Genomic DNA, 43135 nt, shown 5'->3' with positions numbered 1-43135 from the left:
TAATTATCGGGAACGTTGGAAAACGTCACTCTATCCATGGGCTGCGGTGCATTAAGATTTCGGAAAGTATGGGATTTGGTATAGCACCTTACCCATGGCTACAAATATTTCGCTCCGATGGGGCTTTTGGTCTGTGGGGAAGGAATAGGAGGAGGATTCTCATTCATAGGAGATTCGGGACCGATCCCGATAATTATCGGACCTTAGAAAACGTCATTTTATCTCTGAGCGGCGGCGCATGGAAATTAGTATGAGAATTGTATAAGCACCTTGCACGGGGTAAATAATATTTCAGTCCGCCGCGGCGGACTGTTGGTCTACCCCCTGCCCCCTGAAGGGGGATTTTTGTTTTGAGGAGGATGCTCCCAACCATTTCGGTAATGAGGATTCTCATTCTTAGGGGATTCGGGACCGATCCCGATAATTATCGGGAACCTTAGAAAACGTCATTTTATCCCTGAGCGGCGGCGCATGGAAATTTGTTTGAGTAAAGTATTTTGAGAAGCACCTTGAACGTGGCTACCGATATTTCGCTCCTCCGCGGCGGACTGTTGGTTGAAGGTGGGGCATTTGCACAAATGGAATTATCTAGGTTGAAATAGCGAATATTTCCCTAATAATCTCTGTAGATATTTTTTTTGAAATATTTTCAGAATATAATGGGGTCATATTTAAAGGAAACTTCCTCTTACTATTAGAAACCCGAATAACCACTACACCTTTATGGTCAACAAATCCCAAAAAACCAAAATTTCTTTTGTTGTTCCTTTGACTCATTCTGAATCAACCAAAATCTTTGAAAAAAAATCTGATTTGGAGGTTTGGAATTCTTTTAACAAAGGCGAGGAAGCAGCATTCAATTATATCTACAGGTGCTATACACCCATCCTGTTCAATTTTGGCATGCAGATTACGAGCAATGTTGATTTGGTCAAGGATGGTATCCAAAATCTTTTTATTGACCTGCGGAGGAAAAGAGGGACACTTTCAGAAGTGGTAAGCATCAAATCTTATCTTCTCAAATCATTGCAGCGGGATCTGTTTCGGACTATGAAGAAAGAAAACAGTCAATCCATCCAAAGCATAGAATTACCGGAAAATGCATTTTTGATTGAGGTTTCCCATGAGACTAAAGTAATCCAGATGGAATCCGAAAATGAAATAAATACCCAGTTGAAACAGGCCTTAAACCAACTGACTCCAAAACAGCGGCAAGCGCTCATTTTATTGTATGAGGAGGGTATGAGTTACAAGGAAATCGCAGAAGTCTTGGAATTCAATCAAGTCAAGACTGCAAGAAAGTTGGTCTACAGGGCAATTGAAAGCTTAAAGCAACTCTTGAAAAATTAAAAACCTATTATACCTATTGCATATTTTAAGCATTAATTCTATACAATGAAATTCAAAGATTACGACATAGAGCATTTTCTCACAGACGAATTTTTTATCCAATGGGTAAAAAATCCTGATGAGAATAACCAACATTTTTGGGAAAAATGGATCTCGGAGCATCCTGAAAAACGACAGGTTGTACAAAAGGCAGCGTCTGTCATCCGGTCCATTCAGGCTGAGCAAAACAGCGGGATTTCTGATTCGATGTATGTGGATATGTTTGAGAACATCATCCAGGCAGATGAATGGAACAGAGATCAAACGTATAAGACAAATATATCCAATCCATGGTTTTCAATTTTTTCCATCAGGAAAATAGCAGCCACTGTTGTCATCGGATTTTGTATGTGGATTTCTTATGAAGGCATGATCAAGGGAATAAAGATAGAATCAGAGACCTTAGAAACAATGGTAGTTTCTAAAGCCAACCCTGCAGGCAAAAAGTCCATTTTATTGTTGGCTGATGGGACAAAAATCCATCTGAATGCTGCAAGTAAAATCTCCTACCCGGAGGTATTTGCTGACAACCTCAGATCGGTCAAACTCGAAGGGGAGGCATATTTCGAAGTAGCTAAAGATGGCAGGCCATTCATAGTATCGGTCGGGGACAATGCGATCAATGTGCTTGGAACCTCTTTTAATGTAAAGGAAAATGGAGATGGCCTAGCTGTCGCCTTGGTTGAAGGAAAAGTGAGGGTCAATGACAAACGGGGAAACCAAGTTTTGCTGGATCCCAACGAAATGCTCGTGATAAGAAAGGATGGTAAATTCTATAAATCGGGATTTGACCAAATGGAGATTGCCGGTTGGAAGGAGATGTATCTGGTTTTTAACAAGAGTAGCTTTGAAGAGACCACATCCAAGATAGAAGAATGGTACGGGGTAGAAATCGAAGTGAAAGGAAAAATCAGCAAAGACTGGGTGTATTCGGGACAATACAAAGGTGAAACCCTGGAAAATGTATTGAGAGGAATTAGCCATACCTCGGGATTGAAATATGAATTAACAGGCAAAAAAGTCAAGATAACCAAACCATAAAAACAATGACAGACAAGAAGTTAGATTCAGGATAAAAAGCAAAAGGCAGAAGTAGTTCTGGGGGGAACTGTTTTTCTGCCTTTCCAAGCCTCTCTTCACTTGGTAGCACGGAGAGGCAAGAGTTCAAGTTTTGACCACTTAAACCATTCAATATTATGAAAAAAAATATACAGAGACAACTTATTATGCTCTCCAAAAGACTTCTATATGGATTTATCATTCAGTTGTTTTTCTGCAGTGTATTGATTGCAAATGACAGCAATGCCCAAAGGAAAACCATTGAAAATGTAAAAGTTAAAATCGCGCTGAAAGACAAACCTGTCCGTGCAGCTTTTGATTTAATTGAAACCAATACTGACTTCCGTTTCACATACAATGACAATATGATTGATTTCAATCAGTCTGTGACTATCGTTGATGGTAGTCAATCTGTGTATAAGGTATTGGAAGAAATCTCCAGACAAACCCAGATGAGCTTTGTGCAAGTAAATGATAACATCCATGTGAATGCCAAAAAAAGACGGAAAGATGAGGGAAGCATTCAAATAGTAGAAGGTTATGAGGTCACCGTGAGCGGTAATGTAAAAGATGTCAAAAATGATCCATTGCCTGGGGTTTCCATCATTATCGAAGGTACCTCGATTGGAACTGTCACTGATTTAGATGGGAATTTCGCACTTGAAGTGCCTGAAGGAGGGGTTTTGGTATTTTCCTTTATTGGATTTGAGCGGCAAAGAATAAGAATTGATAACCAGACCAACTTAGATATAGTGTTAAAAGAAGATGCAAGGGCTTTGCAAGAAGTTGTTGTGATTGGATATGGTACCGTAAAAAGGTCTGATTTTACAGGATCCATTGCCCAAGTAAAAGAGGAGGACATCAAAGCCACTCCAATAGTAGCCATAGATAGAGCCTTACAAGGTAGGGCAGCGGGAGTTTCAGTAACACAAAATTCAGCGAGACCGGGTGGCGGAACTACTATAAGAATTAGAGGAACTGGTTCTGTGACTGCCGGTAACGAACCGCTCTATGTCATTGATGGGTATCCGATAGGAGATTTGAATACCATAAACCCTATGGATGTAGAGTCCATCGAAATTTTAAAAGACGCCTCTGCAACTGCAATTTATGGTTCAAGGGGCTCAAATGGGGTAATAATTGTTACCACCAAGCGAGGCAAAGACGGTCAATCTTCCGTAGATTTTGAATCTTATTACGGTGTTCAAAACGTCAGGAGAAAAATTCCGCTATTAAACTCAACAGAATATGCGGAATTTATCAACGAAGCCAGGGTTAATGGTGGAGGCGTACCTTATTTTGATGGATCCTCTGCAGAAAGACCTTTACCGGGAAATGTTCCATACGATACTGACTGGCAGAATGAGGTGTTTCAGGCAGCACCTATTCAAAACTATCAACTTTCCATTTCCGGAGGGAATGAAAGAACGAAATATGCTATTTCTGGAAATTTATTTGATCAACAGGGACTTATTATTAATTCCTTTTTCAAAAGGTATTCTGTAAGGACAAATCTTGATCATAATGTTTCCTCAAAGATTAAAGTAGGACTTTCCCTCCAAGGTGCATTTACAAATGAAAGGATAGCCAGAACAGAAACCGGAGGACAACAAGCAGCCGGAGTAACTGTTGCAGCATTAAATTTTGCCCCTGTTTTTCCAAAGTTTGATGAAAACGGCAATTTCTATAGAAATTTAGGTACGTTAAATGGTCAGCAGGTGGATAATCCGCTTGCTATTGCCAATGATATTTATAACAGGGCTTATGCAACAAGGATTTTTGCTAATTCCTATGCTGATTTTTTAATCACTGATAATTTGACTTTCCGAACTACATGGGGGGCAAATATTTTAAACAATAAAAACAACTTTTATGCAACAAGGCAAACAAATTTAGGATTTTCCTCAAATGGAGATGCTTCAGTTTCTGCCGGTCTTAATGTAAACTGGCTTAATGAAAACACCTTTAATTATTCTAAATCATTTGCTCAAAAACATAATTTCTCTGCACTAGTAGGATTTACACAACAAGGTTTCAATTATGAATTTTTTACTGCCAATGCATCCAATTTCAGCAATGATTTTGCTTTGTACAATAACCTAGGTTCTGGTGCCACTTTAAGAGCGCCAAGTTCGGGCGTCGTTGAGTGGGGATTGATATCATTTCTTGGAAGGGTCAATTATGGCTATGACGACAGGTATCTATTGACTTTTACAGCTAGAACAGATGGTTCATCGAGGTTTGGTCCTAACAGAAAATATGGATTTTTTCCTTCAGGAGCTTTTGCATGGAGAATAATCAATGAAGGCTTCATGAAGTCTCAGCAGATTTTGTCTGACTTCAAACTAAGATCAAGTTATGGGTTATCCGGAAATCAGGAAATCGGTGATTATCAGTTTTTGTCCTCCATAGCGCCAGTTCAGACAGTATTAGGAGGGAATTTAAGGGTAGGAGGAGCGCAAAACAGAGTTGGTAATTTTGATTTAGGTTGGGAAAGAAATGCCCAGTTGAATGTTGGTTTGGATTTCGGTTTTATCAATAATAGAATTCAAATAACTACAGACTATTACAGAAAGGTAACTTCGGACCTATTGATAACGGTAAATATTCCCCAATCGAGTGGATTTAGTACCTCTTTACAAAATATAGGAAAAGTTGAAAATCAAGGTTTTGAATTTGGTATCAACGCACTCGTTATGGATAAAAAGGATTTTCAGTGGTATTCTGATTTTAATATCAGCTTCAACGAAAATAAAATCCTTAATCTCGATGAAAGCCGCAGGGAATTTATAGGGGGAGTTTTCAGCAATGTGGTAGGCTACAATATCACTAGGGTAGGAGAACCATTAGGTGCGTTTTATGGTAGGGTGGTAGAAGGTATTTTCCAGACTCAGGAAGAGGTCAATAATTCCGCCCAGCCTAATGCACGGCCTGGGGATTTTAGGTTCAAAGATTTGAATGATGATGGTGTAATCAATGACCGGGACAGGGAAATTATTGGAAATCCAAATCCCAAATTATTTGGTGGATTAAACAATACTTTGATTTATAAGCAGTTTGAATTGAATGTGTTTATCCAAGGTAGTTATGGAAATGACATTTTGAATTTTCAGAAATTTGAAACACATAATTTAAATGGGCAAAACAATCAATCAAGAGATGTTTTGAACAGATGGACTCCAACCAACACCAATACGGATATCCCAAGGGCAAATTCTCAGGGAGGGCAGCGAATTCTATCCACTTTTCATATTGAGGATGGCTCCTATCTTAGGTTTAAAAATATTTCGTTGGGGTACAATTTACCTTCAAGTTTAATAAACAAACTTTCTATCAAATCAGCGAAGGTTTATGTTGCAGGACAAAATTTGATCACATTGACAAATTACTCTGGATACGATCCTGAAGTCAATTTTTTTGGATCCGGATCCACGAATCAAGGATTGGATTTTGGGGCGTATCCCATGTCAAAAACAATATTGATTGGTCTTAATGTTAAATTTTAACTTGTAATGTTATGAAAACTCGAAATATATTCAATCTATTTATTGTATGCTTAGTGGTGAGTTCATGCCAGTTGGATTTGGATTTGGCTCCACTAGATCAAAGAACTACTGAAACATTTTATAGAACGGAAGGGGATGCAATTGATGCCCTAAATGCAGTTTATAGTGTATTACAACCCATGTATGGGAATCAGTATTCAGCAGAAACTATCCTGACTCCGACCACAGTAGCAGCAGATGACGGTATTCCATTTCTGCAAGGAAACGCAGATAGGATTGCATTATGGAATTATAGATTTGTGCCTGTTAATAGCTGGACATCAGGAATTTGGGCGATCTCCTTTCAGGCGATACAAAGGGCTAATGTTGTAATTGAAAGGGTCCCTCTTATTCAAATGAATATTGAATTAAGAAACAGGCTGGTGGCCGAAGCGAAATTTTTGAGGGCGTTTCATTATTTCAATCTGGTGAGATTTTATGGGGGAGTACCTGTTGTCTTAAAAGAAACCAATACATTATCCGGATTACAAGCTCCTAGAAATAGCAAAGATGAAGTTTATGCGCAAATCTTAAAGGACCTTTCTGAGGCTGAGACAGTGTTACCACGATCATATCCGGCATCTGAGGCGGGAAGAGCGACTATTGGAGCTGCAAAAGGCTTAATGGCAAAGGTATATTTGACCCGGGCAGGAAACAATCAAGGTTCGCAAGACTGGTCCCTAGCAGCTACAAAAGCCAAGGAAGTAATTGATTTGGGTATTTACAGCTTGTATCCTGAATATGCTGATGTATTTCAAGTCAGTAGCCGAGGAGGGCGTGAGAATATTTTTGAAATCACATACGCAAGGGATGTTTTTGGTCAATCTCATTCGACGTACTGGGCACCCCGTGGAGCTCCTATTGTCCCATTTAATGGATTCGGAACGATTCGTGTTTCAAAAAGCCTTTGGGACGAGTTTTTGCCCACTGATAAAAGAAGAAATGTTTCTTTTCTGACTTCTTATGTTAATCCCTCAAATGGTCAGACAGTAGAATTGTCCATCGATAATCCCGATTTTTCAAGAGCTATTTCTTTTTGGAAACTGGCGGATCTTTCAAGTACAGTATTCTCAGGTGGCGCAAAAAGTTTTCCTTATATGAGATATGCCGAGATCTTACTGATCTATGCCGAAGCACTCAATGAATCCGGTGGAGGTCCAAATATTGAAGCATTTAACGCGATTAATGAAGTCAGGACTAGAGCAGGTTTAAATCCACTTACTGGACTTTCCCAAACAGATTTTCGAAATGCCATCCTTAAAGAAAGGAGAATTGAGTTGAGTTTTGAAGGACACCGATGGTTTGATTTGGTCCGAAAAGAGCAATTGATTGCGGCTGTTACAAATGAGTCTAGTTTTGGCCGAAATCCTACAATCGATAACAGACATTTGCTCTTCCCCATTCCCCAAAGAGAAATGGATATTAATCAGGCATTAGAACAAAATTCTGGCTACTAATAAATCCCTGAATCATGATGAAAAAATTAAAGTCATTGATGTTAAAAACATCCAATACAATATTCTTATATATTTTCTTTTGGAATATCACATTTGGGCAGTCTATTGTCCAAAAAGATATCATCATATATGGAGCAACTGCCAGCGGGGTTACAGCCGCTGTCGCAGCTGCCCGCGAAGGTGCATCAGTTTTGTTGATAGAACCTGGAAGAAATGTGGGGGGTATGGTCACAGGAGGACTTTCACATACTGACTATGGTGACAGGACAGTAATTGGAGGGTTGACCACAGAATTCTACCGAAGGATTGCTGAACATTATAATACACATGTCTTCAATTGGAGAGGTCCGGAACCCCACGTTGGCGAAAAAATCCTTAAAGACTGGCTGGATGAATATGGGGTTGAAGTGATGTATGAAAAAAGGGTAATAGCTGTTGAAAAGGAAAATAATAGAATTTCAAAAATCACCCTTTCTGGTAATCATCAGGTGAGTGGTTCTGTATTTATTGATGCCAGTTACGAAGGAGATTTAATGGCCAAGGCGGGTATTTCTTATGTAGTTGGCAGGGAAGGGATCAAAGATTACAATGAATCTTGGGCAGGAAGACAGCCCATCACTTTTACCAGCCACCAAATTGACGCGAGAATAAATCCCTTTTGGGATGATAAGGAGAAGAAGATCTTACCGCTAATTCATCAAAAGCCCATGGTAGGAATTGGAGAGGGGGATGAGGGTGTGCAGTCGTATTGTTTTCGGTTAATCGCCACGGATCGACCGGAAAACATGGTCCCATGGCCCAAACCTGACAATTACGATCCCAAAAACTATGAACTGGTAAGGAGGTATTACAAGGAAAAACCTTCAGCAGGACCCTTGATCGGTTTTTGGCCGACATTGCCCAATGGCAAATCTGATATAAACTCTTCAGTTGGAATATCCACCAATCTTCTCGATGGCTCAAGCTGGTTATATCCGGATGCTGATTATGAAAAAAGAGACAGCATTTGGCAATGGCATAAAGACTATACCCTCGGATTGGCATGGTTTCTCTCCCACGATCCAAGTGTCCCTACTCATGTCAGGGATGCCATGAAAAAGTTTGGTCTATGTAAGGATGAGTATGTAAATAACAACCATTTCCCACATCAACTATATGTCAGGGTGGGAAGAAGGATGAAGGGGGAATATTTTTTGACCCAACATGATTTGATGCAGGATACGGTCAAATATGACGCCATTGGAATGGGATCATATAATATCGATGTTCGCGAAATGCAACGCAGTTATATGGAGATAAGCCGGTTTCCTGACATGAAAGCAGAAACGTACAATGAGGGGTATTTGTCCATTCCGGTGGCGCAATATGAGATACCTTACCGTGCTTTAGTTCCAAAATTTGAAGAATGTGAAAATCTCATTGTTCCGGTCTGCATTTCTGGCAGTGCCATCGCTATTGCCTCGATAAGAATGGAACCCCAATATATGATTATGGGGGAATCTGCCGGAGTGGCTGCAGCAATGGCATTTAAATCAAAGCGGCCGGTCCAACAGATTGATGTTTATGCTTTGCGGGAAAAATTAAAAGGGTATAAACAAATCCTTTCATTGAAGGACAATCCATATGGAAATTGGAATTCCGAAGATGAAATTGTGATAGACAACAACATGAAGGGGTATACTTTTTTTACAGGAGATTGGCAGGAGCAGGAAACGGTTCATGCGGGTCGTTTTGAAATGAATTTCCGATACAATCCAAAAGGAAAGAGTGGAGAATTTATTTATCAGCCTTACTTTTTCAAATCAGGTCAGTATAAGGTATTTACATGGTACCCTTCTTCCAAAGAGTATGAAGCCAATGTCCGTCTTACAGTTCACCATTCCAAAGGTGATGAAAACCTAACAGTTAATCAAAAAACGAATGGAGGTAAATGGGTTAAAATTGGGACTTATTCTTTCGAAAAAGGATTTCAACAAGCCTTAACCATTCATGGCGAAGAGAGTAAATACGTGATAGCTGATGCCGTTAAGTTTGAATTTGTGAAAGATTAGCTTTCTTATTATCTATATTCAGTTTGCTTGATTGGTTGGCTAGTCCAATTATACTGGCGCTAGTTTGTAACTACGCCTTTGTATCGCATTGAATTTGTAATTCACAATATGCCTACCAATATTCTTTTTGCGCGATTGTTTGGCTAGTCCAATTACAAATTGAAAAGGATAAAAGGGTGGAATTACAAATTCCACCCAGTCGTAGCATCCAACGTATGAATACACCCCTGGTGCATCTTTTATATCCTCCCAGAAGGAGATGGATTAAATCATTAACTCTTTTGATTTGAATAATGAAACTGTCAAGAAAGTGACTTTGCATGCCATAACAGCCCAATAATCCCAAACCCTTTTGAAATTTCCCACCGCATCGCTGATACCACTGCGTGCATGGCTATCAGATTTCTGTTGATTAATTCTTTCTCACCAAATTTCAAGTCTTCAATGACTTTTTTGGCACTTTTATAGCCTTGCTTCTCGTAGGCATTTAAAACCAATACCGCATTTTCGGCGTCAGTCTTTTGCCTTTTTTTCGGTTCATAACCTAATTGCTTGATCATAGCTTCAGCTACTCCCCAGGTGGACCAGGGGTTTTGACCTGTGATTAGGTTTCCATCAGCGATGACATTTTCAAGATACATGGCTCCTTCAGAAAACAAAGCACCATTTTCTATCAGCTTATCCTGTAATAGGAATGGGAACAGGTCCCGAGCATCTTTGATTAAGAAAAGTTCTTCCCTGTTTGTAAATGAACTTACCTTGCGGCCTTTTAGAAAAAAAGTGCCATCATTCAATTTTACATTTACCAAGGCAGCAGGGCCATGGCAAATTGCACCAATTACTTTTCCTTTCTCGTGGGATATTTGGATGGCCTGTTGAATAGCTTTCGATTCAGGGAAATCAAACATTGCACCTTTGCCGCCCACAAAGTAGATAGCATCGTATTCCTCTATATTAACGCTATCCATCACGATGGTACTTTTTGCTTTTCGTTGAGCAAGCGGGTCATTTAGAAAGGCATAATCGAAGGCGCCCATATCTTCATCATCGAGTACCATGGGAGGCTCACCTCCTTGTGGACTTGCAATGTCCACTTCAAATCCATTGGCTTCAAACACATAATAGGCTAGGGAAAGCTCTGTAAGTTCGTATCCCGTTTTCTTACCTGTGCTTTCAAAAGATCCCGCACTGGTAACTACGGCTAAAATTTTTCCTCTTTTTAGCACCGGATTTTCTGTCAGATAGGACAGTGAGTTTGGTAATACATTTGGGAGATTTTCAGCTGATGGATCTGGTGGGGCTACCAAGCTCATAATCCACCATCCGAAAGCCACCAACAAAACTATTATTCCTGCCACCCCAATCAGTGACCATTTTACAAATTTATTAGTTCTTGACATGAGTATATTTTTTTCAACAAAGAAAATACGGTCATGACATCTAAACTCCCTAAATGATCATTTCGAAAGAGTAACTGATCATTCTACCGCATGTTGCGAAATGCCAAAGGGGTTAAACTTGTATGTTTTTTGAAGGCGGAATTAAAACTGGAGATGCTATTAAATCCGGATTCCATTGCAATGGCTGATATTGTATAATGCTCAAATTTTGAATCGCGAAGTTGTTTTGAAGCTTCTTCGATGCGGTATTGATTGATATAGGTGTTGAAGTTTTTACCGCTTTTTTGGTTGATTACCATTGATACTATCTGTGGACTCTGTTTTAATTGCTCGCTGAGGGATTTGAGAGTCAGATCCGGATTTTTAAATTTCTTGTCTACTATCATCAAATGCTGAATTCTCGAATAGATTTCATCACCCAGATTCTCCGTAATTTGAGTGGACTTATATTTTTCGTGATCTACTTTGTCAATAAACCGATTTTTGATCACTACATAGCTGAGGGAGTATGCGACAATGGAATAAAGAATAGGGCCAATAATGTAGGGTATGTCTTCATCAAATAGATTTAGAAAATAAACAAACCAAATTGACAATAGACCGATGAAGATTAGCCTAAGCAGTTGAAAATTGGAAGATTGAATGGTAGAAGCTTTTTGAGCTTCTCTGTAACTGTAGATGACATACATGATGTAATGGCCATAGTATATACCATAAGCAAATAGAAAAATCCAGATTGGGTAGGACCTGAGGTGACTTTCTTCAATCCATAAACCAAAAAATAGTCCTAAAAGAGCAGGAAGGAAATGTAGAATATGAGTCTTTCTGATGGTAAATGAGCGCGAGAGTAAGGATTTTGAAAATAGGTAAAATAAAGGGCCGATAAGTAACATGGAACCTAGTCCAATGAAAATGATCTTCACATTAAGGTCAGGAGTAAACTCAAGTAGAACGGATTTGCCAACCCTGAATGACAGAATAATAAGGAGAAAACCGAGAAGCCGATTGGACAAGCTATTTCCTCTATTGTGTAAAAATAGAAAAGCTGCGAGAAAAAGGCCATGAATTACACCCAAACCGCTGATTATAACCAGCGCGATATTACTTGCTGTAAGGTCTTCCATGGAAACTCCTTTGAATTTGTTTGTAAGTTATCAGAAAGGATTTTATTCCGATTTATACTAGTAAAACTACCAATTTACTTTAAAAGAGAAGTTGGAAATTTAAAATGTTTGTTGGGAAAAAATGAGGATGCGTTGTGTTCCTCCTAAAGTATTATCCCTTGTTTGGAGTCGACAAACCGACATGAAATATAATTTTTGAAATAATTTCTATTATGTATCATTTGTGGTAAGGCAAAAAGTGACACAAGAAGGATAGGAGAAGTATTTATCAAATGATTGAAAAAGAAAAAACTATAAAATTCTCCCCCCATTTCGGTAATGAGGATTTTCATTCTAAGAAGATTCGTGACCGAAATTCCAACTCATACCCTTTCAAATCCCCGAGCGGCGGTGCATGGAAATTTATTTGAATATGAGAAGTGAAGTAGCCCCTTGCACGGGGTTATTAATATTCAGCCCACTTCGGGGTTGTTGGTCTACCCCCTGCCCCCTGAAGGGGGATTTTTGTTTTGAGGAGGAGTTTCTAACCATTTCGGTAATGAGGATTTTCATTCTTAGGGGATTCGTGACCGATCCCGAGAATAATCAGGACTGAAAAAACCGCACTTTTAAACCCCGGGCTGCGATGCATGGAGATTAGAGAAAGTAAAGAATTTGGTTTACTACCTTTCCCATGGCTACCCATATTTCGCTCAGCCGCGGCAGACTGTTGGTCGAAAGAGTCAACTTTAGGAGATTTCCCCGTCAGGGAATAGAATGGCGTATCCGCTAAGCGTAGTTTGTAACTACGCTTTCCTATTATATGAATTTGCAATTCATTTTACCAAGAATTACCTTAGGTTTGGGTGTTTGGTTGAATAGTCCAATTGCATCCGACAATTGTCGTGGATGGAAGGATAAAAGGGTGTAATTACATGCCGATAGTTATCGGCATACACCTAGTCGCAGCATCCAACGTTAGACTACACCTAGGTTAGGGAGTTGCAAAAGAAAATCCTGCTCAATCGTTCGTCTTGGTCTTTTTTGTTCTCACTTCGCTTAAGCAAGCTTGGCTCGTAAAAATCAAAAAAGCCCAGCGCGATGCGCTAGGCTTTTACTTTGCAGAGAGTGGGGGATTGACTTCGTCGATCCCGATTGGGGGGAATTGCAAAGAAAAACCTGCTCACTCCGTTCGCCTCGAACTTTTTTGTTCTCACTTCGCGCAAGCAAGCTTGGCTTGTTAAAAAACAAAAAAGCCCAGCGCGATGCGCCAGGCTTTTCATTTGCAGAGAGTGGGGGATTCGAACCCCCGGTACAGAATTACCCGTACGACAGTTTAGCAAACTGCTGGTTTAAGCCACTCACCCAACTCTCTATTTGTTTTAATTTAAGTTTAGCAAACTGCTGTCCCGATAGCAATCGGGATAAGCCACTCACCCAACTCTCTGTTTGTTATTTTCTCAAATCTTGGCTTGGTATTTTGACTTAAGGAATGCAAATATAAAAGATAATTCATTAGATATACAAAACTGAAATACCTTTAAATGGGCACCCATAGTAAATTAGGAAGTTGTGCTGATTAATCCGTTGACTTTCAACCGGAAAAAATATATAATGATTATTCGCATTGATGCCTGTTGGTAAATGCTAAGGTTTAATTAGTGTGGGTAATCGTCAAAAGACCACCTGATGACGGCCTGCTGTCCGCTAAATTTGAACCTAAATCAACAAATAGGAAATAAACCTGAGCACAGTAGTTTCGATCTATTCCATTTAGTGAAATTTTAGAAATCGTGATTTTTATGGATTTATTTTTGGAACGAAACCGGTGCTTGGAAGTAAAATTTTTTCACTTCCATCGAAAATAATTTCTAGGTGTTTTTGTGCGGTTTCTATCATTTAAATTGAAGTTTATTGCTGTAATATTACTTTTTTGGATTTCCTTATAAAGTGTTGATTTTCAGATTTGTAATCTAATTGTTAAATGTGTTTTGGAGAATGTTTATATTGCGGGTCTTTACTGAAGTTTAATTATCTCGCAAATTCATCACCGGATACCTCCGCAGTTTCTAATCCCAATGGTTCAAATCAAAGAAATCAAGGAATTGTTGCCCACTTTCCTCAAAGAAACTACTAGTCTCCTGGTTAGTGTTTTGGATTTGGATGGTGGCGTAATTCATTCCAATTCCAAATTCAGGGAATTCTTTAAGTTGGGGGTTACATTCCAACCTGAATTTTTTGAATTGTTCAATGATTTACAAAGAGAAGAAGTTGAGCCGCTCGTTTTAGAATTGATCGGAAAGCCAAATGATATCATTTATTTTTCCCAAAGTCATTTTAACAGCCTGATCTCTTGGGAGTTTTCAGTTTTAAAAAACAGTGAGGGTGATTTTTTGGGAATTCTTGGGGTGGGCAGCATCAAAAATGAATCTGAGTACCTTTCAAATGAAATAGGCTATAAAGTCAGTGTGGAATCTGATATTTATTTTCAGATGAACAGTGATTGGGAAATCCAGTTTGCCAATAAAATGGCTGAATCATTTTTCGGAACCTCCGGCATTGGACTTATCAACAAGAAAATCTGGCAGGTATTTCCTGACCCTAAGATTTATGAATATGCAATTCAGTTCAAAAAGGCAAAAGAAACGGATTCCATTACGGTCATAGACGATTTTATTTCCGAATCAGGAAAATGGTTTCAGATAATCATTCATCCGAGGCTTGGTTGGATGGATATTTACTTCAAGGATGTGTCTGAAGTTCAGCTTTTGGGTAATGAACTTGGGCGTTTGGAATTGACATTGGATACTATCCTGAATAACTCTGAGCAAAGTTATTATCTCATGAGTCAAGATTTGAGAATCATGAGGTTCAATGACCTCGCCTCAGGCCAAGTAAGACAATACCTCGGCAAAGTCTTAAAGGAAGGGCAAAAATTCCTTCATTTTTTACTGCCGGGTTTGGAAGAAAAGGTTTTAACTCACTTAGAAGATATTATTGCAGGCAGGAACCTGTCATTTGAAGAAACAATTTTTTTGAATGAAACTTTAGAAGCAAGGTTGTTCAAACATGAGTTTTATCCTGTTACCAATCAAAATAAAAAAGTTATCGGCTTTATCTATACCAATAAGGATATCCACGATAGCAAGGCGATGCTTGGTAATCTTGCGGAGCAAAACAATATATTAAAAGAGATTCTTTATTCGCAATCCATCGTCCTTCGTTCTCCACTATCGTCCATTCTTGGCTTGCTTGAATTGATTGATAAAAAGCAATTGGATAAGGAAAACCAAAAATACCTTTCCTACCTCAAAGTTCTAGCCGAAGACCTAGATCAGATCATCAGAAAAAACACCAAAACCATCAACGAAACAGATTCTATCTGATAGCCTGCGTCCATTAAAAACAATTCCTTTAACAAGATGTTATTTCATTGATTGGATCAAATGACATAGGTAATGAAGGAAGTACTCAAAGAAATCAGAAGTGATAAAGACTGGCAGGTCGAAAATGGAAATTCCAACGGAAAAGTTGATAGTTTTCTAATTAAGGATGGGGTTTTCATTCGTAACAAAGGAAATTTAGTGAAAGTGAAATGGGTAGATATTCTTTGGCTAAAAGGGGATGGTAATTATACTACATTAGTTACCCGGACACAGGTCTTTTCTCTCCGAAATATCCTTAAGGAATTTGAATCCGTGCTTCCAATAGAAGAATTTTTCAGGATTCATAAAAGCTACATTGTCCGTCTGGATGAGATCAGAAGTATCAACCCCAGGGAAGTAATGATTGCTAATGATTCTGTCCCTGTAGGAAGGACTTATTTCCAAGATTTGATCAATGGCATCAAAAAACTTGGCTCGGGCGGTACCGATTGAAAATCAAGGAAAACTTAATTTCTCCAAAGCAAACTGCTGTCACCATAGCTCAAAAAACGGTAGTTATTATCCAAAGCTTCTTCATATATTTTTTTCCAATTCCCATTTGTAAATGCTGCTACCAAAAGAATTAAGGTAGAAGAAGGCTGGTGGAAATTAGTAATCAAACCATCACAAACTCTAAATTCATAACCTGGCATGATCAATATTTCTGTTGATCCGGTGATTTCTTTCAGGTTGTTTTCCTGCATGTATGCTATTATTACTCCAAAACCTTCAGTTCTGTCCGGCAGGTTTTCCAAATGGGTATAAGGGTAGAGTTTCGGGATACTAAATACGGATTTACCATTCAATTTCAACATAAGTCCAAACCAATATAGACTTTCTAAAGACCGCATCGAAGTAGTTCCTACAGCGATGATTTTTCCATTTTGGGCAGCAAGATTTTGGATAGTTTCCAAGTCAAAGACCATTTGCTCACTGTGCATAGGATGGGCTGCTACCTGTTCTTCTTTGATGGGCTGAAACGTACCCGCGCTCACATGTAGGGTCAAAAATTCTTTTTTCACCCCTTTTTCTTCCAGATTTTGCAGGACCTCTTCTGTAAAGTGAAGTCCGGCAGTAGGTGCGGCTACCGCACCTTCTTTTCTGGAATAGACAGTCTGATACCTGGATTTGTCTTCTTTTGTTGCTTTTCTATTGAGGTATGGAGGAATGGGAACTTCTCCGGCAGCTTCCACGATGGCCACAAAAGGGATGAAACTGCCAGACCATGTAAACTCGACATGTTTTAGCTCCCTGTCTACCAATCTTGCATTGATGATTTCAGTTTTTCCGTGGATGGATATTTCACCTTGGAGGATTTCATTTTCTCTCCATTTTTTCAATTTTCCGATAAAGGTTTCCCAAATTACCGAGGAGGAATTAAGCATCACCTCGTTGATTACGGTACTTGGATGAAGGGGTTTCAACAGAAAAATCTCGATTTTGGCTCCGGATTCCCGTTGAAATATCAGCCTGGCTGGGATGACTCTTGTATTGTTGAACACCATCATGCTACCTTCAGGAATGAAATCTGGGACATCAAAAAAACGATGGTGGGAAATAATACCGGATTGATATCGTATTAACTTGGAATCAGCCCGGTTTTCAAGTGGGAATTTTGCGATCTTTTCTTCCGGAAGGGTATATTCGTAATCAGATAATTTAATATCCTCAATTGCTGTAAGCTTTGTCATTGGGTGATTTTCAGAACCAAAGCCCAAATATATACCTAATGGAAGGAGTTTTAAAAGATATTCAATTTTCATATCGGTCTCATTTGCTGAAATTCAAGTTTGATGCAGGGACCTCCCGTGGCGTTTTGAAGGATAAAACAACCTATCTCATCAAGGCTGTTTCTTCCCAAGAGCCACATTCGGTTGGTTGGGGAGAAGCAGCACCCTTACAAAAATTAAGTATAGATGATATTCCGGAATTTGAAGAAGTATTGTCAAAAATCTGCAAGCAACTTTCGGGTTCATCTATTTTGGGAAGTGAACAGGGAATACTGGACTGGGTTCAAGCCCAAATTCCCCAACATTATCCAAGCATCCGCTTTGCTTTTGAAACAGCCTTGCTTGACCTTCTGCATGGGGGTAATAAAATGATTTTTGATACTCCTTTTTACAATGCAGGCAGACCACTTCCTATCAATGGACTAATATGGATGGGGGAGAAGGGTTTTATGTTGGATCAGATTGACAAGAAATTGGCTGAAGGGTATTCTTGCATCAAGATGAAAATTGGGGCCATTGATTTTGGACAGGAATGTGAGTTGCTTGCCTATATCAGAAAACAATACAGCGCAGAACAGGTCATCCTGAGGGTAGATGCGAACGGAGCATTTTCTTCTGATGAGGCTTTGGACAAACTGAAAGTTCTGAATGAATTTGAGCTTCACAGCATAGAACAGCCTATCAGGCAATGTCAGATTCCTGAAATGGCAAATCTTTGCAGCTTGAGCCCAATGCCGATTGCTTTGGATGAGGAATTGATAGGTATTTATGACATCGATGAGAAAAAGAAATTGCTTGAACAAATCCAGCCTCAATACATTATCCTCAAACCCACGTTGGTCGGCGGAATAGCATCCAGCAGGGAATGGATAGCTTTGGCAGAATCCCTAGGAATAGGTTGGTGGATGACTTCAGCTTTGGAGAGTAATGTAGGGTTGAATTCGATCGCTCAGTTTACCTCAACTTATGATGTTACCCTTCCTCAAGGATTAGGGACAGGTCAGCTTTATCATAATAATTTTGATTCTCCTTTGATGATAGAGAGAGGAGAGATTAAATATGGTGCGGATAAGTGGAATTTTTAAAGACAAAAAAAAACCCCGATTGCTCGGGGTTGATTTCACTAGATGTCAATGTGTTGTATATAGATTAAACTACCTTTACATTCACTGCATTTAGGCCTTTTCTACCTTCTTTAAGGTCGAAAGTAACTTCGTCATCTTCTCTGATTTCGTCTATCAAACCAGTGATGTGAACGAAATACTCTTTAGAAGACTCATTGTCAACGATAAAACCGAATCCTTTGGACTCATTAAAAAACTTAACTTTTCCTGTGTTCATGATAAATTGTATTGAATTAATATTTTGTCAAATTTAATGATACTTTTTATAAATTAAACGAATGAGTTAAAATATTTTAAAAGTTTTTTAAAATTTCATAGAGTTTATTTAAAATTTTAGGCGTGAAAATTCCCGTTTCGGCCAAAATTTCAATCTTTAATCTAATCCAAAAAGATAGACAGGTTTATGGAATTTTGTTTCGGCCTCGGTTTTTTTAAGCTTTCCTGTTTTTAGGCTTCTTTCAAAGACAATTATATTCCCTGAGTTTTGGTTAGCTGCCAAAAGAAATTTTCCATCACTCGTGATCACAAAGTTTCTTGGATTTTCTCCACCTGTTTTGATTCTTTCCACAAAAGTAAGTTCGCCCGTTTTCCCAATTTCAAAAACGGTGATCTCATTGGCATCTCCTCTATTGGAGGCATATACAAATTTGTCGTCCGGGGAGATCCTTACCTCCGCTGCGCCGACATTCCCAATAAAATCCTTACCCGTTAAAGGCAAAATCTGGAGTTTTGACATTTTACCGGACTCATAAGCATAGACTCCGATTTCGGCGGTCATTTCGTGGATCAGGTAGACAGGGCTTCCATTTGGATGGATGGCGAGATGCCTGGGACCCGCCCCGGCTGTCACTTCCATGTATCCCGGATCAGCGTTATTGAAAGGCACTGCAAAAGTCGGGTTGAAATCATAGAGGTGTATTTTGTCAGTTCCAAGATCACCAACCAATAAGTGTTTACCGTTTGGGTGGAAGACAGTACTATGTACATGGGGTTTTTCCTGCCTTGCCGGATCAACACTTTGACCTTCGTGCTGATAGGTCTGCACATGGGTCAACATTCCGTCTTTTACTTTGTAGGCTGAAAAATTACCACCTGAATAATTGCCCACAACAAGTATTTCCTCTTTTGCATCCAAACTTAAATAGCAGGGATGGTCACCAAAGGTGTCTTTGGTATCCAATAATTCTAAAGTATTTTTTTGCCTGTCAAACCTAAAGGATTTCACTTTTCCTCCATTTTCCCCGCCATTTTCTTCGGTAGCAAATACCAAGGTCTGCGCCCTATTGCTGATTACAAATGAAGGATTTGAAACTCCTGCTGCCAATATTTTGGTATGCATGGTGTTGTTTTCAGGATTGAAAGTGAGCAATCCGATACCTTGCTCCTGCGAGTCAGTGTATGCACCTAACAGGAAGGAATAGAAAGGTTCTATTTTTTCTTCCTGAGGAGATTCGTCACAAGAAAAATTCATAAATATGGAGATTAGAAGAAGGAGGTAACAGGTTATTTTTCTCATTTTGGGCTGGTGTTTTCTAACTTTTCCGGTTTGACGGAAGAATCATGTTTTTCACTGTATAATACATGGGTGACTTGATCATATTGACCTGCCAAGTCATCTGATTTTATTCCTTTCCATATTGGTGTTTTGGTGAAATACGCAGCCCTTGCGAGCATATGCCCGCCGATAGAAATGGTCAGAAATACGAAAAATATAATGGCAATAACCCTTGTGGTCACCGAGTAATCATTGAAGAAAATGGCTGCTGAGGCTAAAATTAGACCTATTCCCAAAGTTGAAGCTTTGCCAGTAACTGAGATCCTCATGTAGACATCAGGCTTCCTTAGCAAGCCGATGGAAGAGGAGAGGACAAAGATGGCTCCGATGGTCGAAAATATCATGATCATTATATCTTTCATTTTCTTTCTCTTTGTTCTAAATAAAATGCGTAAGCCGCCGTACTGAGAAATGCAATTAAAGCAAATAACATAGCGATGTCAAGAAATGTACTCTGACTTGTCTGGATGCTGTACACTGCGATAATGCAGATAGAAATCAAAATCAGCATGTCTAAAGCAATGACCCTGTCTGAAAGACTAGGGCCCTTCAGAAATCTGATAAAGATCAAAATAACTGAGAATCCAAGGATTGGAATTATAATATAATTAAAATAGTCGTGTAGGCTCATCGCATTAATTCCAGTAGTGGTTTTTCAAACTTTTGTTTGATTTCTTTTATGAATTCCTCTTTGTCAGACATATTCATGACGTGAATGTAAATCACTTTTTTGTCATCAGAGACATCCATTATCAGCGTACCTGGTGTAATGGAGACAATGTTTGCCAGAAAACTGATTTCTAAATCCGATTTTGCATCAAGTGGGAATTTGACGATAGCAGGCTCAAGTTTGGATTTTGGAAGAAATGATTCCCTCATTGATTGAAAATTTGCTTTGATGATTTCCCAAAGGAGAAAGAGTAAAAACCCAATGAGCTTTGGAATCACAGTAAAATATTTCCTTTCTTCTTTTTTGAAAGTAATAATCCACAGAATCACAAAACTGATTAAAAATCCAAAAACGAAATTTTCCTCGGTTAAGGTTCCTGTGGCCATTACCCAGATGATGGCCAATATCAAATTAGTCAAAAACAGGGATTTTGTCATGGCGTTATGGTTTTCAGACCCAATACCGCTTCAATATATGCGGAAGGATCCATCAATTCAGATGTGATTCTTTGAGAAAGTAAAGCGATGTTTTCAGCGCCAAAACCTATATACAGTGAAATTGCGGATAGCAATACAATGGGAAACACCATGAGGAATTGATCTATTCTTGACATCTGACTGAAATACAGCCCATTTGCCTTTTTAGGCAACTCCACCCCATTTTTCCAAAAAACCTCACCCCATATCCTTGCAATCACCCATAAGGTAAGAAAACTTCCCAAAATTATAAACCCAATCAACACATAGTCATTGGTTTGCAAACCTGCCTGAATCAAAAATATCTTGGCCCAAAATCCTGAAAGGGGAGGAATTCCAACTAATGAAAACAATGGGATTGCCATTAATAAGGACAATAATGGGAAGTTTTTGTACATCCCACCAAGCTCCCGGATGTCTTGGGTGCCGTTGATTTTGAGTATCAATCCTGACACCAAAAAGAGGTTCGTTTTCACTATGATGTCATGAATCAGGTAAAATACTGTACCCATGATCGCGAGTTCAGTATACATGCCCAATCCAGCGATCAAAAAACCGATGTGACAGATAATCAGGTATCCAAAGATCTTTCCCAGATTCTGCTGTAGCAATGCACCTAATCCACCCGAAAGAATGGTGAGTGCGGCAAGAATCACCAAGATATCCCCCATAAACTCATCGCCTCCAAACATCAAAGTAAATGTTCGCAGCATGGCATATATTCCCAGTTTGGTCAGTAAACCTGCAAATATTGCAGAAACAGCCGCCGGGGGGGTATGATAGGAGGCAGGTAACCAAAAATACATAGGGAAAATGGCTGACTTAATTCCAAAGGCGACCAAAAAAATACCGGAGGTTACATTTACCAAGCCTCGATTTGCCAGGTTATCCAATTTGATAGCGACATCTGCCATATTGAGGGAACCGGTCAATCCATAGATAAAACCGATCCCGACCAAAAATAAAGTTGATGCAAGAAGATTTAGGGAAACATATTTTAAAGCTCCTTCTAATTGTGCTTTTTTCCCACCCAAAGTCAACAAGACAAAAGAGGCGATGATGACCACTTCGAACCATACATAGAGATTGAAAATATCTCCTGTAAGGAATGCTCCCTGCAAGCCCATGATGAGAAAATGGAAAATTGGGAAATATCCAAATTCAAGCCTTTCTTTCCTCATGCTTCCTGCTGAGAAGATAGAAACAGCAAGTCCTGAAATTGACGACAACAAAACCATGGCTACAGCAAAAGTGTCCGCAACAAAGCTGATCCCAAACGGGGCTTTCCAGTCCCCTGACTGGGTTGTCATGATTCCGTTTTCCCAAACCAGAAAAAATAGCCAAATACTTATTCCCAAGCCGATGATGGAAAAAATAATGCTGAGGACCTTTTGGATGGTGGTTTTCCTCCAAAAAAACAACAAAATTATTCCCGCAACAAACTGGAAAATGATGGGCAATATGATCATCGAATTACTCATATCTCTTCATCCGTTGAGTTAAGCTCATCCAGGTCATCTGTTTGGAGCACTTTGTAAACCCTCTTTATCAAGATTATCGCAAAGGACTGAAGCCCAAATCCGATAACAATCGCAGTCAATACCAAAGCTTGCGGAACAGGATCGGCATATATATCGGTAAACACCTTCATGCCATCTTCCATGACAGGAGGTTTTCCTTTCACCAATCTTCCCAAAAGAAAAATCAGCAGGTTGGCGCCATTGCCTAAAAAAATCAGGCCAATGATCATTTTAAACATACTCCTTCGCAGCAACATATAAAGTCCGCCTGCATGAAGTAAACCTATGATGATAATGAGTAAAATCTCCATGTCAAACGGTATCAGTAATTGAAAACATGATGGTGAGGGTCGCTCCAATTACCACCAAATAAACCCCAACGTCAAAGAAAAGCGCGGAACCGACAATGCCGATAAATCTGAATTGTTCCTCAAACCAGAGCCCTTTGAGTACCGGAGCCCCGATAAAGAATGGCGCAACCGCCGCTCCCACAGCCAAAACAAGACCTATTGGCATCAAAAAACCGGGATTTATCCGGATGATGTGTTGTGTTTCTTTTAGTCCAAAAGCAAAAGAATGGATCAAAAAGGCAATCGATGCCATCAGCCCTCCGACAAATCCTCCTCCTGGAAGATAGTGTCCCCGCAACAAAATGAAAATAGAAAACAACAACAGGAGCGGAAGCAAATAGGTTGATGCAGTTTTGAATATTAATGATTTCATGAGTCTTTTTTTGAGGGATTGAGGTCAAGTTTCATCAAGCTGTATACACCCACAGCGGCAATCACGAGGACAACTGTCTCTACCATGGTATCAAAACCCCGATAATCAACCAAGATAACATTGACCACATTCCGGCCTTTAGCCAAAATATAAGCATTGTCCGCATAGTATTTGGAGATTTCAGAGGAAGATGGTTCCTCGAATACCTCCAAAGTCAAAATAGCTATCAAGACTCCAAATAGAAGTGAAAGTACTGCATCCCTGATTTTCATTCCTTTAGATGAAAAAGATCTATTTTTTGGGAGCTTGAGGAGAACTAGCATAAAGAGCAACACGGTCAGGGTATCGATTGAAAACTGTGTCATGGCTAGATCCGGAGCGGAATAAAACACGAAAAACAAACAATTAGCAAATCCAACTACGCCAAGTGCAACGATCGCAACTGTCCTAGAATTGGTGGTAATGGCAAAAAGAATGGAAATAATCATCAATACCACGACTATAATTTCATAGGAAGAAACAGGTGAAATCTGATCCCAGTCTAAGTGAATGTTTACTCCGCCAAAAAGACGGAACGACATCAATAAAGTCAAGAATGCCAAAATGGTAATCACATAATTTCTCAGATAGCCATTCTGAAAAAATTTTGTCCAGATTCTAGCGAAATGTCCAAACAAGTTACTCCCACCCTCTATGATGTTTTGGGGAGAAATGGATTCATATCTGAGGGTTTTTTGAAACCTTGCTTCAGATGGTATCAGAAACCAATACAGTAAACCTCCTGTGACCAAAGTCAAAACACTCAGCAACAAGACCAGATTGAATCCATGCCAGAGTTTAAGTTGGATCACTGTGTCTGCCCCGGACATACTGCTGAAAACCGGTTGGATCAATGACTCAGTCATTAAAGAAGGAAATATCCCAAAACCCAAACTCAAAACCCCGAGCAGTAGGGGCGGAAACCAAAGTAAAGGAGAAGGCAGATGCGCTTTATTGAATTCGGAGGGAAGATTTCCTATAAATGGTTTGATACCTGCCCAAAAACCTGCAACCAGAATACCGACCTTTGTCAAAACCAACAAAACTGTCAATATTATTGCCCATTGACCGAGATCTAAAGTGGCCTCATACATGACTTCTTTGCTGATGAATCCCAATAAAAAAGGAACTCCTGCGCTCGAAAGCGCAGCTATAAATCCTGCAATAGCGACAGGCATCATCACTTGCTGCAATCCTGCCAGTTTACTGACGTCCCGAGATCCTGTTTCATGGTCTATGATTCCCGTGATCAGGAAAAGTGCCGCCTTGTACAAGGCATGGGCAAGGATGAAAATCCCGGCTCCAAGAAGTGCTTTTTCAGTTCCAATACCGATCAGGAAAACCAAAATCCCCAATGCAGAAATTGTGGAATAGGCAAGAATGCTTTTTAAATCTACCCTAAAAACGGAGTGTATGGCCGCATATACCATGGTGATCGCACCGACCGTGACCAAAGTTCCGTTCCACCAAAAGGTATCTCCCAAAAGTGGTGTAAACCTTGCCAAAAGGTAAATACCGGCCTTGACCATGGTGGCGGAGTGGAGGTAGGTACTGACAGGAGTAGGTGCTTTCATCGCACCGGGAAGCCAAAAATGAAATGGAAATTGAGCGGATTTAGTAAATGCCCCGATAAACAAGAGTGCAATTATCCAACCATAAGAACTGCTGCTTTTTATAACCTCTGAGGAATTTAATAACTCTGTAAAAGAATAACTTCCACCCACAGATTGCAATATGACAATTCCGGAAAGCATCGCCAATCCACCAAATCCTGTGATGCTCAATGCCGTAAGGGCGGATTTTCTTGAAGCAGGATCGTTATTGTTAAACCCAATCAAGAAATAGGAACTGATGCTTGTCAATTCCCAAAAAATGAACATGGTCATCAGGTTGTCTGAGAGAACCACACCGAGCATGGAAGCCATAAACATGGACAAGTATCCATAAAACCTGTCTAAGTATTCATGGTCTTTGAGGTAGTTAGCGGTGTAAACAAACACCAATGCGCCGATTCCTGTAATCATCAAGGCAAAAAGTAGTGACAATCCATCCAACCGAAAAGATAGGTCCACCCCAATACTCGGAACCCATTCATACCTATAAAGTTGATGTGCTGCTGACTTGATTTCCCCCAAAAACCCTACGAAATAAATAAATAGAGAAATTGGTAAAATTGGGAAGATAAATGGGATCGCTTTTTTGAAAAACCTGCTGAAAAATGGAACAAGCAAGGCAAAAATAAACCCTAAAATGACAGCTATAAGCATAAACGCCGGATTATCAATTATAAAATTTTTGACTTCGAAAGTACGAAATAATTCTTGGATAGAACTTTCGTCTTTTGATTACCATTAAATCCAATTAGTCTATTTCTTAGTATTTGTGGAAATAAACATCCTTATTTTTGAAAATTAGTCAATAAAAGTAGGATTTTATTGACGATTAATCGAAAATATATCCTTAATTATTATTTTTTGTTAAATTCACGCCTAATAAACCTATTGATCTAATCATGTCCAAAAACAATTATCAAACCGAAGTATCCAAAAGATTTACCATTTACAACAGTCTTTTTTTGGATTTGCCCTTCAGTGATATCTATCGAACCGGGACTTTGCTGCCGATTTTATCCAGTAAATGTCAGGAAGGATTCGAGCAAGACAAAACCCCAAAAGAAATTATCAGGGGATTTTTTAATGAAATGATGGCAAAAAATTCTGAAGAGGAGCGCCATGATTTGCTTTTTAAAATGGTCCAGTATGTAGAAAGACAAGTCGTATTATTTGATTCTATTGAGGATGCTGCCTTTGAAAAAATCCACGATATCAAAGGCAAGGGAAGTGTTAAAGCTTTGATCACCCGAGTCGACAATGACAGAAAGAGGGAAGCATTGATCGAAAAACTAAAAAACTTTTCTGTCAGGTTGACCTTGACTGCTCACCCTACCCAGTTTTATCCGGGTAATGTTTTGGGTATCATTACTGACCTCGAGACTGCAATCAGAGACAATAACCTTGGCAATATCAACCTGCTTCTCCAGCAATTAGGCAAAACAGGGTTTATCAACAAAGAGAAACCCACGCCGCTTGATGAGGCAGTCAGTTTGGTATGGTTCCTTGTGAATGTTTTTTACCACAGCATGCCTGATATTTTGACTAGGTTATTGAATAGCCTAGATATTCCAATAGATGAATGGGACAATCCGGGATTGTTGAAAGTAGGTTTTTGGCCGGGTGGGGACCGTGATGGAAATCCATTTGTCACCCATGACACGACTGTTAAAGTGGCTGAAAAGCTTCAAAAATGGATTGTGAGGTGTTATTACCGAGATGTCAGAAAACTCAAAAGGAGGTTGACATTCAAGCATGTCGAGCCCATCATGCTGAAAATTGAAAATGGACTTTTTGACTCCCTTTTCGACAACCAAAACTTTTATAATTCCAAAGAGGAATTGATTGCCGACCTGATGGAAGCTAGGAAGGCATTGACTGAATTCCATGACGGTTTGTTTTTGGAGCAGTTGGACGAGTTTATATTGAAGGTAAAAATATTCGGCTTTCATTTTGCCAATATGGATGTGCGTCAGGACAGCCGTAAGCATGATGGCCTTTGGGATGAAATTATTGAGAACCAAATCGGAAAAGAAGCCCTTCATGCATTTCAGAAGTTGAGCGAAGGGGAAAAAATCACCTTTATTCAAGATGTGGAAAGCCTTCCTGAGACTACTTCACTCAAAGATGAGTTTCACCAAGACATGTTGAGGAGTTTTGATGCGATCCAAATTGTTCAGAAAAACAATGGGGAAGACGGACTCCACCGCTACATTATTTCGAATTGTCAATCTGCATTACATGTTTTGGAAGTGTTCAGACTGGCACAATTGACGCTTGGAAAAGATTCCGAAACGCTTCTTTTGGATATCGTACCGCTTTTTGAAACCATCGATGACCTTGCAAAAGCTCCTATAATCATGGAGCAACTCTACCAAAATGAAGCTTACCGCAAGCATTTGGAAAGCAGAAAATCTAAGCAGACGATCATGTTGGGATTTTCGGATGGAACCAAAGACGGCGGCTATATCCGCGCCAATTGGTCAATCTTACTTGCCAAGGAAGAACTGACCAAAGTTTCTAGATTGAATGATATCAGTGTGGTGTTCTTTGATGGGAGGGGAGGCCCTCCGGCAAGAGGAGGAGGAAATATGCATAATTTCTATGCGTCTCTAGGTCAACAGGTAGAGAACGAGGAGATCCAAGTGACTATCCAAGGTCAAACCATATCGGCTAATTATGGCAAGCCTGTTTCCTGTACCTACAACTTAGAGCAATTGCTGTGTGCAGGGATTGAAAATGAATTGTATCCATCCTCTGAAAAAACATTGAATGTCAAACAACGGGCTTTGATTGATGAGATGGCAGATTTCTCTTACCAGTTTTACCGAGACTTCAAAAATCACCCACAGTTCTTGCCTTATTTGGAGCATGTCACACCTCTGAAATATTTTGGTCAGGTCAATATTGGTTCACGCCCCCTGAAAAGAGGAAAAGATACCGGTCTTAGATTTGAGGATTTGCGTGCCATTCCATTCGTAGGTTCATGGGCACAAATGAAACAGAATATCCCAGGATTTTTCGGTGTTGGTGCGTCCCTCGAAGCATTAAAGAAAGCAGGTAAATTCCCCGAAGCCCGACAACTATATAATGACTCGTTATTTTTCAGGTCCCTATTAGGCAATTCGATGCAGTCTTTGGCCAAGTCATTTTACAAATCAACTGCCTATCTAAATGATAATCCAAAATACAGCGACCTTTGGAAACTGATGTTTGAGGAATACCAGCGGTCCATCAAGATGCTCCTGGAAGTGTCCGGAATGGATACCTTGCTTCAGGATAATCCGACTTCGAAGGAATCAATTGCAATCCGCGAGAAAATTGTGCTTCCTGTCATCACCATTCAGCAGTATGCGATCCAGACAATGCTCGAAAATGGCGAGGACGATCCGGTCTTACAAAAACTGATTTTGAGGACGATGTTTGGCATCATCAACGCGGCAAGAAACGCAGCTTAAATCAAGAATCCCGGCCGAAAGTCCGGGATTCTTGATTTTTATAGCTAATTTAATTCAGTAATCAAAGACCGACATCATGCCTAGATTATATGTACTTCTGGATTTTTCTGCCTATTCGAGGGTTGAATTGTTAATGGCCAAGAAAATGAATGAGTGGTACGGACATGAAATTGTTGTGGTCCACCAAATGGATTTACCTGTTCCTTCTCTGGCCAACCATGATTTGAGATTAAAGATTGTATATGACCATCAAAGAGAAATTTCAAGAGAATGGTTTACATTGAGAGATTCCATATTTGATAAGTTCTGCATGATCAAATTTGAAATTATCGAAAATCCCTTGCTCGAATACCTGGAGAATAATCTGGATGCTGATGGCTTAGATATTATAATGATGGGTTTGAAAGGTTCCGGTAAATTGAAACAGATTTTCATAGGCAGTACGATCAATAAAATCATTGAATATCTGAATAGAATTGTCATCGCTGTCCCAAAGTCTCTAGAAAATTTTGAGCCCAAAAAATTGTTGGTCAGTGTCCACCCCAAGTTTGAGTTTAACTCCGGTGGCTTTGAGATTTTTTTGAAATATATCCCCAAATCCATTCATACAATCGAATTTATGACTGTAGCGCGCGAGGATGATTCTATTGAAGAAATTGAAAATTTCCTCAAAAAATTAAGTAATAAGGAATATGGGAATTTGACTAGCCGCTATATCATTTTTAAAGGAGTGGATGTTTTCACACAGATCAAAACTTTTATTGCCGATAAGAAAGAATATTTTCTGGTGGTTCAAAAGGGTGGAAGAACATTTTCTGACAAAATTTTTAGAAAGTTTATGGTCAATGAGCTTGTATTCGATGGATCAATCCCAATGGTGGTTCTCCCCGAGAACAAAGTTTAATTTTCAGTATCTTCCTGATGTTCATCGGTTATCTTTTTTGAGATACCTAATGATTGAAATACATCATTGAGTGAACTTTCACCTTCTACCAGTACCATTAGTAAATCTCCTAATTGAAGCTCGGTGTTTCCTGTCGGGGTGATGTAGGCACCGTTTCTTTTTATAGTTGCTATGATGGCTGTTTTGGGAAAACCAAGTTCCACTATTTTTTTTCCTATAGCAGTGCTTTCCAAGTCCAGTTCCATCTCTACAAGTTTGTTTTTGGGAGAATCAGAACTGATTAAGTCCAACGCAGTTTTTTGTTTGACTTTTTCAGGAAGCAATACATGAAGCCATTTGGCAAAAAGTGTAAGGGTGGTCCCTTGAATGATTACAGAAGTCAATGAAATGAAAAAAACAATATTGAATATGATGTGTGCTTTGTCGATTCCGGCAATCAAAGGATAAGTTGCAAATACAATCGGGACAGCACCTCTTAATCCGACCCAACTGATATACCATCTTCTTCTTGGATTCATTTTAAATGGTAACAAGGAAATAAAAACGCTGACCGGCCTGGCGACTATTATTAGAAATAAGGAAATGAGTATTCCAACTCCAAGGAAGGGTATGATTTCTGAAGGATTGACTAAGAGTCCCAAAGTAAGGAATAGCACTATTTGCATCAACCAAGCTAACCCATCAAACATTTTGAGAATTGTTTTTTTGTGAATTAATTCTTGGTTTCCAAGGTAGACGGCGCATAAATATACTGCCAAGAAGCCATTTCCTCCCAATAAGTCGGTAAAGGAGAAAGTTATAAACATGAGGGAAATAACCAAAACCGGATATAATCCTTCGAATCCTAAATTTATTTGATTAATCAGAATCTTACTAAGCCAACCAAATCCCATCCCAAGTAGGAAACCCAAAATCATCTGTTGAAAAAACATTATTACTAAGCTGTAACCTGACATGCTGGGATTGAGCACCATTCCCAAAAAAGTCAAAGTCAATACATATGCCATTGGGTCGTTACTTCCGCTTTCAAGCTCCAAAGTTGGTCTCAGTTTGCTTTTAAGTGCTAAGCTTTTAGACCTAAGGATAGAAAAAACAGCAGCGGCATCTGTTGAAGAAACAATTGAACCCAATAGCAAGGATTCGAAAATCGTAAAATCTGTAAGGAACCAAACAAACGCTCCGAGCAATAGAGCAGTTAGAAGGACACCAACAGTCGAAAGACTTATGCCTTGACCCAGAACAGGCTTTATAGATGCCCAGTTTGTGTCCAAACCCCCTGAAAACAATATGAAATTAAGAGAAATAATCCCAATAAATTGGGCCGTACCGGGATTGTCAAAAGCAATTTGGCCTATTCCTTCTGACCCTGCCAACATTCCCACAAGAAGGAAGAGGATTAAAGTTGGTACTCCAAATCTATATGAGGTCTTACCGGCGAGTATACTTAATAAAAGTAGAATACTCCCAATCAATACAATATTTTCTGTGGTGAGATTCATTTATTTTTAATCAGCTTGTCCTGACTCCTTTTTCCAAAAATAATATTTAAATTTCCTGAATCGAGCTATTCAATTATTATCTTTTTCTTTTTTTAGAAATAATAAATAGGTGTTGATGCCTTTCCTTTAATAGCAGCAATGAATAATTTCATTAGTAAATCCAAAAAATATTGGAAGTCAGATGCTTCCTTTATCACCTTGCTTGTGATGCTTTTGTTTACGGTCTTTTTTTTACCCGTCTTGATTGAAAAGCAGGAGGATTCTACCAATTTTCTGAACGTCATGTTTATCATGCTATTTATCATTGGGATGATTTCGGCAAGGGAAAGGGTGTATTTTATCATTGCCGCCACCTTGGTTGTCATCCATGTTGTCCTTCGAATAATAAGATTCAGTGATATTCCTTATGAATTTTATTTTGAAGAAAGAGTAGTCATCCTGCTTAATCTGATGGTCTTTACTGTTATCAATTTCAGACTATTGTTCCGTGACAATGAGGTCAACCGGTATAGGGTCATCGGTGCCATTAATATTTATCTGCTTGTGGCCCTAATGGGTTCTTTTGGCTTTGAGCTGATAAATTTGTCAAGTGAAAATGCTGTTTTGGGAGATATAATTTTTGTAGGTAATGACCATGATTTTGGTAATTATATATATTTCAGCTTGGTCAGCGTGACGACGGTAGGCTTTGGGGATATCCTCCCTGGCAATATATCTACAAAGATGTTATCTGTTTTTTTATCGGCTTTTGGAATTTTGTATCCTGCGGTGGTCATTGCTAAGTTGGTATCCACCGCTCCGACAAGAGTAAGAAATTAAAAATCCCGCATAATTCATTTTTTCTGGAAAATTCCTAAAAATGAAAAGCATGCGGGATTTGAAAGGATTATTCCCTGGATTAATTCAAGGTATATTCAACAACAATTTCTGTGTTCAATAATTTGGAGATCGGACAATTTTTCTCAGCGTCTTTGACAAGCTCTGCAAATTTTTCTTCTGAGATTCCTTCGACCTTAGCTTTCAGGATCAATTTTGACTGCTTGATGGCACCATCTTCTAAGGTAATAACACCGTCGACGTGGAGTTCTTGTGGTGGAAATTCGGCTCCCGTAAGGTTAAAACTCAATTTCATGGCAAAACATCCTGCGTGTGCAGCGGCAACCAATTCCTCTGGATTAGTTCCGATACCCTCTTCAAATCTGGAAGAAAATGAATATTGGGTTTTGTCCAAAACACCTGATTGGGAGGTAAGGTGACCTTTTCCTTCTTTGCCTGTTCCTTGCCATACGGCTGTTGATTTTCTTTTCATGTTAGTTCGGTTTAAAGTAATTTAAATTTTAAAAGTAGAAAATGTTTTAAGTTCTAACACAAGAAACCTCACTTTTGGTTTATCTTTTTGGAGAAATACATAAAAAAACAAGGAACTCAGGTTTAACAATGAGTTCCTTGGTTTTGATTTTATGGTATATGAAGACCTTACTTTTTCTATTTGGTAAGGGCTTTTTCTCTTTGAACCTCCATCATATCTACCGGTGGAGGCGTGTTGTCACCCAAGAGATGCTGGACAAAATAATCTCCCATTCTCCAGAAGAAGTATTCAGTCATATCGCCAAACCCATGCCGTTGACCGGGAAGGATGATGAAGTCAAACCTCTTGTTAGCTTTGATCAGCGCATTTGCCATCCGGATGGTATTGGCAGGATGAACGTTGTTGTCCACATCACCTGTGACTAACAGCAATTTTCCTTTTAGGTTTTTGGCTAGATCTGGATTTTTTTCGATTTGATAGACGAATGTCGTATCCCCTTTTGGCGAAATCTGTTCTTTTACACCATGGTGCTTTTCGGACCACCAACGGTTGTAGATATTGTTTTCGTGATTTCCTGCACTTGAAACTGCTACTTTGAAGAAATCAGGATAAACCAACATCGCTGCGGTAGACATAAAACCGCCTCCGGAATGTCCATGAATCCCTACTTTTGACTTGTCGATGTAATCAAACCTGTCCGCTAACTGCTCGATTGTAGCTTTTTTGTCAGCCAATCCATAATCTCTTAAGTTGCCGTAGCCATAGTTATGGTACCATTTTGACCTGCCCGGATGTCCACCCCTGTTCCCAATCGTCACCACCACAAATCCAAACTGTGCCAATCGGTCTGTTCGGTCGAGCCCCCTTCCAAATGATTTGTTGACCGCTTCGGTCTGAGGGCCCGGATACACATATTCGATGATAGGGTAGGTCTTTGCACTGTCAAAATCAAATGGCTTATACATCACGCCATATAGATCGGTGATGCCGTCATCTGCTTTGACTTGGAATGGCTCTGGGAATCGATATCCCGCTGCAAACAGCGAACTCAGGTCAGCAGTTTCCAAGTCCATTACTTTCCTTCCCAAAGCATCATAAAGGCCAGAAGCAGGGGTGGTATTGACTCTTGAGTAATTGTTAACAAAGAATGTAGCCTTGTCATTCATCGAAGTGCTATGGTTGAAATCGCCGGAATTCAACAAAGAAATAGCTCCACCATTTAGACTGACCTTATACAAATGCTCATAATATGGATCTTCCCCTTTTTCTTTTCCATTGGCAGTGAAATAAAAAAACCTGCTTTTTTCGTCCACTCTTACAATGCCTTCAGAATGAAATGGTCCTGATGTCAACTGTCTTTTTAGATTGCCTTTGTTATCATAGAGGTAGAAATGTCCCCATCCGTCACGTTCCGACCAATGGATGATTTCATTTCCGTTGGCAATGATTTCGGGTTTTGTGATGTCGATGTAAGTATTACTTCGCTCCTCGATGAGCACTTCTTTTTTCCCTTCCTTGATATTCCACCTGCAGATATCTACTTTTTTCAAGTCTCTTGAGGTAATCGAATAATAGAAAAAGTTTCCGTCCCCAAGCCATTTGGCTGGTTTGAACTCATCATCTCTTGCTGATGCAGGAATACTTTCAGACCATAATCCCAATGTTTGGTCCTTGAAAGTAGCAGTTTCCAGATTTGACATTTTTTGATTTCCAAAGGAATAGTGCAGCAGGTAGGAGACAGGCTGTTCTTTTTCTCCCGGCATGGAGTACTTGTATGTTTCCAAGGTCGGTCTTGGATCGCGGGTATTGTGAATCACCCACAGGTCTTTCACTTTCCTTTGATCTGTTTTGGTAAGGATAAATTCAGTGGAATTTGCAGACCAAAGAATATTTGCCCGCTTCCTGTCATCTTTCTTTTTTTCTTCTTCTACATTGTCATCTCCTCTACCAAAACCACTACCATAACCGAAGTCTTTTTCACCATCTGTAGTCAATTGGGTTTCGACAATGGTGCTGTCCTTTTCATCTTTGATGGCTTTTTTGAAATTTGCTTTGTCCATCCAAAAGAGGTTTTCATTTTTTATAAAGACGATTTTGGAGGAATCCGGAGAGATATTGGCCCAAGCCAATCGTTTGGCTTCTTCTTCGGGATCTTTGATTTCTGTCAGTTGCTGCGAGTTAAGGTCATAGCGGAATACAAAAGTTTTCTTTTCTATAGAATCTTTGGCGCTTTTGTTTTTGGCTTTGATTTCTTCCCAATCCTTTTTCAGAACATCCTGTGTGCTTTTGATCTTGAATTGAATGGTGTTTTCATCTTCCAAAAACTTCAGGTTGCTAATATCCAGATGCTGTCCGTCAAAAGGGTCTCTGACGATTTTGGATATCTCGGCCGCCAGCTTGTCTTTGTCAAATAGCTGTGTTTTGCTTTTTGTGGTTGGGTTGACGATGTACCAGTTTTTTCCAGAGGTGGTTTCATATTGGTACCAAAACCTATCGGACTTCTTTAGCCAATGCGCATCCACTTCTGTGGAAAAAATCATTTTCTTGAGCTTTTCAGGAGAAAATCTCGCAGCAAGTTCATAATTGCCTTTTGAAGGTAGTCCCTGTCCAATGGCAGAACCTGCCATCAAAACCAGCAAACAGATAAAGTAAATTTTTCTCATCAATCAATATTGTTTAGGGATTCGAAACTAGCTTAAAATTGATTTTTAAGGATAACCGTCAGTGGAAAAGTAACGGTATATTTTTATAAGAAGGCTAAATGGAGACAATCAAGCCCTAATCTTTCCACAAAATCAGGTTGGTGCTAGGGGAGTTATCTGGAAGCAAAAATTTTTTAGGGTGAATTTTATAACAAATTCAAAACAACCTGTAATTATTCGGGGACATATTTTCTGAGTTTTGTACTGTATAATTTTTAATTTTTAAAGTAGCCAGATTATGAAAGAATCCCAGAAGAATCTCCCAACCGAAGACAAAGGTGTATTGGCTAAGATCAATGACAATCCAGACCAAGAAGAAAAGATAGTTCCTTCAAATAAAAAGAAAGGAGTCATTGCCAAGGTGAATGATAAAACAAATCAGAAAAAGAAATAATAGAAATTCCTAAGCAGGGAATTAAGACAAAACCACAGTCAATCATTATAAACTAAACCAAGAAAAAAACATGTTCCATCACGTAAAAGAATTACAATTCAATGCTAGGGTTTCCAAACCGGATGTAAGGTTTGCGAAATTATTGCTCGAACAGTTTGGCGGGCCAAACGGAGAGTTGAAAGCAGCAATGCAATATTTTGTTCAGGCATTTGGTTGCAAGAAGCCATATCCCGATAAATACGATATGCTAATGGACATCGCCACTGAGGAATTTAGCCATCTTGAAATTGTAGGTGCTACTATTCAGATGTTGCTCACCGGTGTCAATGGCGAATTGAAAAACGCTGCGGATGAATCAGATTTGACCAAAGTCCTAGATGGGACCGCAGCAAAGGAGGATTATATCCATGATGCCATGGTAAATCCACACTTTTATTTAGTAAGCGGTGGTACACCTATGTTGACCGACAGTGTTGGCAACCCTTGGAATGCAGGTTATATCATGGGAATGGGCGATTTGACCGCAGATTTGCGATTGAATATCGGTGCCGAAACTAGTGCAAAAATGGTGTACGAAAACCTCATGAAGTTTACGGACGATGTTTATGTAAAAGAGTCACTTCGTTACTTGATGACAAGAGAAGTAGCCCATTTACAAATGTTCCAGGCAGCATTGGAAACCATTACACCAAACTTTCCTCCTGGAATTTTGGAAAGTGATCCAAGGTATAGCAACAAATATTTTAACATGTCCAAAGGTGAGGACTTCAAAGGCCCTTGGAATGAAGGCAAAAGCCCACTGCTCGGAGAAGAATGGCAGACCATTGAGGATCCGCTTCAATATGTTAGGGATACCAATGGCTTACTCGATGACAAGGCAAAAGGAACTGATCGTACTGAAAAAACTGTCCAATCTGGCAATCAGAAATTGAGTGCCGAAAGGAAAGAAACGGTTGATATTGCAACAGCTCCAAATAATGGGATTATGAGTTGGTCTGTCTATGAGGACAGTGTAGAACTAAAAGAAAAAGATTATTCTAATTCCTTAAAGTGAGACTCGACACTCACCTCTCAAAAATAAAATTTTTAACTAAACCAATTAACTACAAAAAAATGGAAAAAAAGAATAACACATCCGACAAGTCATCTGCAGGATCGGCCAGGTCTGGTTCAGGAAACAAAGCTACTATGAAGTCTTCTCAATTAATGGAATTGTTTGAAGATGGTCTAAAGGATATTTATTGGGCAGAAAAAGCTTTGCTTAAAGCAATGCCAAAAATGACCAAAAATGCTACATCTGAAGAGTTGATTGAAGCATTGACATCTCATCTTGAGGAAACCAAAGGACAAATTACCCGATTGGAAGAAGTCTTTGCTTTGATTAAAGTGAAGGCAGAAGCAAAAAAATGCGATGCCATGGAAGGTTTGATCGAAGAGGCTTCAGGCATTATGGAGGATTGTGAAAAAGGGTCTATGCGTGATGCAGGTATTATCGCAGCTGCTCAAAAAGTTGAGCACTACGAAATTGCTTCATACGGAACACTCCGTCAATTTGCCGAGACATTGGGATTGACTGATGTAGAGGTATTGTTGGCTACCACATTGCAAGAAGAAAAAGAAGCCGATCTGAAATTATCTGATGTAGCAATGGCTGCCATCAATGTTGAGGCTGCTGGAGAACCGGCATAATCTGAAATAGAATGAATAATATTTTCAAGGGCCTTATAGCAGGCTACGGAGCAAAAAAAATGGGAGGCGGATGCTTAGGGACAATAGTTGTCTTTGTGATCATCTACTTCCTGTTGGGACAATGCAGCTAATAAATAAACAGAAAACTAATAGAAATCTAAACGACTAAAAAAATGGATAATTTAAGAAATGAAGGCCAAGGAATGACCAATACGACTTCAGAAAAAAGAGTACTTACAGGTATGTTCCGTGACCGTGAAAGCACTGAAAGTGCTTACGATGCACTTCACGAAAGAGGCTATTCAAAAGATGATATCAACTTGATCATGTCTGATAAAACCCGGAAAACACAGTTTACAGACAATGGAGATGATGATACTGAGATCGGTACCAAAGCAGCAGAACATGCTGGCAAAGGATCCGCTATCGGAGGTACTATCGGAGCTATTGTAGGTGTCATCGCTGCCATCGGTACTAGTGTCGCCATTCCAGGACTTGGGATTTTGATCGCTGGACCAATAGCTGCAGGATTAGCAGGAGCCGGAGCAGGTGGACTTGCAGGTGGTGTCATCGGTGCCTTGGTAGGTTCTGGTATCCCTGAAGCAAGGGCAAAATTATATGAATCAGGAATAGAGGAAGGAAATGTCGTCATTACTGTAACTCCAAAAAATGAGGAAGATGCCAGGTATCTGGAAAATAACTGGAAATCAAACCGTGGTGAAGAAGTTCACTGGTAGGATTCCATTAAGGTCTTGCGCAAGGGATTCTAGCTAATCCCTTGCGTATTTTATGAAAACTAAACCAAACTTTATTATGAAAAATCTAATCAATTTCAAATCAATCCTGATACCTGCAGCTTGCATGGCCGGGATATTCATATTTGCCACTTCTTGCTCGGAAAACAAAACTTCTGATTCAACAGATTCTATGGATGTGGCTGAAACAGAAAACGTTTCAAGACTTACCAACGATGACGATGTTGCTGTTGTTATTGATAATGACAATGGCGTAAAATTTTTGATGGCAGCTGCCGAAATGCAAATGGAAGAAATCAGCTTGGGTAAACTTGCTCAACAAAATGGGACTTCTGAGGATGTTAAAGCATTAGGTAAAATGATGGAAGCGGATCATACCAAGACTCTGGCAGAATTGAAAACATTGGCTCAATCTAAATCTATAGCAATTCCTTCCACACCCACTCAAGACTCTATGGATACTCATAAAGATCTTATGGACAAAAAAGGCAATGACTTCGGAAAGGCTTATGCCGATATGATGGTGGAGCACCATGAAGATGCCATTGAATTGTTTGAAGACGCTGCTGAGAATTCGAATGATGCAGAAATCAAAGCTTGGGCTGCGCAAAAACTTCCAGGACTTAGAACCCATCTCGATCATGCAAAGTCAATTAAAGAGAAAACTGATAAAACTGCATCTTAATTAAATCAATTGAAATAATGAGTGAAATAAAAAATCTGAGTGAAGAGGATGCAATTCTTAAATTAAGAGAGCTTGTTGAATCCATTGATATCTGTATGTTTTGTACCAATCTAAAAACCGATGATGGATCTTCTAGCAGGCCTATGAGTACACAAAAGGTCTGTGATCAAGGGAATATCTGGTTTTTCAGCAATGCTGACGGAGACAAAAATCGAGAAATCGAGGCAGATAAAAATGTTCAGCTTTTTTATTCCCATCCCGGAAAAGATAGTTACCTCATCGTGAATGGTGAGGCGGAATTGATTTTTGACAAAGATAAGATCCATGAACTCTGGACGCCGTTCCTCAAAGCTTGGTTTCCAGGTGGTAAGGACGATCCAAATGTTTCTCTTATAAAAGTCACACCTACGACTGCATATTACTGGGATACCGATGGCAATAAGATGATCAACTTCTTTAAAATGGTTGCATCCGCTGCCACAGGTAAAAATCTGGTAGATGGAAATGAGGGTGCTTTGTCACTAGGTAGCTAAAAATTTCAGCAAGTATTTTTTGTTTACCTATACATTATCAAAATAGTGTAGAATCCAATTTTGGATAAGGGGGTGAATTTGAGGGGGAATTCAGAGATCTTTTGATTTCTAGATTCCCTCTTTTTTTTGATGGGAGATAAAGAAACAAAAAAAGTCTCCCAAAAGGAGACTCTTTTTCTATCGAATAACTCTTCAATTAAAGCTAAAAAAATAATTTAACCAAAACCTACCTGAGATGTAATTCTGTTCTTCTGTTTATTTGATGCATGGCTTCGGTACACGTTACTGATACACAATCATGTACAGGTTTTGTTTTTCCAAGCCATTCGCTACTCATTCTGTCTTGTTTGACTCCTTTATTGACTAGGTAATCCATAACAGCTTTTGCCCTGCGTTCGGACAGTTTCATGTTATATTGTTCGTTTCCACGCTGATCAGTATGGCCTTGAACCTGAAGGTTTAACCCACCCATATGCTGAAGGTAGAGCGCAAGCTTTTCCAGTTCAGTTTTGTGGACAGGTCGGAGAGTGGCTTTGTCAAAATCAAAATAAATGGTTGGGACTTCATGATTTAGGGCTGAAAAAAGAGCCGCAGGATCGCAGATGTCTTTTCCGAGCAATTCTGCCGGCATTTCATAATCGATATTTTTGTCTGGGAATGCCTCCAGAATCAACTCACTTCTTCTGTTCAATTGGTGTTCTGTTTCAGGACATGGTACGCCATCCCCACAGTCATTGGTTCGGTTTTCTTCCCCAAACCAATCAAGTTTCACCCTGTTTTCAGCAATATTGAATTTTGAAAGGTAAGCACGCACGGCTGCCGCTCGCCTTTCGGACAAAGCAACATTATATTCTTTACTTGCCCGTGCATCTGTATGTGAACCGACTTTGAGGTCTACAAAGCTATACCTGTTCATCAGCTCAGCGATTTTGTCCAAAGTAGGTTCTGCATTTGGTCTGATCTGGGATTTGTCTAGATCGTAATACACGATATCTACAAATACCGGCATATTGTAAGGAATAGGAGCGAGCCTGTATTCCCTTCTTAAAGTATCTCCCTGCAGTCCTTTTGTGGTGATTTCATTGTCATGGATTTTGAAATAGCCCTTTTTACTGATCGTCAATGTATAATCTGAATCAGGAAGCAGGTCACCAATCAACTCAGATTTTGTCCCTCTTTTTGTCGGTAGGTTTTCATTTTGATTTCTGATTGTAAGGGTTGTTTGAAATTCCTCCGAAATGACAATTCCGTCGCAATCAATTACCCTAGCCAACAAGTACTTATTCAGGTCCTCGATGAGATAGATGTCATCCATCCCCATTCCGCCTTTTCTGTCAGAAGAAAGATACCGCTTGCCCTTTGAAGTGATATAATATCCAAAATCGTCTCGGGGAGAATTAAATGGAACGCCCATATTTTCAACATTACTGAATAAACCGTTTACTGAACTAGCTTGAAAAATGTCCATTCCCCCCAATCCAGGATGACCTTTGGACGAAAAATGGAATTTCTCTCCAATGATAAAAGGGTGGCTTTCATCCTCTTTGGTATTGACAAAGGAGCCGAGGTTGACAGGAGTTCCAAAATTAAGCGCATCATCATAAGTCACAAAATACAAGTCAAATCCTCCAAAACCGCCTGCCATATCTGAAGCGAAATAGATTTTTTTACCTTTCTCATCAATGAAGGGATGCATGACACCGTATTTAGTGGCGTCGTTAAGGGGGAAAGCCTTGGTATCGGAGAGTTTTCCATCAGTAGAAATTTTACTAAAGAAGATCTCTGGATTGACTTCAAATTCCCTTGATTTCTTGACTTTTCTGATATTTCTAAAAGTGGTATAGAATAGCAGGTTTTTACTTTCCATCAAGGTTGGGTCCGAATAGACGAGTCCGCCTGGGACATCGAAAACCATTTTTTCAAGATCTTCACTGTTGGTATATCGGTAGATCCCAAAAAAATCTCTGTTATTTAGGTCACTCTTTTCCTCACTGAAGACATTGCTTTTGGCATCCAATCTTACAGTGGGTTTTTCCGATGGGTATACCGACCCCCTGTCACTTGTAAAGTATTTATTCCCCTGAATGTCTTCCGCCAATCTGAAGTCAGAACCATTGCTATTGATTCCTTTTGGCTGAACCAATTTGACATTTGCTTTTTTATTATTCAGTTCCCTGATTATATCAAAGTCAATTTCCGGGAAAGCTGATTCTTTAAAAGGACTGCCTGAAAGGAGTTCTTCCGATGAAATACCGTTTTCAGCTTTCATGGCAGCGATAAGGTAGTTTGAAAAATCCTCCCTGCTTGCTTCCTCATAGCCAATTGTGGTTTTCCACCAATCAAAGCTTTTGTCGTATTCCTGGATTTTTTGGAACGACAGGGCTGCCTTTTGGGCATTTTCATAAGTTGCTTTACGCTCATGTGCCTGCTCGTAAAGCGCGGCTGCATCGCTATAATTTTCCAAATCAAACTGTTTATCAGCATACCTCAACAGGGCGTTTTGTGCATGTAAGGGAATTGCTATAAAGCCGGTCAGCATGGCGAAAGCGGCCATTATTAAAATTTTTCTCATAATCAGGTTCATTTCGACTGTTTATAATTTTCAATAAAATCAATTATTGGGGCTTATCTTTTTATTACTTGTATCCAACCTTGGAACTCATGAAGTTTACCTTGTTTGTCAGTTGACTTCATCACAAAGAAGTAGGTGCCTGCTACAAGTCCTTCTGCAGACCAATCGTTTTCATAATTTTTCCTTTCGAAGACATGGTCACCATTTCTGTTGAAGATAACGATGTCATTGGTCTCGAATTTTCTAAGACCCATGATTTCAAATCTGTCATTCAGACCGTCACCATTTGGTGTGATGACAGTAGGGATAAAGAATGGATTGATCTGATTGGTATCAGAATCCTCGTTGTCCTCCAAGTTCAAATCCTCTTCATCAGCGGATACCCTCACCAAATTGGTGATAGAAAGCGCTTGGTCGCTGTTGAGTGCCTCTGCTCTTACTTTGATTTTTATCAATAAAGATGATCCGGCAGGGAACAATGGAATTGTATAGGTGATTTTTGAGCCATTGACTGAAATTTCAACTCCTAATGAAGGATTACTTTCAGAGGTGGTAGTACCTATGTAGGAAAGTCCACGAGGCAGGTCATCGATGATGACCACATTCTTGGCATCTGTTTCACCGATATTACTAACCTCGATTTCATATTCGAACTCATCACCTTCATAGATTTCGATTCCTTTTGATGTTTTGGTAATCCTTAAATCAACTTCATTTTCCAAAAGCTCAAACACTACGGTAGCTTCATCACTGTTTGTCGGGTTTAAAGCCTCCCGCAAAGTGTACTTTAACCTGTATTCACGTGCTTCATTTAGACCAGGAATCAGGCTGAGTTCACCGTTTTCCTGGATCAACAAGCCGATCACTCCATCCAAATCTGTGAATTCAAAATTCACATCAGTATAATTCACAGGTTTATTATCGAGAAGATCATTGGTCAAAATGTTGCCCAAAACACCTCCAAAATCAGCAGGGTAGTCGCCCAAGTCATCATCAATGGCGTCAATTGGGGTTGAAGATGCACCGATAGTTACAGAGTCATTTCCTCCAATATCATTTCCACCTCTAGATTTTGTTGTGACTGATACATTGTTTGTGATCGAGCCAACATTCAAATCTTCTAGTTGGACGGTATATTCTGTCGTGATGGCAATTGATTGGCCAGGTGCCAGACTAGGGATTATCTGAGCCAATCCAGTCAATGGGTCGCTTACCAAAAGATTTGTAAGGGTGACATTACCTGTATTTTTTACTGTGATGGTATAAGTAACGACCTGACCGATTTCTGAGAAGCTTGCAGATTCTGTGGTTTTGATTACTTCAATACTTGGGTTTTCAGAGGCTACTACTGTAATCTCATCACTATCTTCTACCGGTTCATCATTGGTTGAAACACCGGAAGCAGTTGCTCTATTGGTCACAAAACCATTGTCCAAATCAGTCTGAGTAACAGTATAAGAAGTTGGGATTGACTCAGAAGCTAATGGTGCCAAAGTTCCGATCACCGTATTCAATCCGGTCAAAGGATCAGTAACCGAGATGTTATTCAAAGTCACGTTTCCTGTATTGGTGACGACAATTGTATAGTTCAATACATCTCCGACAGCAGCAAAGGTTGACTCGGTTGCAGTCTTGGTGATGGAAAGTGCAGGGCTCTGTGTTGCAGTTACCGACTCCGAAGCCGAAACATTCACTGCACCGACAGCAGCAGTGGCAGTGTTGTCCACTTTTCCTGCGTCAATATCAGCTTGGGTTACTA

The 43135-nt window shown here is 39.6% G+C and carries 34 protein-coding genes and 1 tRNA gene; 17 read left to right on the top strand and 18 right to left on the bottom strand.

Annotation, left to right across the window (positions count from 1 at the left end):
* Positions 1-723: 723 nt before the first annotated feature.
* From M3O96_RS18530 to M3O96_RS18510, 5 genes are all read left to right on the top strand, one after another.
* Positions 724-1350 (top strand): RNA polymerase sigma factor, encoded by a 627-nt coding sequence (locus M3O96_RS18530; RefSeq protein ID WP_249723021.1) that lies wholly within the window; start codon positions 724-726, stop codon positions 1348-1350.
* A 45-nt stretch (positions 1351-1395) separates the two neighbouring features.
* Positions 1396-2430 carry a FecR family protein gene (locus tag M3O96_RS18525; protein ID WP_249723020.1) on the top strand — a complete coding sequence of 345 codons (1035 nt, stop codon included), beginning with the start codon at positions 1396-1398 and terminating at the stop codon, positions 2428-2430.
* 155 nt (positions 2431-2585) lie between these two features.
* Entirely contained in the window at positions 2586-5954 is a 3369-nt protein-coding gene (locus tag M3O96_RS18520) for a SusC/RagA family TonB-linked outer membrane protein (protein ID WP_249723018.1), read from the top strand.
* An 11-nt stretch (positions 5955-5965) separates the two neighbouring features.
* The gene (locus tag M3O96_RS18515; RefSeq protein WP_249723016.1) at positions 5966-7450 is read left to right on the top strand and encodes a RagB/SusD family nutrient uptake outer membrane protein; all 1485 of its coding nucleotides are present in this window, start codon (positions 5966-5968) and stop codon (positions 7448-7450) included.
* A 14-nt stretch (positions 7451-7464) separates the two neighbouring features.
* A complete protein-coding gene (locus M3O96_RS18510) occupies positions 7465-9501 on the top strand; it encodes an FAD-dependent oxidoreductase (protein ID WP_249723014.1) in 2037 nt (678 codons plus the stop codon).
* A 302-nt stretch (positions 9502-9803) separates the two neighbouring features.
* Here M3O96_RS18510 and M3O96_RS18505 read toward each other — a convergent pair whose 3' ends face one another.
* The 3 genes from M3O96_RS18505 to M3O96_RS18495 form a co-directional block, all read right to left on the bottom strand.
* Positions 9804-10901 (bottom strand): type 1 glutamine amidotransferase domain-containing protein, encoded by a 1098-nt coding sequence (locus M3O96_RS18505; RefSeq protein WP_249723012.1) that lies wholly within the window; start codon positions 10899-10901, stop codon positions 9804-9806.
* 83 nt (positions 10902-10984) lie between these two features.
* Positions 10985-12025, bottom strand: coding sequence for a helix-turn-helix transcriptional regulator (locus tag M3O96_RS18500; protein ID WP_249723010.1), 1041 nt, complete (start codon positions 12023-12025; stop codon positions 10985-10987).
* 1265 nt (positions 12026-13290) lie between these two features.
* Positions 13291-13379: transfer RNA gene (locus tag M3O96_RS18495), tRNA-Ser, on the bottom strand.
* Between the two features lie 703 nt (positions 13380-14082).
* Here M3O96_RS18495 and M3O96_RS18490 point away from each other — a divergent pair.
* Both M3O96_RS18490 and M3O96_RS18485 read left to right on the top strand, forming a co-directional pair.
* Entirely contained in the window at positions 14083-15390 is a 1308-nt protein-coding gene (locus M3O96_RS18490; RefSeq protein ID WP_249723009.1) for a PAS domain-containing protein, read from the top strand.
* Between the two features lie 72 nt (positions 15391-15462).
* Positions 15463-15882 carry a LytR/AlgR family response regulator transcription factor gene (locus M3O96_RS18485; protein ID WP_249723007.1) on the top strand — a complete coding sequence of 140 codons (420 nt, stop codon included), beginning with the start codon at positions 15463-15465 and terminating at the stop codon, positions 15880-15882.
* Between the two features lie 14 nt (positions 15883-15896).
* Here M3O96_RS18485 and M3O96_RS18480 read toward each other — a convergent pair whose 3' ends face one another.
* On the bottom strand, positions 15897-17120 hold the full coding sequence (locus M3O96_RS18480) for an S-adenosylmethionine:tRNA ribosyltransferase-isomerase (protein ID WP_249723005.1): 1224 nt from the start codon (positions 17118-17120) through the stop codon (positions 15897-15899).
* 38 nt (positions 17121-17158) lie between these two features.
* On the opposite strand from M3O96_RS18480, the gene M3O96_RS18475 reads away from it, so the two are divergent.
* Positions 17159-18244 (top strand): o-succinylbenzoate synthase, encoded by a 1086-nt coding sequence (locus M3O96_RS18475; RefSeq protein WP_249723004.1) that lies wholly within the window; start codon positions 17159-17161, stop codon positions 18242-18244.
* Positions 18245-18308: 64 nt separating this feature from the next.
* Here M3O96_RS18475 and M3O96_RS18470 read toward each other — a convergent pair whose 3' ends face one another.
* The 9 genes from M3O96_RS18470 to M3O96_RS18430 form a co-directional block, all read right to left on the bottom strand.
* Positions 18309-18500 carry a cold-shock protein gene (locus M3O96_RS18470; RefSeq protein ID WP_009032438.1) on the bottom strand — a complete coding sequence of 64 codons (192 nt, stop codon included), beginning with the start codon at positions 18498-18500 and terminating at the stop codon, positions 18309-18311.
* 156 nt (positions 18501-18656) lie between these two features.
* Positions 18657-19754: a lactonase family protein gene (locus M3O96_RS18465; protein WP_249723002.1), complete on the bottom strand. Its 1098-nt coding sequence runs from the start codon at positions 19752-19754 to the stop codon at positions 18657-18659.
* Between the two features lie 41 nt (positions 19755-19795).
* Positions 19796-20200, bottom strand: a complete 405-nt coding sequence (mnhG, locus tag M3O96_RS18460; RefSeq protein WP_249723001.1) for a monovalent cation/H(+) antiporter subunit G — start codon at positions 20198-20200, stop codon at positions 19796-19798.
* Complete coding sequence (locus M3O96_RS18455; protein WP_249722999.1) at positions 20197-20469, bottom strand: cation:proton antiporter; 273 nt, start codon at positions 20467-20469, stop codon at positions 20197-20199. Before M3O96_RS18455 ends, mnhG begins: the two co-directional genes overlap by 4 nt.
* Positions 20466-20945, bottom strand: a complete 480-nt coding sequence (locus M3O96_RS18450) for a Na+/H+ antiporter subunit E (RefSeq protein WP_249722997.1) — start codon at positions 20943-20945, stop codon at positions 20466-20468. Before M3O96_RS18450 ends, M3O96_RS18455 begins: the two co-directional genes overlap by 4 nt.
* Positions 20942-22465 carry a proton-conducting transporter transmembrane domain-containing protein gene (locus M3O96_RS18445; RefSeq protein ID WP_249722995.1) on the bottom strand — a complete coding sequence of 508 codons (1524 nt, stop codon included), beginning with the start codon at positions 22463-22465 and terminating at the stop codon, positions 20942-20944. Before M3O96_RS18445 ends, M3O96_RS18450 begins: the two co-directional genes overlap by 4 nt.
* Positions 22462-22815 carry a Na+/H+ antiporter subunit C gene (locus tag M3O96_RS18440; protein WP_249722993.1) on the bottom strand — a complete coding sequence of 118 codons (354 nt, stop codon included), beginning with the start codon at positions 22813-22815 and terminating at the stop codon, positions 22462-22464. The genes M3O96_RS18445 and M3O96_RS18440 overlap by 4 nt, the downstream gene beginning before the upstream one ends.
* A 1-nt stretch (position 22816) precedes the next feature.
* Positions 22817-23227, bottom strand: coding sequence for a Na+/H+ antiporter subunit B (locus M3O96_RS18435; RefSeq protein WP_249722991.1), 411 nt, complete (start codon positions 23225-23227; stop codon positions 22817-22819).
* Positions 23224-25533 (bottom strand): putative monovalent cation/H+ antiporter subunit A, encoded by a 2310-nt coding sequence (locus tag M3O96_RS18430; RefSeq protein ID WP_249722989.1) that lies wholly within the window; start codon positions 25531-25533, stop codon positions 23224-23226. The genes M3O96_RS18435 and M3O96_RS18430 overlap by 4 nt, the downstream gene beginning before the upstream one ends.
* A gap of 245 nt (positions 25534-25778) precedes the next feature.
* Between M3O96_RS18430 and M3O96_RS18425 the strand changes: the two genes are divergently transcribed.
* Both M3O96_RS18425 and M3O96_RS18420 read left to right on the top strand, forming a co-directional pair.
* The gene (locus M3O96_RS18425) at positions 25779-28334 is read left to right on the top strand and encodes a phosphoenolpyruvate carboxylase (protein WP_249722987.1); all 2556 of its coding nucleotides are present in this window, start codon (positions 25779-25781) and stop codon (positions 28332-28334) included.
* A gap of 76 nt (positions 28335-28410) precedes the next feature.
* A complete protein-coding gene (locus tag M3O96_RS18420; RefSeq protein WP_249722985.1) occupies positions 28411-29238 on the top strand; it encodes a universal stress protein in 828 nt (275 codons plus the stop codon).
* On the opposite strand, the gene M3O96_RS18415 is transcribed toward M3O96_RS18420, so the two are convergent.
* A complete protein-coding gene (locus M3O96_RS18415) occupies positions 29235-30737 on the bottom strand; it encodes a potassium/proton antiporter (RefSeq protein ID WP_249722983.1) in 1503 nt (500 codons plus the stop codon). The genes M3O96_RS18420 and M3O96_RS18415 overlap by 4 nt on opposite strands.
* 138 nt (positions 30738-30875) lie before the next feature.
* On the opposite strand from M3O96_RS18415, the gene M3O96_RS18410 reads away from it, so the two are divergent.
* Positions 30876-31556 (top strand): potassium channel family protein, encoded by a 681-nt coding sequence (locus M3O96_RS18410; protein WP_249722981.1) that lies wholly within the window; start codon positions 30876-30878, stop codon positions 31554-31556.
* 79 nt (positions 31557-31635) lie between these two features.
* On the opposite strand, the gene M3O96_RS18405 is transcribed toward M3O96_RS18410, so the two are convergent.
* Entirely contained in the window at positions 31636-32046 is a 411-nt protein-coding gene (locus tag M3O96_RS18405; protein WP_249722979.1) for an OsmC family protein, read from the bottom strand.
* A gap of 176 nt (positions 32047-32222) precedes the next feature.
* Positions 32223-34673, bottom strand: a complete 2451-nt coding sequence (locus tag M3O96_RS18400; protein ID WP_502798922.1) for a S9 family peptidase — start codon at positions 34671-34673, stop codon at positions 32223-32225.
* 313 nt (positions 34674-34986) lie between these two features.
* Between M3O96_RS18400 and M3O96_RS18395 the strand changes: the two genes are divergently transcribed.
* The 6 genes from M3O96_RS18395 to M3O96_RS18370 all read left to right on the top strand — a co-directional run bounded on the left by M3O96_RS18395 (position 34987) and on the right by M3O96_RS18370 (position 38804).
* Entirely contained in the window at positions 34987-35142 is a 156-nt protein-coding gene (locus M3O96_RS18395) for a hypothetical protein (RefSeq protein ID WP_249722975.1), read from the top strand.
* A 70-nt stretch (positions 35143-35212) separates the two neighbouring features.
* Complete coding sequence (locus tag M3O96_RS18390) at positions 35213-36196, top strand: manganese catalase family protein (protein WP_249722973.1); 984 nt, start codon at positions 35213-35215, stop codon at positions 36194-36196.
* Positions 36197-36255: 59 nt separating this feature from the next.
* Positions 36256-36831, top strand: a complete 576-nt coding sequence (locus M3O96_RS18385; protein WP_249722963.1) for a YciE/YciF ferroxidase family protein — start codon at positions 36256-36258, stop codon at positions 36829-36831.
* Between the two features lie 173 nt (positions 36832-37004).
* Entirely contained in the window at positions 37005-37568 is a 564-nt protein-coding gene (locus M3O96_RS18380) for a hypothetical protein (protein ID WP_249722962.1), read from the top strand.
* 76 nt (positions 37569-37644) lie between these two features.
* Positions 37645-38271 carry a DUF4142 domain-containing protein gene (locus M3O96_RS18375; protein ID WP_249722961.1) on the top strand — a complete coding sequence of 209 codons (627 nt, stop codon included), beginning with the start codon at positions 37645-37647 and terminating at the stop codon, positions 38269-38271.
* A 17-nt stretch (positions 38272-38288) separates the two neighbouring features.
* Complete coding sequence (locus M3O96_RS18370) at positions 38289-38804, top strand: pyridoxamine 5'-phosphate oxidase family protein (RefSeq protein WP_249722959.1); 516 nt, start codon at positions 38289-38291, stop codon at positions 38802-38804.
* Between the two features lie 226 nt (positions 38805-39030).
* Here M3O96_RS18370 and M3O96_RS18365 read toward each other — a convergent pair whose 3' ends face one another.
* Both M3O96_RS18365 and M3O96_RS18360 read right to left on the bottom strand, forming a co-directional pair.
* Positions 39031-41376 carry an OmpA family protein gene (locus M3O96_RS18365; RefSeq protein WP_249722957.1) on the bottom strand — a complete coding sequence of 782 codons (2346 nt, stop codon included), beginning with the start codon at positions 41374-41376 and terminating at the stop codon, positions 39031-39033.
* A 53-nt stretch (positions 41377-41429) separates the two neighbouring features.
* Positions 41430-43135: CLIPPER-2 domain-containing protein (locus M3O96_RS18360; protein ID WP_283774039.1), on the bottom strand; the 1706-nt coding region annotated here is incomplete at its 5' end.

This window comes from Aquiflexum sp. TKW24L (assembly GCF_023502205.1).
GTDB lineage: Bacteria > Bacteroidota > Bacteroidia > Cytophagales > Cyclobacteriaceae > Cognataquiflexum.
The sequence above is the reverse complement of the archived record's forward strand: the minus strand, read 5'-3'. Positions and strand labels throughout refer to the sequence as shown.

What these genes read in the sequence shown, in the direction of transcription:
- M3O96_RS18530 (WP_249723021.1), top strand. Translation starts at nt 724, where the DNA reads ATGGTCAACAAATCCCAAAAAACCAAAATTTCTTTTGTTGTTCCTTTG.
- M3O96_RS18525 (WP_249723020.1), top strand. Translation starts at nt 1,396, where the DNA reads ATGAAATTCAAAGATTACGACATAGAGCATTTTCTCACAGACGAATTT.
- M3O96_RS18520 (WP_249723018.1), top strand. Translation starts at nt 2,586, where the DNA reads ATGAAAAAAAATATACAGAGACAACTTATTATGCTCTCCAAAAGACTT.
- M3O96_RS18515 (WP_249723016.1), top strand. Translation starts at nt 5,966, where the DNA reads ATGAAAACTCGAAATATATTCAATCTATTTATTGTATGCTTAGTGGTG.
- M3O96_RS18510 (WP_249723014.1), top strand. Translation starts at nt 7,465, where the DNA reads ATGATGAAAAAATTAAAGTCATTGATGTTAAAAACATCCAATACAATA.
- M3O96_RS18505 (WP_249723012.1), bottom strand. Translation starts at nt 10,901, where the DNA reads ATGTCAAGAACTAATAAATTTGTAAAATGGTCACTGATTGGGGTGGCA.
- M3O96_RS18500 (WP_249723010.1), bottom strand. Translation starts at nt 12,025, where the DNA reads ATGGAAGACCTTACAGCAAGTAATATCGCGCTGGTTATAATCAGCGGT.
- M3O96_RS18490 (WP_249723009.1), top strand. Translation starts at nt 14,083, where the DNA reads ATGGTTCAAATCAAAGAAATCAAGGAATTGTTGCCCACTTTCCTCAAA.
- M3O96_RS18485 (WP_249723007.1), top strand. Translation starts at nt 15,463, where the DNA reads ATGAAGGAAGTACTCAAAGAAATCAGAAGTGATAAAGACTGGCAGGTC.
- M3O96_RS18480 (WP_249723005.1), bottom strand. Translation starts at nt 17,120, where the DNA reads ATGACAAAGCTTACAGCAATTGAGGATATTAAATTATCTGATTACGAA.
- M3O96_RS18475 (WP_249723004.1), top strand. Translation starts at nt 17,159, where the DNA reads ATGGAAGGAGTTTTAAAAGATATTCAATTTTCATATCGGTCTCATTTG.
- M3O96_RS18470 (WP_009032438.1), bottom strand. Translation starts at nt 18,500, where the DNA reads ATGAACACAGGAAAAGTTAAGTTTTTTAATGAGTCCAAAGGATTCGGT.
- M3O96_RS18465 (WP_249723002.1), bottom strand. Translation starts at nt 19,754, where the DNA reads ATGAATTTTTCTTGTGACGAATCTCCTCAGGAAGAAAAAATAGAACCT.
- mnhG (WP_249723001.1), bottom strand. Translation starts at nt 20,200, where the DNA reads ATGAAAGATATAATGATCATGATATTTTCGACCATCGGAGCCATCTTT.
- M3O96_RS18455 (WP_249722999.1), bottom strand. Translation starts at nt 20,469, where the DNA reads ATGAGCCTACACGACTATTTTAATTATATTATAATTCCAATCCTTGGA.
- M3O96_RS18450 (WP_249722997.1), bottom strand. Translation starts at nt 20,945, where the DNA reads ATGACAAAATCCCTGTTTTTGACTAATTTGATATTGGCCATCATCTGG.
- M3O96_RS18445 (WP_249722995.1), bottom strand. Translation starts at nt 22,465, where the DNA reads ATGAGTAATTCGATGATCATATTGCCCATCATTTTCCAGTTTGTTGCG.
- M3O96_RS18440 (WP_249722993.1), bottom strand. Translation starts at nt 22,815, where the DNA reads ATGGAGATTTTACTCATTATCATCATAGGTTTACTTCATGCAGGCGGA.
- M3O96_RS18435 (WP_249722991.1), bottom strand. Translation starts at nt 23,227, where the DNA reads ATGAAATCATTAATATTCAAAACTGCATCAACCTATTTGCTTCCGCTC.
- M3O96_RS18430 (WP_249722989.1), bottom strand. Translation starts at nt 25,533, where the DNA reads ATGCTTATAGCTGTCATTTTAGGGTTTATTTTTGCCTTGCTTGTTCCA.
- M3O96_RS18425 (WP_249722987.1), top strand. Translation starts at nt 25,779, where the DNA reads ATGTCCAAAAACAATTATCAAACCGAAGTATCCAAAAGATTTACCATT.
- M3O96_RS18420 (WP_249722985.1), top strand. Translation starts at nt 28,411, where the DNA reads ATGCCTAGATTATATGTACTTCTGGATTTTTCTGCCTATTCGAGGGTT.
- M3O96_RS18415 (WP_249722983.1), bottom strand. Translation starts at nt 30,737, where the DNA reads ATGAATCTCACCACAGAAAATATTGTATTGATTGGGAGTATTCTACTT.
- M3O96_RS18410 (WP_249722981.1), top strand. Translation starts at nt 30,876, where the DNA reads ATGAATAATTTCATTAGTAAATCCAAAAAATATTGGAAGTCAGATGCT.
- M3O96_RS18405 (WP_249722979.1), bottom strand. Translation starts at nt 32,046, where the DNA reads ATGAAAAGAAAATCAACAGCCGTATGGCAAGGAACAGGCAAAGAAGGA.
- M3O96_RS18400 (WP_502798922.1), bottom strand. Translation starts at nt 34,673, where the DNA reads ATGGCAGGTTCTGCCATTGGACAGGGACTACCTTCAAAAGGCAATTAT.
- M3O96_RS18395 (WP_249722975.1), top strand. Translation starts at nt 34,987, where the DNA reads ATGAAAGAATCCCAGAAGAATCTCCCAACCGAAGACAAAGGTGTATTG.
- M3O96_RS18390 (WP_249722973.1), top strand. Translation starts at nt 35,213, where the DNA reads ATGTTCCATCACGTAAAAGAATTACAATTCAATGCTAGGGTTTCCAAA.
- M3O96_RS18385 (WP_249722963.1), top strand. Translation starts at nt 36,256, where the DNA reads ATGGAAAAAAAGAATAACACATCCGACAAGTCATCTGCAGGATCGGCC.
- M3O96_RS18380 (WP_249722962.1), top strand. Translation starts at nt 37,005, where the DNA reads ATGGATAATTTAAGAAATGAAGGCCAAGGAATGACCAATACGACTTCA.
- M3O96_RS18375 (WP_249722961.1), top strand. Translation starts at nt 37,645, where the DNA reads ATGAAAAATCTAATCAATTTCAAATCAATCCTGATACCTGCAGCTTGC.
- M3O96_RS18370 (WP_249722959.1), top strand. Translation starts at nt 38,289, where the DNA reads ATGAGTGAAATAAAAAATCTGAGTGAAGAGGATGCAATTCTTAAATTA.
- M3O96_RS18365 (WP_249722957.1), bottom strand. Translation starts at nt 41,376, where the DNA reads ATGAGAAAAATTTTAATAATGGCCGCTTTCGCCATGCTGACCGGCTTT.